Annotated in this window: 45 protein-coding genes, 1 tRNA gene and 1 CRISPR repeat array (1 of these 47 running past the window's edge); of the genes, 27 read left to right on the top strand and 19 right to left on the bottom strand. The window is 61.1% G+C overall.

Annotated features, from left to right (window positions below; genetic code table 11):
* The 4 genes from A4R35_RS20315 to A4R35_RS20295 all read left to right on the top strand — a co-directional run.
* Positions 1–1,092 carry the 3' portion of an RNA-guided endonuclease InsQ/TnpB family protein gene (locus tag A4R35_RS20315; RefSeq protein WP_189362107.1) on the top strand. The gene continues 123 nt to the left of window position 1, outside the view, so only the last 1,092 of its 1,215 coding nucleotides appear in the window; the start codon falls outside the window, past its left edge; the stop codon is at positions 1,090–1,092.
* 55 nt (positions 1,093–1,147) lie between these two features.
* A complete protein-coding gene (locus tag A4R35_RS20310; protein WP_262982359.1) occupies positions 1,148–2,071 on the top strand; it encodes an ADP-ribosylglycohydrolase family protein in 924 nt (307 codons plus the stop codon).
* 79 nt (positions 2,072–2,150) lie between these two features.
* Positions 2,151–2,285, top strand: a complete 135-nt coding sequence (locus tag A4R35_RS20305; RefSeq protein WP_223258425.1) for an HTH domain-containing protein — start codon at positions 2,151–2,153, stop codon at positions 2,283–2,285.
* Between the two features lie 456 nt (positions 2,286–2,741).
* Positions 2,742–3,116 (top strand): VOC family protein, encoded by a 375-nt coding sequence (locus A4R35_RS20295; RefSeq protein ID WP_112432632.1) that lies wholly within the window; start codon positions 2,742–2,744, stop codon positions 3,114–3,116.
* Between the two features lie 41 nt (positions 3,117–3,157).
* Here A4R35_RS20295 and A4R35_RS20290 read toward each other — a convergent pair whose 3' ends face one another.
* The 6 genes from A4R35_RS20290 to A4R35_RS20260 all read right to left on the bottom strand — a co-directional run bounded on the left by A4R35_RS20290 (position 3,158) and on the right by A4R35_RS20260 (position 10,204).
* Positions 3,158–4,096 (bottom strand): GDP-mannose 4,6-dehydratase, encoded by a 939-nt coding sequence (locus tag A4R35_RS20290; protein WP_112432630.1) that lies wholly within the window; start codon positions 4,094–4,096, stop codon positions 3,158–3,160.
* A gap of 386 nt (positions 4,097–4,482) precedes the next feature.
* On the bottom strand, positions 4,483–5,454 hold the full coding sequence (locus A4R35_RS20280; protein ID WP_189362105.1) for a GspE/PulE/PilB domain-containing protein: 972 nt from the start codon (positions 5,452–5,454) through the stop codon (positions 4,483–4,485).
* A gap of 360 nt (positions 5,455–5,814) precedes the next feature.
* Positions 5,815–6,603, bottom strand: coding sequence for a class I SAM-dependent methyltransferase (locus tag A4R35_RS20275; protein ID WP_189362103.1), 789 nt, complete (start codon positions 6,601–6,603; stop codon positions 5,815–5,817).
* 194 nt (positions 6,604–6,797) lie between these two features.
* Positions 6,798–7,706, bottom strand: coding sequence for a hypothetical protein (locus tag A4R35_RS20270; RefSeq protein ID WP_112432621.1), 909 nt, complete (start codon positions 7,704–7,706; stop codon positions 6,798–6,800).
* A gap of 65 nt (positions 7,707–7,771) precedes the next feature.
* Positions 7,772–9,493 carry a HAMP domain-containing protein gene (locus A4R35_RS20265; protein ID WP_112432619.1) on the bottom strand — a complete coding sequence of 574 codons (1,722 nt, stop codon included), beginning with the start codon at positions 9,491–9,493 and terminating at the stop codon, positions 7,772–7,774.
* 276 nt (positions 9,494–9,769) lie between these two features.
* Positions 9,770–10,204, bottom strand: coding sequence for a Fur family transcriptional regulator (locus A4R35_RS20260; RefSeq protein ID WP_112432617.1), 435 nt, complete (start codon positions 10,202–10,204; stop codon positions 9,770–9,772).
* Between the two features lie 354 nt (positions 10,205–10,558).
* Between A4R35_RS20260 and A4R35_RS20255 the strand changes: the two genes are divergently transcribed.
* The 3 genes from A4R35_RS20255 to A4R35_RS20245 all read left to right on the top strand — a co-directional run bounded on the left by A4R35_RS20255 (position 10,559) and on the right by A4R35_RS20245 (position 15,735).
* On the top strand, positions 10,559–13,255 hold the full coding sequence (locus A4R35_RS20255; protein WP_112432615.1) for an FAD-binding oxidoreductase: 2,697 nt from the start codon (positions 10,559–10,561) through the stop codon (positions 13,253–13,255).
* A gap of 315 nt (positions 13,256–13,570) precedes the next feature.
* Positions 13,571–14,554, top strand: coding sequence for a hypothetical protein (locus A4R35_RS20250; RefSeq protein WP_112432613.1), 984 nt, complete (start codon positions 13,571–13,573; stop codon positions 14,552–14,554).
* A 245-nt stretch (positions 14,555–14,799) separates the two neighbouring features.
* Complete coding sequence (locus tag A4R35_RS20245; protein WP_112432611.1) at positions 14,800–15,735, top strand: alpha/beta fold hydrolase; 936 nt, start codon at positions 14,800–14,802, stop codon at positions 15,733–15,735.
* Between the two features lie 126 nt (positions 15,736–15,861).
* Here the strand turns inward: A4R35_RS20245 and A4R35_RS20240 are convergent, their stop codons facing one another.
* Complete coding sequence (locus A4R35_RS20240; protein WP_112432609.1) at positions 15,862–17,349, bottom strand: MFS transporter; 1,488 nt, start codon at positions 17,347–17,349, stop codon at positions 15,862–15,864.
* 465 nt (positions 17,350–17,814) lie between these two features.
* Positions 17,815–19,014 carry a beta propeller repeat protein gene (locus A4R35_RS20235; RefSeq protein ID WP_146747281.1) on the bottom strand — a complete coding sequence of 400 codons (1,200 nt, stop codon included), beginning with the start codon at positions 19,012–19,014 and terminating at the stop codon, positions 17,815–17,817.
* A gap of 644 nt (positions 19,015–19,658) precedes the next feature.
* On the opposite strand from A4R35_RS20235, the gene A4R35_RS20230 reads away from it, so the two are divergent.
* Together A4R35_RS20230 and A4R35_RS20225 are read left to right on the top strand one after the other, a co-directional pair.
* The gene (locus tag A4R35_RS20230; protein ID WP_112432605.1) at positions 19,659–21,065 is read left to right on the top strand and encodes a flavin monoamine oxidase family protein; all 1,407 of its coding nucleotides are present in this window, start codon (positions 19,659–19,661) and stop codon (positions 21,063–21,065) included.
* A 655-nt stretch (positions 21,066–21,720) separates the two neighbouring features.
* Positions 21,721–22,083: a zinc-ribbon domain-containing protein gene (locus tag A4R35_RS20225; RefSeq protein ID WP_189362101.1), complete on the top strand. Its 363-nt coding sequence runs from the start codon at positions 21,721–21,723 to the stop codon at positions 22,081–22,083.
* Positions 22,084–22,636: 553 nt separating this feature from the next.
* On the opposite strand, the gene A4R35_RS20220 is transcribed toward A4R35_RS20225, so the two are convergent.
* Positions 22,637–25,846, bottom strand: a complete 3,210-nt coding sequence (locus tag A4R35_RS20220; protein ID WP_223258424.1) for a bifunctional cytochrome P450/NADPH--P450 reductase — start codon at positions 25,844–25,846, stop codon at positions 22,637–22,639.
* 319 nt (positions 25,847–26,165) lie between these two features.
* Here A4R35_RS20220 and A4R35_RS20215 point away from each other — a divergent pair, with 319 nt between their 5' ends.
* Positions 26,166–26,798 carry a TetR/AcrR family transcriptional regulator gene (locus A4R35_RS20215; protein ID WP_112432599.1) on the top strand — a complete coding sequence of 211 codons (633 nt, stop codon included), beginning with the start codon at positions 26,166–26,168 and terminating at the stop codon, positions 26,796–26,798.
* Between the two features lie 466 nt (positions 26,799–27,264).
* Positions 27,265–27,815: direct repeats of the CRISPR family, unit length 37 nt; unit sequence GTTTCAATCCCACAACGGGCTTGCGATGCTTTTTGAC.
* Positions 27,816–28,130: 315 nt separating this feature from the next.
* Complete coding sequence (locus A4R35_RS24415) at positions 28,131–28,271, top strand: hypothetical protein (protein ID WP_189362100.1); 141 nt, start codon at positions 28,131–28,133, stop codon at positions 28,269–28,271.
* A gap of 453 nt (positions 28,272–28,724) precedes the next feature.
* On the opposite strand, the gene A4R35_RS20210 is transcribed toward A4R35_RS24415, so the two are convergent.
* The 4 genes from A4R35_RS20210 to A4R35_RS20195 form a co-directional block, all read right to left on the bottom strand.
* Positions 28,725–28,798: transfer RNA gene (locus A4R35_RS20210), tRNA-Asp, on the bottom strand.
* Between the two features lie 564 nt (positions 28,799–29,362).
* Positions 29,363–30,223 (bottom strand): 3-methyl-2-oxobutanoate hydroxymethyltransferase, encoded by an 861-nt coding sequence (gene panB, locus A4R35_RS20205; protein ID WP_112432597.1) that lies wholly within the window; start codon positions 30,221–30,223, stop codon positions 29,363–29,365.
* A gap of 48 nt (positions 30,224–30,271) precedes the next feature.
* On the bottom strand, positions 30,272–31,159 hold the full coding sequence (gene panC / locus A4R35_RS20200; RefSeq protein WP_112432595.1) for a pantoate--beta-alanine ligase: 888 nt from the start codon (positions 31,157–31,159) through the stop codon (positions 30,272–30,274).
* A 225-nt stretch (positions 31,160–31,384) separates the two neighbouring features.
* Complete coding sequence (locus tag A4R35_RS20195) at positions 31,385–32,371, bottom strand: aldo/keto reductase (protein ID WP_112432594.1); 987 nt, start codon at positions 32,369–32,371, stop codon at positions 31,385–31,387.
* Between the two features lie 393 nt (positions 32,372–32,764).
* Between A4R35_RS20195 and A4R35_RS20190 the strand changes: the two genes are divergently transcribed.
* Together A4R35_RS20190 and A4R35_RS20185 are read left to right on the top strand one after the other, a co-directional pair.
* Complete coding sequence (locus A4R35_RS20190) at positions 32,765–33,556, top strand: mechanosensitive ion channel family protein (protein ID WP_112432592.1); 792 nt, start codon at positions 32,765–32,767, stop codon at positions 33,554–33,556.
* 370 nt (positions 33,557–33,926) lie between these two features.
* On the top strand, positions 33,927–36,089 hold the full coding sequence (locus A4R35_RS20185; RefSeq protein ID WP_112432590.1) for a GDSL-type esterase/lipase family protein: 2,163 nt from the start codon (positions 33,927–33,929) through the stop codon (positions 36,087–36,089).
* A 269-nt stretch (positions 36,090–36,358) separates the two neighbouring features.
* Here A4R35_RS20185 and A4R35_RS20180 read toward each other — a convergent pair whose 3' ends face one another.
* The gene (locus tag A4R35_RS20180) at positions 36,359–38,152 is read right to left on the bottom strand and encodes a flippase (RefSeq protein ID WP_112432588.1); all 1,794 of its coding nucleotides are present in this window, start codon (positions 38,150–38,152) and stop codon (positions 36,359–36,361) included.
* A 509-nt stretch (positions 38,153–38,661) separates the two neighbouring features.
* Here A4R35_RS20180 and A4R35_RS20175 point away from each other — a divergent pair.
* The 5 genes from A4R35_RS20175 (at position 38,662) to A4R35_RS20155 (ending at position 43,227) form a co-directional block, all read left to right on the top strand.
* Positions 38,662–39,357: an RNA polymerase sigma factor gene (locus tag A4R35_RS20175; protein WP_112432586.1), complete on the top strand. Its 696-nt coding sequence runs from the start codon at positions 38,662–38,664 to the stop codon at positions 39,355–39,357.
* An 8-nt stretch (positions 39,358–39,365) separates the two neighbouring features.
* Positions 39,366–39,728 carry an anti-sigma factor family protein gene (locus A4R35_RS20170; protein ID WP_112432584.1) on the top strand — a complete coding sequence of 121 codons (363 nt, stop codon included), beginning with the start codon at positions 39,366–39,368 and terminating at the stop codon, positions 39,726–39,728.
* A gap of 28 nt (positions 39,729–39,756) precedes the next feature.
* Entirely contained in the window at positions 39,757–40,722 is a 966-nt protein-coding gene (locus A4R35_RS20165) for a mechanosensitive ion channel family protein (protein WP_112432581.1), read from the top strand.
* 109 nt (positions 40,723–40,831) lie between these two features.
* Positions 40,832–41,788 carry an LLM class F420-dependent oxidoreductase gene (locus A4R35_RS20160; protein WP_112432579.1) on the top strand — a complete coding sequence of 319 codons (957 nt, stop codon included), beginning with the start codon at positions 40,832–40,834 and terminating at the stop codon, positions 41,786–41,788.
* A gap of 575 nt (positions 41,789–42,363) precedes the next feature.
* Positions 42,364–43,227 (top strand): zinc-ribbon domain-containing protein, encoded by an 864-nt coding sequence (locus tag A4R35_RS20155; protein WP_112432577.1) that lies wholly within the window; start codon positions 42,364–42,366, stop codon positions 43,225–43,227.
* A gap of 73 nt (positions 43,228–43,300) precedes the next feature.
* Here A4R35_RS20155 and A4R35_RS20150 read toward each other — a convergent pair whose 3' ends face one another.
* Positions 43,301–44,422, bottom strand: coding sequence for a winged helix DNA-binding domain-containing protein (locus A4R35_RS20150; RefSeq protein WP_189362098.1), 1,122 nt, complete (start codon positions 44,420–44,422; stop codon positions 43,301–43,303).
* Between the two features lie 270 nt (positions 44,423–44,692).
* On the opposite strand from A4R35_RS20150, the gene A4R35_RS20145 reads away from it, so the two are divergent.
* The 4 genes from A4R35_RS20145 to crcB (A4R35_RS20130) are packed head-to-tail and all read left to right on the top strand — an operon-like array spanning position 44,693 to position 47,379.
* Entirely contained in the window at positions 44,693–46,051 is a 1,359-nt protein-coding gene (locus A4R35_RS20145; protein ID WP_112432573.1) for a DUF190 domain-containing protein, read from the top strand.
* On the top strand, positions 46,041–46,427 hold the full coding sequence (locus A4R35_RS20140) for a DUF190 domain-containing protein (protein WP_189362096.1): 387 nt from the start codon (positions 46,041–46,043) through the stop codon (positions 46,425–46,427). The genes A4R35_RS20145 and A4R35_RS20140 overlap by 11 nt, the downstream gene beginning before the upstream one ends.
* Positions 46,424–46,810, top strand: coding sequence for a fluoride efflux transporter CrcB (gene crcB, locus A4R35_RS20135; RefSeq protein ID WP_112432569.1), 387 nt, complete (start codon positions 46,424–46,426; stop codon positions 46,808–46,810). The genes A4R35_RS20140 and crcB (A4R35_RS20135) overlap by 4 nt, the downstream gene beginning before the upstream one ends.
* The gene (gene crcB / locus A4R35_RS20130; protein WP_112432567.1) at positions 46,810–47,379 is read left to right on the top strand and encodes a fluoride efflux transporter CrcB; all 570 of its coding nucleotides are present in this window, start codon (positions 46,810–46,812) and stop codon (positions 47,377–47,379) included. The genes crcB (A4R35_RS20135) and crcB (A4R35_RS20130) overlap by 1 nt, the downstream gene beginning before the upstream one ends.
* 444 nt (positions 47,380–47,823) lie before the next feature.
* On the opposite strand, the gene A4R35_RS20125 is transcribed toward crcB (A4R35_RS20130), so the two are convergent.
* Positions 47,824–48,468, bottom strand: a complete 645-nt coding sequence (locus tag A4R35_RS20125) for a TetR/AcrR family transcriptional regulator (RefSeq protein WP_112432565.1) — start codon at positions 48,466–48,468, stop codon at positions 47,824–47,826.
* Positions 48,469–48,750: 282 nt separating this feature from the next.
* Here A4R35_RS20125 and A4R35_RS20120 point away from each other — a divergent pair, with 282 nt between their 5' ends.
* The 5 genes from A4R35_RS20120 (at position 48,751) to A4R35_RS20100 (ending at position 54,846) form a co-directional block, all read left to right on the top strand.
* On the top strand, positions 48,751–50,913 hold the full coding sequence (locus A4R35_RS20120) for an acetate--CoA ligase family protein (RefSeq protein ID WP_112432563.1): 2,163 nt from the start codon (positions 48,751–48,753) through the stop codon (positions 50,911–50,913).
* A 90-nt stretch (positions 50,914–51,003) separates the two neighbouring features.
* Positions 51,004–51,471, top strand: a complete 468-nt coding sequence (locus A4R35_RS20115; protein ID WP_189362094.1) for a Zn-ribbon domain-containing OB-fold protein — start codon at positions 51,004–51,006, stop codon at positions 51,469–51,471.
* A 54-nt stretch (positions 51,472–51,525) separates the two neighbouring features.
* A complete protein-coding gene (locus tag A4R35_RS20110; protein WP_223258423.1) occupies positions 51,526–52,332 on the top strand; it encodes an enoyl-CoA hydratase-related protein in 807 nt (268 codons plus the stop codon).
* Positions 52,333–52,407: 75 nt separating this feature from the next.
* Positions 52,408–53,574 (top strand): thiolase family protein, encoded by a 1,167-nt coding sequence (locus tag A4R35_RS20105; RefSeq protein ID WP_112432559.1) that lies wholly within the window; start codon positions 52,408–52,410, stop codon positions 53,572–53,574.
* A 282-nt stretch (positions 53,575–53,856) separates the two neighbouring features.
* Positions 53,857–54,846 (top strand): alpha/beta hydrolase, encoded by a 990-nt coding sequence (locus A4R35_RS20100; RefSeq protein WP_112432557.1) that lies wholly within the window; start codon positions 53,857–53,859, stop codon positions 54,844–54,846.
* A 67-nt stretch (positions 54,847–54,913) separates the two neighbouring features.
* On the opposite strand, the gene A4R35_RS20095 is transcribed toward A4R35_RS20100, so the two are convergent.
* The 3 genes from A4R35_RS20095 to A4R35_RS20085 are packed head-to-tail and all read right to left on the bottom strand — an operon-like array spanning position 54,914 to position 57,372.
* Positions 54,914–56,047 carry a methyltransferase domain-containing protein gene (locus A4R35_RS20095; RefSeq protein WP_189362092.1) on the bottom strand — a complete coding sequence of 378 codons (1,134 nt, stop codon included), beginning with the start codon at positions 56,045–56,047 and terminating at the stop codon, positions 54,914–54,916.
* A gap of 41 nt (positions 56,048–56,088) precedes the next feature.
* Entirely contained in the window at positions 56,089–57,105 is a 1,017-nt protein-coding gene (locus A4R35_RS23960) for an MvdC/MvdD family ATP grasp protein (protein WP_146747279.1), read from the bottom strand.
* Positions 57,106–57,372 carry a hypothetical protein gene (locus A4R35_RS20085; RefSeq protein WP_112432551.1) on the bottom strand — a complete coding sequence of 89 codons (267 nt, stop codon included), beginning with the start codon at positions 57,370–57,372 and terminating at the stop codon, positions 57,106–57,108.
* Between the last annotated feature and the right edge of the window lie 299 nt (positions 57,373–57,671).

The raw sequence follows: 57,671 nt of genomic DNA, 5'->3' as shown, positions 1-57,671 counted from the left end.
CCCCTCTCTGCCGTGGCGCTGCACCGGGCCTGCTACCGGCAGGTCAAGGGCCAGCTCAATGCCCAGATGACCTGTAGCGCCATCCGCCTGGTGGCTGCCGCCTACCAGAGTGCCCAGAGCAACCGCCGTCCGCCACAGCGTCCGTTCCAGTTCCGACGCCGACGGGCGCTGTTTCTGATCGGGCCACGAGGACGCGATGCCTCCCTACGCCCCGACGGCACCCTCTCCATCTGGACCGTGGCCGGACGCAAGCAGCTTCCCTACCGGGTGCCGGAGGCGTTTCAGCAGCGACTGGCGCAGGCCAAGACGATGGACAGTCTCACGGTGCTGGAACGGGCTGGGCAGCTCGTCGGGCGACTCACCCTCACGCTGGAGGCGCCTGACCCCCAGCCACTGCCGGCAGCAGAGGAGACAGCGGGAAGTCGTCAGGTCGTGGGGATTGATCTGAACGAGACGAATGCGCTGGTGGCGGTGGATGGCCAGGAGCGGGTGCTCTTTGTGAGCGGGAAGGCGGTGAAGGTGCGCAATCGGCGCACGGCGAAGACGCGGGCGCGGTTGCAGCGGAAGCTGGCGGCCCGTAAGGCACAGCACCGGGACACGCGCAGTGTCCGGCGGGTGCTGAAACGGCTTGGTCGCAAGCAACGGCACCGCACCCAGACGTTTGCCCAGACGGTGGCAAAGCGCCTGGGAGAGTGGGCACCTCCACAGGCGGTCCTGGTCTTTGAGCGGCTGCAGCTCCCCCCACCGCAGCACGGGCAGATCCGGGGGCGAGCGTTGCGACGCCGGCTCGCGCTGTGGCAGCGGGGACTGATCCGGCGCTGGGCCGAGCAGCAGGCGCAGGAGCGAGGGCTGCGTGTGGTGGAGGTGAACCCGGCCTACACGAGCCAGCTCTGTTCCCACTGTGGGCAGCGAGGAACCCGTCGCCGGCATCGCTTCACCTGCCCACACTGCGGGGCCGAGGAGCATGCCGACATCAATGCAGCGCGGAATATTCGAGCGCGTGCACGCTGTACTGTCCTGCGGGGCAGTGGGCTGTTGTCAACCAGCCCCGAAGCCCGGGCCGCTGCGGCTGCGGGCAAGCCCCTGGCTTGAGCCGGGGGTCGTTGACGCACCAAATTCCTCGCTGCCAGACGTTCCGTCTGCATCAATCTGCTCTCTTACGCTTGCTGAAGCTTGTGGCGATGCTGTGGGTACAACGCTGGAGTTCCGCCCTCCTGGCTCATTTGCCCCGCTGACGGATATGGTTGGTGGGGGACCTTTTGGGCTGCAGGCCGGTCAGTGGACCGATGATACCTCGATGGCCCTCTGCCTGGCGACCAGCCTGGTGGAACGCCAGGGCTTTGATGTGCGCGATCAGATGAAGCGCTATGTGCGCTGGCGCGATGAGGGCTATCTGTCGAGTACGGGTTATTGCTTCGATATCGGGGGCACGGTGGCCAGGGCTTTGAGGCGCTTTGACGAGACGGGGAACCCGCTGGCCGGCTCCTCCGACCCGCGCTACGCGGGCAACGGCTCACTGATGCGCCTGGCTCCTGTGCCGCTCTGCTACGCACGCCATCCGCGGGCTGCGCTGGAGAAGGCCGCTCTTAGCTCGCGTACGACGCACGCAACGGCGACAGCGGTGGATGCCTGCCGCTATATGGCCGGGCTGATTGTTGGAGCGCTGGAGGGAGCCAGTAAGGAGGAGTTGCTGGCACCTTTCTATACGCCGGTGCCCGACCCCTGGGAGGAGCAGCCGCTGACGCCAGAGATTGCCGAGGTGGCGGCTGGCTCGTTTAAAGTGCGTCAGCCGCCGGAGATCCGGGGCCTCGGCTATGTGGTGAAGACGCTGGAGGCGGCCCTGTGGGCTTTCTACCACAGTACCTCGTTCCGCGAGGGCTGCCTGTTGGTGGTGAACCTGGGCGACGATGCCGATTCGACTGGGGCGGTTTATGGCCAGTTGGCGGGCGCCTTCTACGGCGAGGAAGCGATCCCCGCTGAGTGGCGCGCCAAGCTGGCGAAGCGCGAGCTGATTGAGTCGCTGGCCGACGCTCTCTATGAGCTGGCCGAGCGTATCCTACCGGAATCCTGAAGCCCGCAGAGAAAAGGAGAGAGGAAAGGCCCGAGTGCGATCGCTCAGAATCGGAACGGAGGGGAGACTGATGCACCGTATGGATCGCTTGACTGCCATCGTGCTGCTCTTGCAGCGCGGTAAATGGACCGCCGCGTCTCTCGCGCGGCATTTCGAGGTCTCGCGCCGCACGATTCTGCGCGATATCGAGGCGCTGAGTGAACCCCATGCCTAAAGGCAGGGGCTTGCATCTCGCTCCGAAGAGCGGACACGATAGGCCTTTGCCTTCTTGATCTTCCAGGTTAAGGCCGATGTGACGGCTTCCGTTGCTTTGACACGAGCTGAACACACCAGTTGAGCAGGAAGATCAGGATACTGGGCACCAAGCGGGTAGTACGTCCGTTTATGCAACTCGACTCCGTTGCTGCAATCAGTGGTAAATCCCTCCTGAGCAACAGTATTCAAGCAGGCGGTGTATTGCTCAAGCGTTGTCTTGAGGCTGCGCGCCTGCTCTGGCGTCGGATTGAGTTGGACAACGATCGTTCTACCCATGCAAATGGTATCTCATATAGACCAAGATCTTGTCCACAAGAGCAAGGAGAACGGCGCATTCCTCCCCACGCTTGAAAGCGGGGGTCTCCTGCGCTTTTGTGGATGAGTTGCTGCGCAAGAGAGCAGAAAGGAGTCTCTCATGGCCCAACGGAGCATTATTCATCTTGAGTTGCCAACACGCGACCGCGACGCCAGCGCCACCTTTTACCAGGCGGTCTTCGGCTGGCAAATTAGGCACAACAGCACATACGACTATTTGTACTTTGAGACCCAGGACGGGATACACGGGGGCTTTCCCGGCCCCGACGGCCAGAGCCAACGCGAGGGAGAGCCGCTGATCTATCTGGCCAGCGAGGATATCGAGGCGACGCTGGCTGCGATCGAGGCCCACGGCGGACGCTGCTTGATACCAAAGACGGAGATCCCCGGCCTTGGATGGTGGGCCCTTTTCCGCGATCCCGCCGGCAACCGCCTCGGCCTCTTTACTCCTGCGCCGCCTGCGCCGGGCAAATGAGCCGCGCCAGCGTTGCATTCCCCTCCCGCCCGAGTCTGGCCCTAGGCACGGGCCTGGCTCTGGCGGAAGAATTCAACCGTTTGGCGGATACCTTCTTCCAGCGAGACTTGCGGCTGCCAGCCGAGTAGCCGCGTTGCTTTGCTATAGTCGAAGTAGGCAAGCCGGATGTCGCCCGGTCGTTTGGGAGCGCGCTGGATGGGAGCCTCAAAGCCGGTCAGTTTGACAAGCTGGTGGTAGATCTCGTTGACCGAGGTAGGCCGCCCAGTGGCAATGCAGAAGACGTCGTTGTCACCCCGCTCCAGCGCCAGCAAGTTGGCGCGAGCGACATCGCTGACAAAGACGTAATCTTTGGCCTGCTCTCCATCCCAGTCGATGCGCACCCCTTCCCCATTGAGAAAACGGCGGGCAAAAATGGCAATGACGCCCGCCTCGCCATTAGGGTCCTGGCGTGGTCCGTAGACGTTGCCATAGCGTAGGATGGTATAAGTCAGGCCGTGGGCCTCATGCCAGTAGCGCAGGTAATGCTCACCAACCATCTTGGTAATGCCGTAGGGCGACTCGGGCCGCTGCGGTGTCTCTTCGGTGACGGGCAGCTGCGGCGGCGTGCCATAGGTTGCAGCCGAAGAAGCGAAGATGATTTTGCGCACGCCGACCTGCGTGCAGTTCTGCAGGATGGTGAGCAGGCCGAGGACGTTAACGCGGGCATCGAGAAGAGGATCACGAGCCGAGACGGCGACGCTATGCTGGGCGGCGTGATGGCTGACGACCTCGGGCCGCACCTGGGCGAAGAGATCGCGCATGGCTTCGGCATCGGTAATATCAGCGCGGAAGAAGCGGGCTTGGGGGGAGATATTGGCCGGATTGCCGCCCCCTTCGCTCCAGAGATTGTCGACGATGAAAACCTCATGACCAGCCGCCAGATAGGTATCGACCAGATGGGAGCCGATGAAGCCTGCGCCTCCTGTGACAAGAATCTTCATGCTGAGCTAGATACAGGCGCCGCGCTCTTCCCTGTCCTGGTCAGCTACGTAGGTAAGACTGAGGACCAGGACCAGGCCAGCGCCTTTCCTCCTTCTGTGATCACACATGCAGCTGTAAAGCTCGACTGATACAACTGCCTCACCTCCTGGCCCGCCGGCCATCAGGAGGACTGAGAGGACCCCAGGCAAGGCTTGACAAACAACGCAAGCCACTGCGGTGGCCAGCATCCAGCCAGCCGCCAGGTCACGCGCTGCGGTGACGGCAGTTTTCTCTATCTTAGCAAGCGCGAGACGGGGCGTCAAACGCCGCAGAGGTAACCCCCCCTGCCTGCGCTGCCAGGTAACCCATCCAGACCAGAGGGGATAGCAGCGTTGCCAACCAGCTGCTAGCGTCTTTTATGCGAGGAGGAGGTTGTGCTCAGGCGTTCCAGGGCCTGTTGGAGTTCGTGGGCAGGAGTCAGAACCGGGAAGATCTGCAGGCCCGTTTCACGCTCCAGGCGCTCCAGGATGGCTCGATGATTGCGACTATCGGCCAGGGCCACGGTCAGCGTCTTACGGGCGCGCCCGATAGGGCAACAGTGGAGTTCGTGCGCCAGATGAGGGCTGATTGCCTGTCGGACGCTGGCCGAAACGCGCCTGGGCAAAGGTGCGAGATAGGGAATCCCCAGCCGACGCGCCTCAGCTAATAGCTCCTCCCCAGGTGCCGAGGAGAGCGATAACTGAACACCTGGGACCAGGCGCTGATCTTGCTTTGGAGGTAGAGCCTGAGCCAACTCCTGGGTCGGCCCTGGACCGCGCTCCTGACCTGGCTTCCCTTCGCTATCGGCCTCACTGTCAGCGACAGGCTCAGCGAGGCCTAGAGGAGCGTTCAGCACCCGTCGTGGACGAGCCGCCTCACGAAGCACGCTCAGCAGGTTCTGGCTGTCGGCACGCTCAAGCATGCGCCCTCCCACAGCCAGGGCCGTGAGGTCCGCCAGTTCACGAGTCTGTAGCGAGCGGACCCGTGAGCAGAGCGCCCACCAGAGGCGCTCCTCGACCGCCATTCGGCCAGGCTCATCGCAGTCAGGCAAGACAACATAGCCTCGGTTGCCAAGGACAAAAACGCGGTCCGTTCTACGCACCAACGAGCGTAGGGCCGCTAGCAGACGACAGGTGGCTTGAGCGCGCCTCTCTACCAGGGCGGGCGAGCGCTGGCCCGCAAAGGTCAGGGTGATTACCACCACCCCCAGTCGCTCCCCCCTGGCGTTCAACAGCTGTTTCAGCTCAGCAGCGAGGATGCGCAGGCTATCGACCTGCACATAGGTTGCTCCGCTGCTCGCCGCTCCCTGCCAGACCGGTAAAACCACGCGGGTGCTCATCTCTCTCTGCTCCTCTGCCTGCCAGGCCGCCGGCAGCTGGCAAAGCAGGCCCCTCCTGGCTGTTACTGCCATACCGCTTTTGGGTCGCAAGCAAGAGCAGCCAGCCTGAATGGAACTCAGACCGGCCCTCGCCTGCGCCCCTCTCCCTCAATCGAGCGCTATGGATGCTCTGGCTATTACTGTACTCTGTATTCAGCAGAAACGAGACATCGATCCGGTTGCGTTCCTGTTAAGACTGCGCCCCTGTGGTTAAGATCAGTATTCTGCCTCCTTGCTGAGGCCGGTCAGCAGGAGAGAGGCAGCCAGCAGATCAGCATAGCAGGACTGCCCACTCCTCTGCCCTCACCCCACTTCAGCACTTCAGCCTTGCTGGTCCTGGGGAGAGCCTCTCTGCTCGCTCTTGCGATAGCTACCAATGAGGTGCACGCGGGCCCCACGCAGCGGCCCCCAGTCGAGCATCTTCTCAAGCAGACAGGCAAAGGCAAAGAGCGGGCGGTTAAAGCTAATATAGCTTGGGTCCCCGTTCAGGAGCAATCGCTCTCGCTCCAGGCCAACAGCCCGCGCCAGACGCTCGATCCGGCCCGGCGAGTTGCATCGATAGTAGACGCGATAGGTATCCTGGGGCTGTCGCCCATAGAGCTTCTGTGTGAGTGGGGCATGGAAGCGATGGGGAACGCTCCGAATAATCCAGACGTTGTAGTTCCAGACGTTAGGCGTCAGGAAAAGGAAGTGGCCTCCAGGTTTGAGGACACGCGCGATCTCGCGAAAGGCCGACTCAGGCTGCTCCAGGTGCTCCAGCACCCAGGCGCACGTCACCAGATCGAAGGTGTCATTAGCAAACGGTAGAGCTTCCGCCCGGCCTACCACTTTGTGGCGAATGATAGTGTTCGCAGCCAGAGCTGGGGCATCGGGATCAAGGCCGTAGGTATGCGGTGTGCGCTCATAGACGGCGCGCAGGACATCACTGTGACCACAGCCAATATCGAGGACCCAGGTCTCAGGTCCCACAACGCGCTCAACCAGCTCAACATAGAGGCTGAGACTATCTCGCCAGCCTGGTTTGCACAAGCGATACTTGGCTCGATAGCGTTCCTGCCGATTGGGGAAACCTCCTGTCTTGAGCGCCTCCTCTTGCGGAACGAGTACCACGCCAGGTCGCCACCCTTCTTGCGGTTTTATTTTTTATGGATGCTCTTTGACGCTTTCGCTCATCACTGAGCGCTACCTGGGGATAGATCGTCCTTGCTTTCTGGCCTGGCCGCAGGATGCAGGCCAGCGCTCTGCCCGGACAGATACTTCCCATGAAAGGGTAATGACCTTTAACGGGAAATGATCGCACTGCTTCAGGCTGTATTCCTCCCCTTGTGCTCCCTCGTCTGCAGAGCATAGAGCAGGGCATCGACGCCAAAGGCCTCGCTAATCGTGCTGAGTGGCTCCCAGAGACCATCGAGTATCAGCTGCATCTGCTCCCCATGCTGAGTCACGTCTATCAGAAAAAGGGCCAGCTCTCGCGCGGCGCTCTCGCTCCCCTTCTGTTGCGTCAGACCTGGCAGCAGCTCGCCAAAAACGGCCCCCGCCTCTTCGAGCAGCAAGGCGAAGGCCCGATCGAGGCGGGCCGAACTCTCCAGCGCGACCTCGGCAGGCAGCGAGCCAGGACGACCAAACTGGAGAGCAAAAGGCGGGAGATGCTGATAGTCCTGTTGCCAGCTGGTGAGCTGTTGCCTGAGCCATAGCGGACAGCAGCCCGCAGGAGGGGTTGAGGCGATGAGAGGCAAAGGGGGCAGAGGAGAAGCCATCGCGGCGGGATCAGAGGCGGAGCGGCGATCGAGCAGGTCCAGCAGACTGCCACTGGCGCTTGTGAGCAACTTACAGAAGAGATCGCACTGCAGCAGATTGTCGCTAACTTCGCGCAGGGCCAGCCAGATAGCGTGACGCGTTGGTAGATAGTCCGGGGGAACCAGTCCATCCATGAGTGGGCGCGTGGTTGCTCCGAGGGCCGGCAAGCGCCGCTGATACAGGGTGGCGAGCTGGTGGAAAAGATGGCGCAGACCAAAAAGCAGCGGCTCCTGGACCCCGGTCCTCTGCAAGCCTTGCTCCAGGCGAGCGCTCAAGACTGCGAGAAGAGCAGACAGCCCCGTCTCCCGTTCTTCGTCCTCCAGCTTCTCGTCCCACTGGTAGCGCTCAGCAGCCGGCCAGGGTGTAGCCGCAAGTAGCTCTTTTTCCCTCTTGAGTCTGGCCTGGTGACCTCCCATCGTTCCCAGGTCCTCCCTTGGCAGTAACATGGCGCACGATCCCATATATATTGTATGATTCGCCGCTACAGCCAGGGTTCGCTTTGCTCTGGCAGAGGCGGCTCAACAGGCAGAGACAGCCTCTCAGCTGCTAGCTTTCCTATGGAGGCCCCCGCCTTCGCTCCGCCTGCCGCCGCCAAACCTGGGGGAGCGAGCGGAGGAAGAGCGGCCGCGCTGCCGGCGGCCCCCGCTAACTGGCGTGGTGGCTCGGCAAACTGGCGCAAACCTGTTATGGCCAGCAGGCGCTCAATCTGCGGTACCCCTTCACAAGAGGCAGGGATAATGAGCGGTTCGCCGGCAGGGCAGCGCTCTAGAGCGGCACAGAGATCTTCCAGCGCTCTTCGCAAGAGCTGGTTGTGCTCATTCCACAGCTCCAGGCGCATCTCGCGGTCGGCCAGCTGGTTCAGGCTGAGCGCCAGGGGCCGAAGCTCCTCGTCTGTGGCCGTCGGGTCAAGACGCGCCGCCAGATCGCCGGCAGCCAGACGCGCCAGCACATCCTTGAGACGGGTCAGCTGTGCTTCGAGAGCATTGCTGCGCCGGCTGGCGTTGTAGAGCTGAACCTCCAGGTGCTCTAGCTCCTCCTGATAGCTCCTAAAGAGGAGGCGACGCAGCCAGCGATTCTCACCCACAGTCAGCAGGAGACGCAGACAGGCCACCAGCAGGGCCAGACTGAGGATAAGCAGCTCCGCAACGAACGGCGGCGGCCCGCTTTGCCAGGCTCTCCAGCTCAGGACAGCACAGCAGGCAATGAGCAGCAATGAGGGCAGACAGAGAGGCAGAAACCAGAACAGGCGGCGGCTGGAACTCCAGACCACACGCGCGCTGAGCTGACGAAGAAGCGTCTCTTCACCGGGGAGAGGCTCTTCCTCGGCTGCGCCAGTAGGGCCAAACATGACAACTCGTCTGAGATAGGCCGCCAGACCACAGAGCAGCAGGCCCACGTCCATCATCGTCGCCAGCTCTTTTTGTGGCGCCGCCGCTGGTCCAAGCCAGGGCCAGGCCGAGACGCGACGGAGCAGGAGATCGGCCAAAGCGTAGAGCAGGAGACCAGCGACCAGGCAGAGCAGACTGACACGGCGCGGAGAACGGCCATAGGTCGAGTCGCTGGCTGTTGCCAGGCGCAGCAACAGCCAGACAGCGGCCCCGACCAGGAGGAGATCGGCCAGAGGGATGATCAACGTCTCCCAGGGAGGAGGTTCGAAGGCGAGGGGCCAGCTGAGCGCCGCCAGGACTCCCAGATTCCGGGCCAGGCCTACCATGGCCAGCAGGGCGAGCAGGACGTCGAGAGCCAGGAGCAGACGCCCCCGTCCGGCACTGGCAGCGGGCCAGAGAAAGAAAGAGAAGAAGAGCAGCAGGGGGAAGAGCAGCAGGCTCAGCTGCGGCATGAGCTGCTGCACTGATATCGGTAGCGCACTGGCCAGGTGGCCCAGGCCGGCAGAGGGGATCATGATCGTACCCATTAGCTGCCAGCCGATGCCCACAGCCCGGAGGAGTAGCCCGCCCGCCACGCACAACCAGGCCGCTCGTTCGTGCCCACTCCAGGGCTGGTACCTCCTCTCCGAAGCGGTCCGCTCAGGGAAAAGAGCTGCACCCAGGCTGAGCAGACCCGCCAGCAGGGTCACTGACAGCGCCACGGCGGAGGTCGATACAGCAAAGGGCAAGAGAGGCGGCGGCAGCCACAGCATCGCTACCACGATCAGGCTCAGGCCGACTAGCGCTACAGTGCCAATGCGCCCTGGAGGACTCATAGCTCACCACCAGTTTCAAATAGCGGGAAGATCGCACGCATTCTATCTGGTTGCTCTATATATTCTGCTTGATTGTAACATGACAAAAGCGCTGCTTTCGTGATGAATAGTCCTTTTGCCTTAGTCAGGAGGGGAGATCCAGCGAAGAGATGAAGGATCAGAAGAGGACCATTCTCTCGGCCAGAAAGAGAGAACACGAGGCCCGGCACCAGTGACCAGGGCCAGGGGAGAGGCGGAGGCGCTCTTCCTTCGCCTGGAAAGGGAGAAGAGAGAAGATTAGCGGTGTGCTGTGCAGCGAGCACAGCGCCCAAAGAGGGTAATGGAGTGACCTTCGATGGCAAAACCGGTCTGCTGCCCAATAGCCTTGAATTGTTCAGCGGGCAGACAGATATCAACCTCGACCACGCGATGGCACTGCGTACAGGTCAAATGATGGTGGTGACGTTCGCCACAGATCCGGTAATGGTGCCTGCCATCGGCGAATTCTATGCGATCAAGCAGGCCAGCATTGACCAGAATCTCCACTGAACGATAGACCGTGGCCCTCCCCAGACGCGGCTCTTTCTGGCGAAGCGACTGCCAGAGATCGTCGACTGTGAAGTCGGCGCCCGCGGTTGCAAGCTCGATCAAGCGCTCTTCTACGAGACGAAGAGGCGCCGTCCGCCGTTGACGGGCCTCGTTAAACGCAGCGCGGATCTTCTCGGCTAACAAAAAGCTTCCTCCTCAGCGTCTACTAGCATGTAGTGTACCACTTCCGTTGGCTTTTATCCAGTCTCCAGAGGCTTAGCTGTCAGGCTGTAATCAGGCTCGTGAGAAGGATACCCTCCTCTCGGGAGAGGGGAAAACAGATCTTCCACGATGCCGTGTCGTGGATCGTGTCAGCAAGCAGACGATGCTTCCGGGCGTGCTTGCGAAGGGCCTTGCAAGCTGCTACAATGTGAGCTATTGCAGCAGCTGCCTATTCACCAGGCTTTCCAACAGCCTGGCACGGGCATGCCGAAGGAGACGGCACGGATCTAGGACTGACCAATCAGGCAGAGGAAACAGGAAGGGGATGCCAGATCTATGCTAGAGGAGCGGGCGCTTGCTGCCCTCACCACCCTTCTCTCGCCGGATCAAGTCTTCACCGACGCCACCGCGCTGATTGCCTATGAAGGAGATGGCGGCCTTGATCGCGGGCGACCCGAGGCCGTTGTCTTCCCCCGCAACACTGAGGAGGTCGTGCGCCTGGTACGCTGGGCCAACGAGTATGGCGTACCGCTGGTAGCGCGTGGAGCAGGCACGGGTCTCTCTGGAGGAGCCGTCGCCGATCGCGGGGGAGTGCAGGTAGCCTTTTCGCAGATGCAAGCCATTCTTGAAGTCGACCCGCTCGGGCGCCGTGCCCTGGCGCAGCCAGCGGTGATTAATCTGGCTCTCGATGAGCAGGTCAAAACCAGCGATCTCTATTTTCCGCCCGATCCCTCCAGTCAACGCGTCTCAACCCTGGGCGGCAATGTGGCCGAAAACTCTGGTGGGCCGCACTGCTTTAAGTACGGCGTCATGACCAACTACCTGACGAGCCTGGAGGTCGTGCTTGCCGATGGGCGTCGGCAGCTCCTCGGTGGCCCGGCATGTGACTATCCGCTCAGCGATCTCTGCGGCCTGCTGTGCGGGAGCGAAGGCACGCTGGCCTTGATCACGGCCATTGGGGTGCGCCTGGTGCGCCGTCCGCCCGCTGTCCAGACGCTGCTGGCAACCTTCGATTCGGTGGAGCAGGCCGGCCAGGCGGTCTCGGCCATCATCGCCGCTGGCCTGATCCCGGCGACGATGGAGATGATGGATCGGCAGATCATCCAGATGATTGAGCCGTTTGCTCACGCCGGTCTGCCTCTGGAAGCGGGTGCCGCTCTGATCGTCGAGGTCGATGGCTATCCGGCCAGCCTGAGCGGGCAGATGGAGGAGATCAGTCGCATTCTCCTGGCCTATGGTGGGCGCGATCTGCGCTTAGCGCGCGATGAGGAGGAGCGGGCGCGCATCTGGCTGGCGCGCAAGAGCGCCGCCGGCGCGGTTACTCGCCTGGCTCCGGCCTACTATACCGTCGACATCACGGTGCCACGCAGTCGCTTGGCAGAGATGCTGGAGCGTGTGAATGTGATCTGCCAGCGCTATGACCTGCGTACCGGCCACGTCTTCCATGCTGGCGACGGCAACCTGCACCCAATGCTCTTGATCCCCGATCCCGAGGATGCCTCGCTGCTGGAGCGCGTGCGCGAGGCTGGACGCGAGATTGTACGCGCCTGTGTGGCCTTCAACGGTAGCCTGACCGGCGAGCACGGCGTTGGGATTGAGAAACGCGAGTTTATGCCCCTGATGCACTCGCCCGCCGAGCTGAGCGCCATGTGGGATGTGAAGCAGGTCTTCGATCCCCAAAATCTGCTGAATCCTGGCAAGATCTTCCCACAGCACGAGGCCAATAGCCGGGTAGAGCAGCCCCCACGGGTGAGGATGCCAGCGGCAGAGGACCCCTTGCCGCTCCAACCAGGTGAGCTACTGGCCCCCGAGAGCGATGAAGAGGCAGCGCAGCTGCTGGCCCAGTGCACGGCCCGAAACCGGCCTGTCCTGCTCATGGGAGGAAGCAAGCAGGCTCAGGCTCCTTTCCCTTTGCCCGATGGCGACGGCCTCTTGCTCAGTACGGCGCGCCTGCGTGGCATTCGCGAAGATGCTCCAGAGGACCTGTTTATCACGGTCGGCGCCGGGACGCCGCTGGCAGAGGTTCAGGACTGGCTGGGACGGCGTCGACAGCAGCTGGCTTTGATCTCGCCCTGGCCAGAGGCTACCCTGGGAGGGCTGGTAGCAGCCAATATCAATGGGCCACGACGTCTGCGCTATGGCGCCCTGCGCGAGCAGGTACTCTGTCTGACCGTGGCCCTGGCCGATGGGCGCCTGATCCGCACCGGGCGTCCGCTGACTAAGAATGTGGCCGGCTACGACCTGACTAAGGTGTTCATCGGCTCCTATGGAACGCTGGGCCTGCTGACAAGGGTCACCTTAAAGTGTTGGCCCCAGCCTCGCCTGCGCCGTAGCTTGCTGGTACCGGTCGAGGACTTGCGCCACGGCCTGCTCTGGGCCCGGCAGCTGTTCCCACTGACCCTGGTGGCCTCGGCCCTCCTGCTCTGCCGCGGCAGTCAGCTTGCTGGCCGCTACAGCCAGCAGTTGCGCGCCGCTCCCTATGTGCTTGTCTATACCGCGGAAGGTCTGGCCGCCGATGTGGAGAGCGAACTGGCAGCCGTTGCCTCCACGCTGCAGCGCGTCCAGGCCCCGGAGCCAGTGGCCTGCGAGGAGCTGAGCGGCGATGACCTCTGGTGCGAACTGTTACGCGGCGAGGGTGAGAACGGTCATAGAGCACGAGAGAGGTACACTGCTCGCCAGGCCATACCCGTGGTGGTGCGCCTCGGCCTGGCCGCCCGTGACTTGCCACGCTGGCTGATCGATCAGCAGCAGCTCCTGGCAGGCTGCGATCTCGTGGTCGACGTGGGGGCCGGCCTGCTCTATGTCGTGATTCCGCCGGAGACGGCTCAGACTGCAACCTTGCTGGAGAACCTGCGCGCAGCAGTGCCAGCGGACGAGGGCTATGTGGTGGTCATGGATCAGCCCCGCCCCTCCGCCGCTTTCGAGGTCTTCGGCTCTCCGCCGCCGTCCCTGGAATTGATGCTTGGCCTCAAGCAGCGCTGGGACCCACAGGCGATCTTGAACCGCGGCGTTCTACTCCCACCCCGCCGCTAAGCCGGCAGAACGCCCAGGCGCGATCTGATGTGTTCAGAACGCAGGTGGTGGAAGGTAGCCAGAGGAGAAGAGGGAAGGAATGGCACCAGCGCCTCTTTCCTTCTTCCCCCCCGACTGGCTGTAGATGAAGACAAATGCAGACAGTCCTTTACTTTTCTGGTCCGACCTGGCAGACAAATATGTAACAGCGTCGGCAGCGAGTTTGAAGATATCAATGTACTGTCAGAGGAAGTAGATTTGGGATGGAGGAATAGACTGTTGATCTGAGAAGCAGCACTCGCAAGCCTGAAGAGAATCGGGAGGAAATCAACCCTTATGGTGAAACCGCCACTATCCGTAGCAGAATTAGCCGAAGCTGAGGCCACCCCAGCCCGCCGGCCTGTGGCACCCTGGTGGAAACAGGCCATGCTCTATGTCCTGGCCGGGCTGCGCATCTGCCGGCGCGACATTGCCGGGATCATTACCCTGGTGGGACTCTTCTCGCTGCCGTCGCTGGCGGCGGTAGTGGTCGGCAGCTATCCAGGCACCCTGGCCTACTGGATCGGCACCGCCCTGCCCTGGATCACGATTACTCTGGGTAATATCTCGATGGTGCTGGCGATCGAGGCCCTGGACGCCGGTCAGCCGATTGTTCCCGCCCAGATTCTCCCCGCTGCCATCCGCTGGTTTCCACGCTACATTGTGACGAATGGCATCACGACCTTCCTGTTCTGGGGGATCTTTACCCCGCTGCAGTGGCTGCTCGGGCAGGAGACGATCCGTCTGAACTGGCCTCCCTACGCACCCCTTCTGCTATTGATTATCCCAATGCTCATCTGGCATGTTCACCTGGTTTTCGCCACCTATGCCGCCATTGTTGATAATCATCCCGGGCTGCGCTCGGTGATCATCAGCATTTCAATGACGCGGCGACGCTGGCTGATGGTGGTCGCCGCTTTCGTCGGCTCAGTGCTGGTCGAGGCGCCAGTCGTGGGGCCGCTTTACCTGCTGATTATGCATGTGACCAATCCAGTCGTGGCTACTGGCTTTACCTGGATGCTCGTTATGTTTATGCGCCCACTATTCATTGCCACGCTTCATGAAATCTATGAGGATTTCCGTCCCTTACCGCCTCCGCACCTGCAGCTTCCGTTGCCGCTGATGCGCTTCTTCTCACGCCAGAATATCCTGAAGTTCAGGCCCAGGAGCCGCAGCTCTGGCAAGGAGGCCAGACAGCCACTGGTACCAGCGGGCGAGCGCGTCCACGGGCATCTGATTCAGCTGACAACGCTGGTCAGTCGCTACGGACGTCGGCTATAATACACAGCGTGGCGCCTGCCCCGCCGGCGTTCTTCCCCGGTTCCTGGCCAGAGCCGCCAAAGAGCAGCCTGGAGCCAACGGGCACCGTGCTGGCTGGCAGGGCAGCGACACGACCAGTCTCTCTGCTGCGTTGCCCGGGAGACAGTCCTGCAGCGTGGCGTTACTACTGAGCCAGAGCCGTCCTGAGCTTTGGACCGATTGCCCTGATTTGTCTCTCTGGACTTTTTGTGTGCGCCGGAAGGAGCATGGCCAAGAAGGAAGAGCAAGAAGCCCTGCTGACAACGAGGGATGGAATCACCCTCTCTGTTCACAGCTGGAAGACGGAGCAGCCCAACTGTCTTCTTCTTTGCATTCAGGGTCTGGGCGGCCACGGTGGCTACTACGATGTTCTGGCCCAGGCCCCCGAGCTAGCCACCGTCCAGATTGTCGCGCCAGATCTGCGCGGTCATGGTCGATCACAGGGCCGGCGGGGAGACATCGCCAGCTTCCGTCTCTATTTAGAGGACGTTGATAGTACCATAGCCTGGGCCCGCCGTTGCTGGCCTTCCTTGCCGCTGATCCTGCTTGGTGAGAGCATGGGGGCTTCGATCGCCATCCATTACCTCAGCAGCCACCTGCCCCATGTCCAGGAAGTCAGCGGGCTGATCCTCATCTCGCCTGTGCTGAGCGCCTCTATTACGCCGCGGCCTGGCGAGGTCCTGCGCTACCTCCGGCTCCTGCTGACGGCGCCGACCCAGCCTGCTATGCCGATCACAGGCCGGGAAGAGCTAGGCTGTCGTGACGCCTCCTTCAACGAGCGGCTGCGCAACGACCCGCTCTTTGTGCGCCTGGTCAGCGTGCGCTTTCTCAACCTGCTCAGTTTGTGGCTGTCCAGCGCCCGGCGCCGGGCGCCCGCCATTCGCCTGCCTTTGCTGCTTCTGCGTGGCAGCTGTGACTACATCGCCCGCGAGCGGGGCACGCGCGCTTTTCTGCGGCGGATTGGGAGCCGCGACGTGGAAGCAATCACCTTGACCGGGGGCTACCATTCGCTGCTACACGATCCGGCCACTCCGGCCCTCTTGGAGGCAATGCACAGCTGGCTTCAGCGCCATCTGTCCCTGGGCCTGAGCACAGGGGCCACAGAAGCCGGGCAACCCTCCCCTTCTGGTTACTTCGACAGGCAACCAGCCAGCTATAACTGAGCGGTCCGGCCTCTGGGCCTCTGATTCGTCGAGCAGCCCGTCCGGCGCCCTGGTCAGCGCTCCCTCGCAAGACTGGCTTCTACCAGAGCAGAGCACCCCTCATTCGCCGGGTACCAGGAGAGGAGGTCAGGGTACCGGCAGCTGCTCCTGAGCCTCGGACTGTTGCCTGCGCCCGCCAGAGGAGCGATCGTGGTTGCTGCGGGTTAAGGCGCGCGCCGCTGTTAGCAGGGCAGCCAGTATGCAGGAGCCAGCTAGCAGGTAAGTGACAGGAACAATGCCCAGCCAGTCGGTCAAGGCCCCCATAAAGAGCATGACCGGAATAGCCCCGCCGTTAAAGAGAACCTGAAAGAGGGCCAGTACACGCCCGCGCATTTCGTCCGGCGAGCGCCGCTGCATCAGCGTCTGCGCCGGCACCACCACCAGATCGAGGCCAAAGCCAACGGCAGCCGTCAGCAGAGCCAGGGCCAGCAGAAAGAGGGGATGAGTAGCCCAGTGGGGGGCGAGGAGGAGGCGCGCCAGCCACTGCAAAGGGGGGATGAGCGCGATGCCCAGACCGGTTCCGAGCATCCCCACCAGCATCGTGCGCAGCGTGCCAAGACGGGCCACGACCGCTGGCACTAGCAAAGAGCCGGCCACAAGACCAATTCCCGCCGGTGCAAAGATGACCGTTGTGTTACTGGCCGGCAATCCCAGCAGTCGCTGCACAAACGTTGTTGCCAGCTCAGCAATGGTAAGCATTACCAGCCCACCAAAGCAGGACTGAAAGAGGGCATCTAATAAGACGCCATCGTTGCGCACCAGACGCCAACCGTCTTCCAAATCCTGACGCAGTCGCTGCCAGCCCGAAAGCAAGGCTCCGGCTTCCTCAGAGAGCAGCCCATAGGGGCGCGTGCGCTCATCTTCTGTGGTTGCCGCCGCAGACGGAGACAACGACGAGCCTGCACTCTTGTTCTGGGGTCCAGTGCGAGTTTGACGTGGCAAGGTGGCCGTCAGTACGGTCGCCAGCAGGTAGAGAGCAGAGATGAGCAGGAAGAGCGTCTCAACAGGTCTTAGCTCGATCCTGACGCCTAAGAGTGAGAGTGAGAACGGCGGCAGCAAATTGAGCATCAGGGGACCGAGGATGAGGAGACCGATCGCCTGGCTAGTATTGAGCGTCAGATTATAGAGGGAGAGCGCGGGTAGAAGCTCCTCTTCTTCTACCAGGCTCGGGATAATCGCCCCTTCAGCAGGTGAGAAGAAGAGACCGACCAGGGAGAAGAAAAAAGCCAGGATATAGATAAAAATATATTGATGAGGACTGAGCAAGAGAGCGAGCACGAAGAGAAGCGTGGCAAAGGCCCGCACGACATTGCTCACCCAGAGCACGGTGCGACGATCGAGGCGATCAACGAGGGCGCCAGCAGGAGCGCCGAAGAGCACCAGCGGGAGGCTGAGAGCAATGATCACCAGTCCAACCATGACCGCCGAATGGGTTTCATTGGTGATGAGGACGATCATCGCATAGCTTGCTGTAAATTGCACACTCAGATAGATCACCTGGGCCAGCCACAAGCGTAGCAGAGCGGGATGGCGCAGCACGCGGAGGACGGCCAGACCCTCTAGTAGTTTCTTCATGCAAACCCCCTCGGACCCGATGTCGTCAGGATTCCCTCCCCGGCCCGCCGCCACCAGCCCCAGCAGGCAACGCCGGCTTGCCAGCTGCTCGCCCGGCTAACCAGCATGGGGAATCCTCCGACCGGATCGCGCGACAACGCCAGGCCACCCACTCCTGCGAGCGGGTGAGGAAGGCTCGATCTGACTTCACTACCAAAACGGACGAAGCCCAGAGCTGGTCGCACTCCGTCCGCTGCCATCATGATTAGCCTGCCAGGACGGGCAGCGTCCTGCCCTGACAACGGTAGAACTGCCAATAGTCTAGCGCAGACTCTCAAGGAAAGCAATGAGAGTAGAAAGGGCATAGAGACTTAAAAAGCACGGCAGGAAGATGGGGCCAGAGGCGCAGGCCCCTGACCCCCTGAGAGTAGCGGAGAGAAGCTGCTGAAGCAGCTTCTGCCTGGGCCAGGAGTGCAACGATGGGGGCTAACCGCAGTTCGTCAGCACCGTACCATGCAGACCAACAGCCCAGATCTGCTTCGTATTGGGCACAGCGGCGGCTCCGAGCAGCATATGCTGACGGCCATCGGCGGCATTGGGAGCCTGGATCAGGTTCCAATGAGCGCCATCCCAATGTTCGAGCAGGGAGCTAAAGTGGCTGCCGCTGAAGGCTCCACCCACAGCCCAGACGTTGCCCGGAGAGACTGCGGCGACGCCGGTCAGGTAGCTGGCAAACGCATCGGGGGCATCGGAGCTGGGCACCACGCTCCACTGCGAGCCATTCCAGTGCTCAACCAGGGTCTTGGCCCGCAGGCCATTCAGCAGGGACCCCTGGAAGGCCGAGCCTACCACCCAGACGTTATCGGGCGCCAGGGCGCTCACTCCGGTGAGCATGACCATCTGAGTCGAGGGACCCTGGCCGCTGACAGTCTTCCAGCTGTTGCCATCCCAATGGACGATGACGCCGGAGCCCATCGAACTCATGTTCAGATTGACCCCGTAGCCCTGGAAGTTGTAGTTCACCTTGAGGCTGGTTCCAACCGCCCAGATGTCATGTGCGCTGCTGGCCGCGACCGCGAGCAGGGAATCACCCTGACCGGCCAGATTGGCCTGCAGGGCCACGCTCCAGCTCTTGCCATCCCAGTGCTCGATCAGGGCCTGGCTGTTCGAGGTGCCAACCGCCCAGACATCGTTGCGCGCCAGCGCCACGACGCCGTTGAGCTGGCCGCTGCCGACGGCGTCGGACATAATGCTCCAGCTCTTACCATCCCAGTGCTCGACCAGGGTATGATTCGGCGTATTGGTGGTGCTGCCCACGGCCCAAATATCGTCGGGGGCGCTACCTGAGATGCTCTTGAGCAACGCTGGCTCGCTCGGGGCCGGACTGGGAACGATGCTCCAGGCTTTGCCGTTCCAGTGCTCGATGAGGGGCACCGATCCCTGGCTGCCGACGATCCAGGCGTTGTCGGGGGCGAAGGCGGTGACTCCCACTAAGGCCCCCTCGGCGGCTTCCGGGACGCGACGCCAGGCTCCACAGGTGAGTGCGGGCGCCTTCGAGGCCGCCGCCACCGTCGACGTCAGGTGGGCTGTGCCTGCGCTCGCTCGTGAGATCAGGAGCGTGACCAGGGCCATCAGCGCGCAGGAGAGTAGAACCGCTCCAGAACGTTTGAGCATTCCACCCAACATAGTCTACACCATCCCTTTCCACGTCTTCCCTGACAAAACAGCAAACCAGCAGCCTCCTGCTGCTGTATCCACCCTTTTGGCTGCTCACCTGCTCTCTCCACAGGTCGCCATTTCTGGCATGCCGCCTGCCACCAGCATGGGACCGCCGGACGGAACGGACGCCCCACAACGTCGGCCATTGTGGATTGGATTGCCCAGGCCCGAGCCGGCACTGCACCTGCTCGTGGCCATCGCTTCCGTCCACCCATCAGGCCATGCCGGGTCCGGGAGACAGGCAGGCCTTTATGGAGGCAGATGCGCAGTCTTGAGCGTTGATTTGGTTCAACAGAAGAAGATACGGTCAGTAGAGCAAGTTAGTCTTCTTGTCTCTATCAGGCCGTCTTCTTCATGATACAGTGTAGCAAAGGATAAGAAGAGGTCTTTCTCTAGAAAAACTACCATAGCAAAAAAGTTATAGCCTTTGGTGTATATAGCTATCTTCGTATGCTGATTATTAGATGTTGCCTGGCTATCCTGCGTGCGGCCCTGGCTCACGGACGCCGGCTAACCTCCGGTCTCCAGGCGGCGGCAGCATGTGATAGAGTAATACCACAAACGATAAGCAGATCTCTGCCATCAGCATAGATCGCTCCTGGAGCAACATCATGCCACGTATTGCAATCGTTGGGGCCGGCATCGCTGGCCTGGTGGCCGCCCTTACCTTACAGGAGGCAGGCCTGGCCTGTGCTCTCTATGAGGCCTCCGATCGTATTGGTGGGCGTATCCGTTCCGACGCGCGCACCTGGCAGTCTGGGGCGGTCAGCGAGGGCTGCGGCGAATTCATCGATGCCGATCATGAGCTGATGCACCAGCTGATCCGGCGCTTCGGCCTCGCGACGATCAGTCTCGATCGAGGCCGGGCTCCCAGGCTGCTCTACTTCTCCAACCGCTACTATCGCGAGGATGAGCTGACAGAGCCGCTGCGGGCTGTTGCCGCTCTGCTGCACGAGCAGCTGCAGGAGATCGGGCCCGTGACCACCTGCAGGCAGTATACGGCTGCGGGCTACCGCTTTGACCATCTGAGCGCTTACGACTGGATCGAGCGCTTTGTGGCAGATGGTCATCGCTCTCCGGTGGGCCGGTTGCTCGACCTCATGTGTAGCGGCTATTATGGTCTGGATACCAGCGAGCAGAGCGCTCTCAACTTGATTTATATGTTTGCCCCTCGCGACCTGGCTCGGGGCTCTACCACTGGTGGGCCGCAGCTAGAGAGCTGTAAGATTCGGGGAGGCAATGAGCAGCTGGTGCAGGCCATCGCGCGTAGCCTCCCCGAGGGAAGCATCTATCTGCAGCACCGCCTGGTCGCTATCGAGCGGCGGAACGAGCGGGAGGTCGTCTTGACTTTTGTCACGCCCTCGGGGCCTGTGGAGGTGCGTTGCGAGCATGCCCTGTTAACGCTGCCTTTCAGTACGCTCAGGCAGGTCGATTATCGTCGCGCTGCTTTCAGTCCTCTAAAGCAGCAGGCCATTGCGGAGCTTGGCTACGGCACGGTCTCTAAGCTCTTTCTGGAATTCGACCAGCCGTACTGGTACCAGGAAGGTCCCTGGCCCCATCCTCACAATGGCTTCATCGTGACTGATCTGGAGCTGCAAACCCTCTGGGATGTCTCCTATGGCCAGGGAGTCTCAGGCGGTCTGCTGCTCTCTTACAGGAGTGGCAGCAGAGGGGCTGCTCTGACCTCTCCAGCTCCTTATGCGACCTCGCTTGACTCGGAGGCCGTGAGGCAAGCCGCTGCCTCTTGCCTTCAGCAATTGGAGTGCCTGCTGCCCGGTATCAGCGCCCACTACACGGGCAGAGCCGCTTTGAGCTATTCAACAGGTGACCCCTATCTACTCGGAAGCTACTCTTGCTGGCGCGTTGGACAATATACGCTCTTCAGCGGGTATGAGAGAGTGCGCGAGGGGCCGATCCACTTTGCTGGAGAACATTGCTCGGTCGAGTTTCAGGGCTTCATGGAAGGCGCAGCCCGCGAGGGAGTACGCGCTGCTCAGGAGATCCTCGAAGACTACTGAGCAGACAGCCTCCGCCCGGTCTACCCGCCAGGCGACGGTCAGAAGACTGGCCTTCTGCGCAACGTGAGCTGATCGCTCTTTGCCCGCGGAAGGCCGCTTTTTGTTCCTTTCTCGGGAGCCGCTCGCATACTGCTCACTGTCCCGCCCGCTAATCATTTCCAGATTGCTCCCCTCGATCAAGAAATATTCGTGTGCGAGCTTCCTCTTCACCTACAGTAGCAGCAGAAAGCCTGATAGGGTTTCATTGCTGTTTCAGAGGGCAATCTTCAGAGAAAGGAGCAGTAGATATGGCTACCATCACCGATGTTTTTCCCTGCGTTAAGTGAAAAACATCACAGCGTATTTCCCAAAGGCTTGATAACATGAACGCAGCAAGTAGATATCGGTCTCAGGCTGAGGTGCCACACAACCGCTTAAGCATCTGTGGGGCAGTCAGCGCAGGAATGAGTTGTGGTGAAGGCGCGTACACTGAGCAGGTCAGGAACTGGAATGGTGAGTTTCTGCTTGCTTGATGTAGTAATTAATTACAGGTGCTATGCCTGATAATCTTGGATGGATCTTGCCGCTGGCGCTGTTCTGGCTGATTTGTAGTATAGACACTTTCACGTTGCTATTCTTTGCAAGACAGTTTGTCATCCACCAGGAGGTATTCTGTATGTATGTGATCGTTTATGGCTATCGCACCAGACAGTGGCTGATGGGGCGCATGCCTGCCGTGTGCCAGCGCTGCCAGCGTACGAGCCAGCAGCAAATAGTCCGCTTACAGCGCAAGCTGACGCTCTTCTGGATTCCTCTCTTTCCTATCATGACCAGAACCTTCCTGGTCTGTACGCTCTGCGGCCATCAGATGCGTGTCGATAACAAGCAGGCCGATGCCTGGGTCAAGTCGCCTGCTGTGCCCCCCTCTCCTCAGCCAGGGCAATCTGCTTTGCCGGGCGCGCCCGAAGCTGGAGGCCCGGCGATGACGCCCCAGCCTGGCAATCCCTGGCAGCCTGGCGGTCCTCCACCTGCCATGTGAGCAACGGTCACTCTCGATATGGCGCCTGAAAGCTGGTTGGCAAGAGGACGAGACAATTCCGGGATAGCACTTTTGTCCTCAGAAGGAGGCTGGGACCCTGGCCCAATCCTCACGAGCAGGCTGCTTGCCGGTAGGCCAGAGTAAGATAGACAGCGTCAGACAGGCAGGAGGGAAGGGCCACAGAGCAAAGCAGGTGGTCAGGCCAGCTAGCCAGGTGAGGTAGCGGATCACAGACCAGGACGCTCGGTGACTTCGCTCCTTTCCTGCCCTGCGCACGGATGAGTCCGGGAGAGCTGAGGGGGTGTGATGGATCAGATGCTTGCACCATCACACCCCCTCTCTATGCGTCGCATGCGTCTGATGAGAGGCTGACCCAAGGACAAGGAGGCTGCCCGGGAGAGAAGCCCTGTGATGAGTCAGGCAACGACGCGACGCGTGGTGCGCGGCGGGCGAGCGGGCGGCGGAGGAGGCAAGGATACCAGGCCAGGCTGCCCCTCCCCGATGAGCGCCGCTGACTGCTACCCCGGCCCGCTCTTGCCCCTGACCGTCGTGCTCAGGAGAAGACATCCGCTACGTAGCGCGTTCTGGTGCGCTCTATTTCGCGCGCCCAGGCTTCAGCCTCTTCGGGTGAGCAATGCATTGCATCCTGATAGATGCGCACAAACGTTGCTCGCACCGCCGGAGCCATCTGCTGCCCGTCACCACAGACGTATATCCGCGCATTGCGCTTGAACAGATCGACGATCTCCTCTCTGTCATGCCAGAGACGATCTTGCACGTAGCGGATCTGGCCGTTTGGACACCGGGAAAAGGCCGGTCGTAGTTGCACGATGCCAGCTTGCTCCCACTGCTCCAGCTCCTCACGATAGAGATAGTCGACCTCGGGATGATCGCAGCCGAAGAAGAGGAGGGCCGGCGCCAGCGTCTGCCCATGAGAGGCGAGAATAGCACGTTCCTGCAGGAAGCCGCGAAAGGGGGCAATGCCCGTTCCGGCGCAAACCATGATGAGCGGAGTATCGAGTGTGCTCGGCAAGTGAAAGGCTTCCTGTGAGGGCCGGACTGCGACCGAGACACTTGCGCCGGGCTGCGCAGCAGCCAGGTACGTTGAGGCTACCCCCAGATAGGTGCCCTGGCCTGAGAAGGCCGGCGCCTGCAGCACGGAGAAGGTAATCGTGCAGTGATCTGCTCGCCAGAGCGGCGAGGATGAGATCGAGTAGAGCCGCACGTGCATGGGAGGTAACATCTCTAAGAAGGCTCCGAGGGAGAGTGCGCAGGAGGGCGTCTGCTCAAGCAGATCAAGGACGCTGAGCCGCCGATGAAGGACCTCCTGCTCATAGCGATCCGTCTGCGCCAGGGCCTCAAGCCGCGCTCTCTCCTCGGGCTGGCCTGTTTCTGCTGCCAGCGCAGCTACCTGCTTACGTGTAGCTGGTTGTGCTAACTCAACATAGTTGGCCAGCAGCTCTCGTACGCTGATGGGGTAACCTGTCGGCAGCGAGGTCTGACTATCGGCGCTGGCCTTATGCAGGACAATCTGCGTGTCGGGAGCCAGGCCAAAGCGGCGCAGCGCGCGTTCGACGTTGATCTCGGGATTTGTAGGTAAGACAGCCAGGTAGTCTCCGGCTCGATAGCTCATTCCTTCTGGCAAAGCGATCTCCACCTCGCGCTTCGAGCGTCCGAGTGGAGAGGCGAGATTGACCAGCTCGCGATTGGCGACGACGGTACCGCGCTGCATATCTCCCTGGCGTAGCAGCGCTGGGCGCGCCGAGGGTACAATCTCTACCTCATAGGTTCGACGACTGGCCACCGGCTGCAGGTGCTTGCCAAAGACGGGGGCCAGGCTCGACCAGAAGGTATCGTACCAGCGATCGAAGTCGCCGAAGAAATCGCCACGAGCATCCGCCTCACCCCGCTCTTTGAGTCGTGTGGCCCCTGCCGCGGCCAGGGCGGTATCGATGCGCTTGGGAATGGCCTGATAGGTGCGCAGCCAGTCGCGGTTACCACAGCCAAAGACGGCGTAGCGCACCCCCTGGAGATCGCCGGCTTTGAGGGTTTCCAGCCAGGCCACAAACTGTCTGGCCTGATCAGGGGGCTGCCCCTCGTAGGAGGAGGTGACGATGACAACGGCGCCCTCGGTCGGCAGCCGCCCGACATACTCATCGAGGGGGGCGACGCTGGCACTGTAGCCCTGGACGCCGGCATCAGTGGCAATGCGTCGAGCGAAGGCTTCCGATGAACCGCCATTCGAGCCGAAGAGCACCAGCAGGGGTGTCAGTGCCTCCGCTGGCTGTCTGACAGGGATAGTGGCAGTCTGCGTCTGTGGTTGCGGATGGGTGGACCTGGCCCGCTCCCAGGTGACCACTGGGGAGCAAGGTCGGCCTGCTCTGCGTCTGGCGCGGATGAAAAAGCCTTCGGGCTTGAGTGTCAGCGTCTCGCGAATACGCAGCTGATAGCTGGGATCGTGCTCGATCAGGTCAAAGCGCTGCAGAATCATGGCGAGAACCAGGGTCGCTTCCTGTAAGGCAAAGGGGCGGCCAATACAGGAGCGCTGGCCATTGCCGAAGGGTTTCCAGGCATTGGCGGGCACCTGTGCATAGCGCGCTGGCTCGAAACGATCGGGATCGAAGCACTCCACATCTTCGCCCCAGGCCCGGGGATCGCGGTGCAACATAGGAATGAGAACCAGGATGGTCTCGCCTTTGGTAAGCGGATAGGTGCCGGCGAGCAGGGTGTCCTCGTAGGGCTGCAAGGCGATAGCAGGGGCTGTCGGCCAGAGGCGCAGCGTCTCTTTCAAGATGTGATCGATATAGGTGAGCTGGGCCAGGTGCTCGAAGCGCGGGATTGCGTCGCCCAGCACCTCATCAACGTGGGCGCGGGCACGGGCCAGTACATGAGGGTTCTTAAGCAGCTCATAGAGGGCGAAAGAGAGCAGGCCGCTGGTAGTCTCGTGTCCCGCGATGAGGAAGGTAACCAGCTGGTAGCGGATATTTTCGTCATCGAGACCTTCGCCGGTGATCGGGTCGCGTCCTTGGAGCATGCGACTGAGTAGGTCATGCCGATTGGCCGCCTCGGGATCAAGCCGGCGATGGGCGATGATCTCGTCGGCGAACTGGTGCATGGAGCGGATGTCTTGCTCATAGCGGCGTCTGGTGAGGAGCATCAGCTGGTTCTGGATGGGAAGACGCCGCGCCTGGGCCCCGGATTCGATCAGTGCCTCTACCATCGCATGCACAAAGGGGTGCATATCCTGCCGGTAGAAGCTGTTCAGCCGCTCGCCGAAGGCGCAGAGGGCGATGGTATCCAGGGTCAGGCGTGTCATGTTATCAGATACATCGATGACCGCCTGGGGTCCGAAGCGCTCCCAACGCAGTAGCATCTGTTCGGCGATGTCAAGCATCGGCTCGAACATCTCGCGCATCGCTGCCGGCCCAAAGGCGGGCATGAGGATGCGGTGAGCTTTCGCCCAGTTCGGCTCTTGCGTGTAGGCGGTGAAGAGGCCGTCGCCGGCAAAGGCGCGAATGTGTTCCAGGGGCGCGTGAACCTTCTTATCAAACCGCTGTTCATCACACAGCTCGTCAACGAGGGCCTGCGAGCTGACGACTAGCATCTCTCTGCCTGGCAGCTGGAGGCGAAAAATGGGGCCATAGAGACGTGCCAGTCGCATCAGACTCTGGACAGGTCTGTCAGGGTCGAGATCTTTGAGATTTTTGAGCAGCGGATCTGGCTTAGGCTGCGGAATCGTGGCGAATGGAGATGATAATGACACAGCTCCTCCTCTTGAGGTGCCTTTCTCCTCTCGTCCGACCTGGTCTGCTCTCCACTGGGTGGCGCAGCGATTGTCAGCTCCTGCCCCAGTGTCGTAACGAGAGGGAGACAAACAGCCTTTGATCTCTGGCGTCTCAAGGCTGCTCTCCTGTTTGGAGATTGAGCACATCCTTGACACTGCATATTTTATTAGACATATTGTCTAGTAAGAACTGTAGGGCTAGGGGTCCCGGTCTGTCAAGAGGCAGGGCAGGGAGATAGAGATCCTGGACACATTGTGTCTATTAGTAGACAGCGATTTCGATAAAGGAGAGGAGCGTATGGAGGATCGGCGTGTTCAGCGTACTCGTCAGTTACTGGAGCGCGCTTTGCTGGAGCTGATCGAGGAGCGCAACTATGAGAGTATTACTATCCAGCAGATCACCGATCGTGCTAATGTGGGGCGCGCTACTTTCTATTTGCACTATCGGGATAAGGAGCAGCTGCTCCTGGCGACTATTCAGCGTTTGCAGGAGGACCTGGCCCGGCAGTTGGAGCCGTTACGTCCTGCGGATTTTCTTCAGGAGAGGCCGGCGCTCAATGAGCAGATTTTCCGTCATGTCGAGCGTTATCGCCATCTCTATGAGGTGCTTCTCAGCGAGAGGGGGGCGGCATTGGCCAGGCACCGTCTTATGGCTTACCTCACGAGCCAGGTAGAGTATTTTCTTCTGAGGCCGCTGCTGGCTCTTGTTGGAGAGCCGGCAGTTCCCATCAGCTTGCTGGCCAGCTACGTCAGCGGGACTCTCTACACGGCGATCACCTGGTGGCTCGAACATCCGCGCGAGAAGACGCCGGAGGAGATGGGGCAACTGGTGCGCAAGCTCACGCTGCCAGCGATCTTTGCGGTTTTGGGTGTGGCCCCGGAGCAGCTTGTTTCACAGGGAAGGCGGGCAGAGCAGGGATCTGGGAGCTGAGCCAGGAGGAGCAGGTCGAGGATGGTAGGAGACAGCAAGACATGGTCTTGCTTTTTGTCGATGAGAGGTTCCCTCGTGGAGGGAGCGAGGTTGTTCCTTGGTAGGGCGCCTGTGCCGGGTGGGGCCAGTGGGTGACCGTCTGCACTGCACGTGGCGCAGCCGGGTAGCCTTATGGGGGAGTCTCTGCCTTCCGAGGAGCGGCGCCATATGGGAGGCTGCTGGTCGAGCCGGGTGGCCTCTCCCAATGATGGTGGGGAATAAAGCCAGAGCCGTGCTAAAACTCCATCCAGCCTTCTTCTCCGTCTTGCGCCTGCTGAACGGAATACTTGCATTCAACAAACCAGAGGTCTGCTGGTGAGAGGATACAGGTGTGAGGGAAGTTGGCAGGCTTGTCCTGCTTTCTGATTACTTGCAGGCCCAGACGATCTATCACTTTCCTTCTCTCGGCTTCAACCCCTTTTAATCCCTCTCAATCCCACAACGGGCTTGCGATGCTTTTTGACCTGCCGTCAGGGTGGTCCCCATCAGCTTTCTTCCGTCGTTTCAATCCCACAACGGGCTTGCGATGCTTTTTGACGCGAAAGAGTCCGACTCACCGCTGCTCAAGCTGCTCGTTTCAATCCCACAACGGGCTTGCGATGCTTTTTGACGCGGTCAGAGCCACCTGGCCAAGGGACAAAGCGAAAGTTTCAATCCCACAACGGGCTTGCGATGCTTTTTGACTGACCACATCGGGATTGTGCCGATGTCGAATGGGGACGTTTCAATCCCACAACGGGCTTGCGATGCTTTTTGACGACAGTTCCGCAGTTTGATGAGTCTCGGGGTGTTTCTGTTTCAATCCCACAACGGGCTTGCGATGCTTTTTGACTCCTGGATCTGACGGCAGGCCGGTTATATAGCCGTTAGTTTCAATCCCACAACGGGCTTGCGATGCTTTTTGACTCCCCGCGAATCAGACAATCGTCGAGATCGATCATGTTTCAATCCCACAACGGGCTTGCGATGCTTTTTGACGGCACCCCCTCTAAGATAGCATGAGAAGCGGCCTCCGTCAAGGGTTTTCGATGATCCCAAAAAAGCGGTCATTAGCAACCGCTCTTGTGCGGTAATGATGCCAGGCCATATGGCCCTCAGCCGCCTTCAAAAGCCATTCGAGGATCGCTGCGTGAGAGAGCGGGAGCCGAGATCCTCGAAGTGAACGGCATCAGCGTCAAAAAAGGCTTCTGCTGCTCGTAGTAGGAAGAGGTACTAACTGGAAGGCCTCAGTGCCTGTACGGCAAGCAGCTCCTGATCGCCACCGGCTCGTGTCCCGTGGTGCTCACGCCGCCTGTGCGAGAGCAAGCCCCCGTTTTGACCGGCGATCTGCTCGGCTCGGCAACGCCGATGATCCCTGGCAGACGTCCCCACGCAGCAGCCCCGCATTCGTTGCTAGTCCTGGGTAGCGAGGCGATTCCCCTGGAGTTGGATTAGCGCGGCGCCGCTCCTGCCTGGTGCAGAGCCGGAGCTGGCGCGGGCGCTCTCCGAGCTGCTGCAAGGGGAAGAGCTGCAGTTGCTGACCCGGGCCAGGCACAGGCAGCGACCCCAGCCCGGGCGCCAGAGGACCAAGGGAGACTTTCCTTTCGGATAGCGATCAACCGGCCCAAAATCAGCGCCCGAGTTTGACCCAGCAGTCTATCCAGGCGTACGCCTGATGGACGAGTTGCATATGCAAGGCGCCCCTGGAGGAAGCGATTGAGGCAGGCGAGCAAATGCCAGAGATGGCAGCCCTGTGGGAGATGGCCACGATACTGCTAGAGCCAGAGGGGCTGTACGACGATCTGGAGAATAAGATGATTGCAACAAGTAAAACCCCGTCCAGCCTTTCTGCCCATCTTGCACATGCTGGACGGGGCACTGAGTACATTGACAAGCCACTGGTACAAACGGAACCGACGGGATTCGAACCCGCGATCTCCTGCGTGACAGGCAGGCGTGTTAGGCCACTACACTACGGCTCCTCAACCATCGAGCTGAGTCTTGTCAGCCTCGCTCGTGGCAATGGCTATCATACCAGAAGAGAGTACACTCTGTCAAGCATTTCTTTTGCTCTTCCTGGCCTGCCGGTCTCACAAAGCACCACCCCAGCCGGCAGCGCCCAACAACGAGACGCAGAGAGGGATTTCACCACTCTGGTCAGCCGATGGCAGCTACATCAGTCAGGCAAGCACTGGCATCCCGCTCAGAGAGCACTTGTGTATTAGACATCGCAAACATTGATAATAACAGCAGAGCACAAGAAAAGGCTCCGCATCTTGCTTATCTCACCTCGTCTCGGCGTGTCACGCACCCGTCTGTGAAGCAAGGTGGTGCGAGCGGAACCGACGGGCGTCGGTCTCTCTCTTGACCACTGAGCGTGACGGCACAGAAGAGCTACCGACAGGCCTCGCCATTCCCCGTAAGGACCGAGAGCACGCACGCTCACTCATACCTTCCACGACCAGTCAGGGCCAGCCTCGGCCTCGGGGAGGCTCAATACGGGTAGCAGGCAGGGCTGTATTGCTCTCTCCCTCCCTCCTCCCACCTCAACCGCCCTCCAGCTCATTGAGCAGAGCCTCGAAGGCCCGTTCCTCCTCTTCTTCCATACGATAGCTTTCGCCCTCGCTCGGAAAGGCCCCAGAGCGCACATCGGCAAAGAAGGACTGGAGAGCGCTCACCGCTGCCTCGCCAAGTCGGGCATATTGCCGCACGAATTTAGCCTTGCGCCTATCGAGATGCCACCCGAGAAGATCGTGAAAAACCAGAACCTGCCCATCACAGTGCGGTCCTGCCCCAATGCCAATAGTAGGCACAGGCACCAGCCTGGTAATGGCTCTGGCCACAATGGTAGGCACCCCCTCTAGCACGATGGCAAAGACGCCCGCCGCAGCCAGAGCACGCGCATCCTCGACGAGCGCCCGCGCCGCTTCCAGACGCCGACCCTGCACACGGTACCCCCCCATGACGCGCACGGACTGGGGAGTGAGACCCAAATGCCCCATCACCGGAATCTCCGCCGCCAGCAGCGCCTCGATAACCGGCAAACGCTTGCGTCCCCCCTCTAGCTTGACCGCCTCAGCCTGCCCCTCCCGTATGAGTCGGCCCGCATTGCGTACGCTCTCTTCGAGCGAAATATGATAGCTCAACCAGGGCATGTCACCAATGATCATAGCTCGTGGCCGGGCCCGCGCCACAGCAGCAGTGTGATGAATCATGATCTCTACCGTGGCGGAGAGAGTATCGGAAAAGCCAAGAACATTATCCGCCACCGAGTCGCCGACGAGGATCAGGTCCACGCCAGCCCGATCGGCTATGGTGGCCATAACAGTATCGTAAGCGGTGACCATCGTCAGGGGCGGCCCGCCTTTGCGAGCCTGCACGGTGGCAACGGTAATTTTCTCTCCCATATTCCTCGCTCGCTGCTCACTCGCGTTCGACCAACTGCCTGCGCTCAATCAGGAGGACGAGACGATGAGACCAGTCTCCCAACTTCCGTCAGGACGCAGAAGGATATTGTCAATCAGCCGCGCCGCCTCAACAAAGGCCGCAATCAGTAAGAGCGCAGGCGCACGCAACGTCTCTAGCGGCTGGAAGGTCTCGGGATCACGCACATCAGCATACTCCAGACGCGCTAACGGTTCACTGGCTACAACGTCTCGCATCACCCGTATCACGCCAGCAGGACCATCGCTTACCCCTTGCTCGCAGGCAGCCTTGCCCGCCAACAAGGCCCTGTAAAGAACGGTCGCCGCCCGCCGCCCCTCCGGCGAGAGATAGCTGTTGCGGCTACTCATGGCCAGCCCGTCTGGCTCACGCACCGTCGGCATGATGCTTAACTCAACCGGCAGATTGAGATCGGCCACCAGCGCCTTGATAACAGCAACCTGCTGGGCATCCTTCTGCCCAAAATAGGCCCGCTGCGGCTGCACAATATTGAAGAGCTTGAGCACAACGGTCGCCACACCACGAAAGTGGCCCGGACGACTGGCCCCCTCGGCCTCGCTGGACAACGGCCCACTCGGCTCGACATAGGTGATGAAGGTCGGCGGATACATCTCACTCGCCGTCGGCACCAGGACCGCATCAACACCACTCTCTTCGAGGAGATGGAGATCTCGGGGCAGATCACGAGGATAGCGCTCAAGATCCTCGTGCGCCCCAAACTGAATCGGATTAACAAAGATACTGACGACTACTTTATCGTTTTCAGCACGCGCCCGACGCACCAGCGACAGATGCCCCTCGTGCAGATAACCCATTGTCGGTACAAGCCCGACGCTACTCAGGGCCGGCCAGCTGCTCCGCAGGCGACGCATCTCACGCACCGTCGTGATGATGTCCATTGCCTCCCCTACCAGTGGTCTCTTTCAGACTGCTGCGGCCTTCCATAGCACAAAGGCAATGGAAGACATCGATCGAGACAAAAACTATCAGGCGGTTTTTCGGTAGTATATCAGAGGCCGGCTGTCAGCATCAAGCACGATCCACCGCTCTGGCCCGGCATGCCGGGCCAGAGCAGCGAGCCGATAAGCGACCGCTACCAGCGCAATGGCGCCCCTATCGGTCTACTACCAGCGGTCATGGACCAGCGGCTTGATGCGCCGCTCGTACAGCTCACGCACACGTTGCATGGTCTCGTCGCTGAGAGGCGGCAGCTCAGCGGCGCGGCTGTTCTCCTCGGCCTGCTGCGGATTCTTAGCTCCGGGGATCACGGTGGAGACCTGGGAGAACATCAGTATCCAGCGCAAAGCAAACTGGGCCATTGTCATCCCTGCGGGGACGAGAGGACGCAGTTCTTCAACCGCCTGCAGGCCAATTTCGTAGTCGACCCCTGCGAAGGTCTCTCCCTGATCGAAGGCCTCGCCATGACGGTTGTAATTCCGATGATCATTGGAAGCAAACTGGCTATCGCGGCGCAATTTGCCACTCAGCAGCCCACTGGCCAGCGGCACGCGCACAATGATACCCACCTGTCGCTCCTGGGCCGCCGCAAAGAATTGCTCCGCAGGCTTATGACGGAAGATATTGAAGATGATCTGGACGCTCTGCACGTTGGGGTAGCGAATGGCCTTGAGAGCTTCCTCAACTTTCTCAACGCTGACGCCATAGTAGCGGATCTTGCCCTGCTGGACGAGATCGTCCAGAATGCCAAAGACTTCAGGTCGGTCATAGACTTCAGTGGGGGGACAGTGGAGCTGCAGCAGATCGATGGTCTCAGTCTCCAGATTGCGCAGACTGCGCTCGACGAAGGCCGTCAGATTCTGCCGATTGTAACCATCAGCAGTGTGTGGACTGAGACGCCGCCCGGCCTTGGTCGCAATATAGAGCGGCTCATGCCTCTCCTGGCGTACACGAGCGATGAGCTGCTCGGAGTGCCCGTCGCCGTAGACGTCGGCAGTATCGATAAAGTTGACGCCCAGGTCGATGGCTCGATGCAGAGCCGCCAGCGCCTCACGATCATCGGTCGGTCCCCAGGCGTCTCCCCCAATAGCCCAGGCCCCAAAGCCTATAGCCGATACCTGCCAGCCTGTTCGTCCCAGCGGTCGATACTCCATCTTTCTCGCCTTACTCTCCTTCCTGATGGGATCTTCTACGCCAATGGGTGGTTGGATACTAGCCTCTTGATTGTATCGCATGCATCGAGCCATGCGCCATTAGCCGGGCAGGCTGCGGTCGGTCAGCCTGCCCGGACCTGATCCAACAGAGAAGACCCCAAGCTCCGCAGAAACCTCGTGCAGATCGGGACTCCGCAGGCGGAAGCGGATGTGACTTTTTTGAACCCTTGCCGTCTAAAGGGGACGTGCACAGCGATAGCGATCGCCAGGCAGCCGCTCCGTTCCATCGCGATGGGAAGGCGCCTCGCTCAACTGCCTGGCGTCTCGGGAGTCTCTACCAAGAGACCTTAGCCTCTGTGATGAACTCTTTGTGAGAAGGGGGAAAGGAAAGACATGCCAGTCGTCAACAACATTGGTCAGGCCTTTTTGACCTCGCTAGCCAACGCTTTGAACCTGGTCCTCACCTTTATTCCGAAGTTTCTCGGCTTCTTGGTCATCCTGCTTATTGGCTGGATCGTCGCCAGCGTGCTGAGCCGCACGGTGACCTTCATCCTGCGCCGCATCGGCTTCGAGCGCCTGGGTGCCCGCATCGGCCTGGCGCGCCTGGAGCAGAATACCGGGATGCGCTTCGACGTGGTAGCCATCCTGGGCACCATCGTCTACTGGTTCATTTTCCTCATTTTCCTGGTCCCCGCTGTCGACGCGCTGGGATTGAGCACCGTGAGCAACATCCTCAACGAGCTGATCGCCTATATTCCCAATGTGTTCGTGGCCGTGCTGGTGCTCTTCCTGGGACTGCTGGCCGCGAGCGTGGTCAGCGATATTGTGCGTGGGGTGACAGCGACGACGCGTGTGGGGAATCCGGCGCTGTTCGCTGCCGTGGCCCGCTACGCGCTCATCGGTTTTGCCGGGCTGATCGCCCTGGAACAGCTGCAGATTGCGCCTTCGCTGCTCAATATCCTCTTCACGGCGGTGGTCGGCGGCACGGCTCTGGCCTTCGGTCTGGCCTTCGGTCTCGGCGGCCAGGATGCGGCGCGTCGCCTGTTGAACCGCGGCACTTTCCTGGAGACACCAGGCCCAAGCGGGCAGCCGCTTCCCAGTGCAGAGAGCGCCCGAACCACTGAGACGGTGCCTGCTCAGACAGCGACTCCCGCTTCCCAGCCGCAGCCGGAAGCTGGTAGCTAGTCTAGCCCAATGCCAGGCGGGAGACGCGCCTGCTTGCCGCTGACTCGCTCTGGCTTGCTCACCAGTCAGTACCCTACCCGGGAGGCCCCCTTTGCTCCCTTCTTCAGCCAGCCAGCAAAGGGAGGGCCTCTTTCCGGCGCGATCAGGCTTTCTCCCTCTCATCACTGGTCGCGGCCTGAGCCTCTGTGGCCACCGCCAGCAGCCTCTCCTGCCAGCCCGTGCTCCGTCTGCTCTGTCATGCCAACGGCTACCAATTTACAACCGCTGGATACACATGACTGTTACGAAGCAGTGATATAGTTGCATTGATTGCTTCTAGAGAAAAACAGCTACTGGCTCTATCGTGGAAACACCGCAGAGAGGCAAGTGCATGACAAGGCACGCTGTCCCAGATCACTGGAAGACCACTTCTCAAATTCAACCGGTCACAGGCCTCACCCTCTTCTTTTTCGTGTTGCTGACTGCGCTCGCTGCCTGCACTCCTCCCTGGAGTACGGCCACACCGTCCAATGCCGCCGTACAAGCAACAGCTTCTCCTTCGCCAACACAGTTGCCGGGCCAGCAACGCTGGAAAGACGGGGTCTCCTCGCTGCTCTTCGGCACGAACGATACGCAGGAGTGGAGCGAGAACAATATTGAGACGAATCCTGCTTTCCAGACAGATCTGAAGGCAGCTCACTTTACGCTCATGCGCACTTTTTTCTTCGACCACAGCCTGGCCGATAATCATCCGACCAGTGACGCAGAGCTTGAGCAGCGCCTGCGCACGGTCGAGCAGAGCGGGATGACCTGCCTGGGGGTACTGTTCAACATTTTTGACGTGGCGTTTCTGAAACATGTGGTGAGCTACGCCGGCTCACGCTGCCTGCTCTACGAGTTCGGCAATGAGCCGGATTACAACGGGATCTCCAGTGCCAGCTATCTGAAACAGTGGAACAGTGTGATCCCCCAGCTGCGCCAGTTGAATCCGCGCGCCCGCTTCGTTGGACCGGTCGTCAGCCAGCCCAGCGCCACCGAGTTTCTGCGCGCCTTTTTGCAGGGAGTGCGCTCTTCGGGCGTGCTGCCCGACGCGATCAGTTTCCACTGGTATCCGTGCTGGCAGGACAGCGAGAGCAACTGTCTGAAGCTGGCCGACAGCGCCGCCGAGGCAGTCCAGAGCGTGCGCTCTTTGACGCGCCAGATTTTGGGGCGTGATCTCCCTGTCGGGATTACGGAGTGGAATTTCGATCCTGGCAATCCTCCCCCAGCCTATGGGGAGAAGAGCGACTTTATCTCGGCCTTTACAACCCGCGCCCTGCAGGCGATGATTCGCGCAGGCCTAACCTTCGCCTGCCAGTTCGATGCGGCGAGCTACGCGGGCTACGGTCACCTGGATCTGTTCGACGTGGATACCAATACCCCGCGACCACAATACTACGCGATGAAGAATTTCATCGCCCAGTATTATCCCGGCACTACCGGGTCACAACCGACGCCCGCTCAAGCGCGCGCCAGTCCGCTGATCTCGCGCGGCAAACCCGTCTTTTGCTCGGCTCATGACGATGGCCCGGGCGGGCCAGCAGCTCTTGTCGATGGCCACTACGGGAACTGGGCTTTCTGGCACGGAACTCAACGCTCCCTCCCCGCCTGGTGCGCGATCCATGTGGGCAGCGGCCCCTCACGCCTGCTGCTCGTCTGGGCCAGCGACTACGTCTTCGATTATCTCAGTGATAATGGCTCCGCTCCCCGCTCCTATACCCTCGCCGTCTCCGCCAATAGTACCAATGGCACCGATGGCTCCTGGAAGACCCTGGTGACGGTCAGTGCTAATCGGGCGCGTAACCGCGAGCATCTGCTCCCTTTCACCGGAATGTCCTGGGTCAAGATGACGGTGACCGGCGTTCAGCCGGGCAATAGCGAGCACGAGTTTCTGATCGATGAGATCGATCTCTTTGATGCCTCCAGCCAGGCCGCTCTCAACGATACCTTCTTCTGCATGGGAACATCGATCACGGCTCTGGCCTTCAATCGCTTCGACGAGAATCGGCCTGCCCTGCCCGATCTGGTCCAGGCAGCCTACCCCGGCGACTTCCCCGCGCTGGTCAACGGAGGCATCGGCGGCCAGACGAGCGAGGGGATGCTCCAGCAGCTCGATACGTTCCTGGCGCTCAACCCCGACATGCACTACTGGCTGATCGAAGTCGGCACTAACGATGCTTTCGGCCAGGTTGATCCAGCCACCTATCGCCTGACGCTGCAGCGCCTGGTGACACGCATTAAGCAGGCCGGCCATGTACCGATTCTGGCCCTGGCTCCAGCGAGCAACAGGTCGGGCGATGGTGATGCCTTGAACGCGGAGCTGGAGCGCCTCAACAGCGTTATTTTAGAGATTACCCAGAGCGCTGGACTGATGAAAGGGCCAGACCTTTATACCCTTTTCCGCACGCATCCAGCCTACCTGAGCGAGGATGGCATTCATCCCAACTCCGCCGGCATCATTGCTATTAACCGCGCCTGGTTCGACGCCCTGCGCCCCTACGGCCTCTGGCAGTAGCCATAGCTTTGGCGTGCTCGTTCCTGGTTTCACTTCACTGGCGAGCATCCGGCTCTTTTTCTCTATGATGACCTTCCAGGCGTCAGGCCGGCCTTTGGCAAAGAAAGAACAGAGCAGAGCAGAGCAGGCCGGAATCAGTCGCGTTGGCCAGACAGAAGGGATCGCACGCAGGGCCATAGGGCAAGCACCACCCTCATTCACCCCCTACTAGCGCGCCGCATCTTGTTCCGCCCATCTCATTCCTTAGGGCGGGTCCTTCTCGCTCATGGTCAGCCAGGCCAGGCGAGGCCACTTTGCTCGCTCAACAGCTTCAGGGAAGCCTGGCCGGTCTCCGGTCCCTTTGCTGCCAGGCGTCGGACCACTGGCAGCCGATCCGTCTCTTCGTCATCCTCAACCGGAACAATAGCCTCACCGGCCACTGCCTCCGCCACAGGCGTTAGCGGCGCCTGGCTGGTCTCTGGCCCCTTTGCCGCCAGGCGTCGGACCACTGGCAGCCGATCCGTCTCTTCATCATCCTGAGCCGGAACAACAGCCTCACCGGCCACTGCCTCCTTCTTCTGTTCACCCTCTGCCTTTACCAGAGCCTCTGGAGCCAGCAGCACCTCCGCCACCGGCTTTTCCCCGTCTCTGCTGCGACGACGGAGCACCGCCTCAACGAGCGCCCCTAAATCGGAGCGCGGGATCGTTCGCAGCACGGTTGCCGCCGCGAGATAGACAAGCATCGCCACTGGTAAGAGGGCCAGAATTGACCATTGGCGCAAGAGCCAGACCACCAGAGCCATGACCAGGCTGGCACCCAGGGCCTTCAGAGCCACCTGCAGGCTGGCCCGTGGCCACAAGGCACGGGGGATAAAGGCCAGGAACGGCCCGATAAAGAGGAGTTCCGTCAGCGAGGTCACCAGGGCCGCCCCATTCTGCTGGTAGAGCGGGATCAGCACCAGGTTGAGGGATAGATTAAAGACCAGGGCCACCCCAGCCATCAGCGTCATCTTGCGCTCCTGGTGAATGCTCACCAGGACGGTGCTGAGAACCATATTCACATAGAGAAAGACCAGGCCGGGGGCCAGCAGCTGGAGGACAACAAACGAATGGATAAACTCAGGGCGATGGTAGAGGAAGCCGATAATGTTAGAGGCGGCCACCACCATCAGCGTTGCAGTCGGAATGCTACAGAAGAGGAGGAAATTCAGGGATTTTTCGATTGCCAGACGCAGAGAATCTTGCGATTGCACAGCCAGCTTGGAAAAAACGGGGTACATAATGGCGGCGATTACCAGACTGGGCAGGAAATTCAAGGTATCGAAGAGGCGATAGCCAGCCCCATACCAGCCGACCATAGCTTCGTTGCCCAAGAAGGAGAGCAGGACCACGTCGAGGCGATAGTAGAGGACCCCCAGCACGCCGTAGATCAGGAAAGGCAGGCTGGAGCGCAACAGCAGGCGGATCGTTGCCCCATCCCAGAGCGGACGGAAGCCGATCCAGCGAAAGAAGCAGAGGGCCTGCCAGAGCATATTTAGCAGCGAGCCACCGCAGAGGACCCAGGCCATCGCCATCACCCCGGCTCCATTCTTAAGGAGGAGATAGCCAAGGAGGGCCGACGAAGCCTTCTCCAGGATCGTGCCCACCACTGGAGCCACATTGCGTTCAAAGGCATAGTGCGCGGCGGCAAAGGCCGTTCCCATACCGGTCCAGAGCAACGTCAGCCCGCTGATCATCACCAGCAGGCGCACCTCGCGATCGTAGTGCAGCAACCAGGGGATGAGCAGGAGCAAGGCATAGAGCAGGCCCCAGGCAACGGCCTTGATGAGCAGAGTATTCGCCAGATAGCGCACAGCCCTCCCCGGCTCCTGGGCGACATCGCGCGTTAGCTGCTGGTTAAAGCCCTGTTCCATCGGGAAGCCGACCAGGAGGGCGAGCGTCGTCGCGAAATACAGCTCTCCAAACTTGACATCGCCCAGAAAGCGCCCGTAAGCGATCGTCAGCAGCAAGGTTGAGGTCCAGGTGATGACCTGGCCCCCCAGGGAGATCAGGGTATTATAGACCACACGGCGCAAGCGCTGCATACCCAAACACCTTTCAACGCCTCTCTTCAGGCACACTCTGACCACGCGAGCGACGCGCTCTACACGCGGCTATCTTAAGGTATAGCAGTCTGGGGTGATGATGAGATAACGATGAGGGTAGAGAAGGGGTGATCTTCGGTCCTGGTTTCAGGCTTTAGATCCTGAGTCGCCAGCTAACAGAGCGAGATAGCAGGGGGCGGATCAAACCGGGCCAGGCTGGACTGATCAGCCGCACCCAACCGCCATTACTGGACAGGAGTGTGGCAGCTCTCTATAATGAAGCACGCCTGGCTGCAGAGTAAACGGCCTGAGCTGGGGAAAGCGATACGCCAGGGAAGAGTGACCGACTGGTCTCAGCCGCTCTGTGCGCATGAGAGAGCGGTACGGGAGATGAAACTGACAGCGGCCCTATTGCACGCCAGAAGTGGAAGAAGCTGCTCAGCCAATTCGCTCGATCTCGCCTGATAAGGTACGCCTTTGTTAGTCCACCTTTGCTTGAGTGCCGGACAATGCCAATCGATGTTTTAGAACGAGAGACAACGCTCTCGGATGAGGCGCTGGTGCGGCGCTGCAAGGAGGAGCTTCCCCAGATCACCAGCAGCTTTGAACTGCTGGTAGCCCGCCACATGCAGCGCGTCTATACACTCGTCTATAAGATCGTCAACAACAATGAGGAAGCCGAGGACCTGACCCAGGAGGTCTTTCTCAAGGTCTACCGCGCGCTGCCACGCTTCGATATGCAATGTGCCTTTACGACCTGGCTCTACCGCATTGCCACGAATACCGCTCTGGAGGCCCTGGAACGCACACAGCGGCAGCGTCAGCAGACGATCCAGATCAGTCGTGCTCGCGCCCGCTCCCAGGCATCAGGAGAGGCCGGCGAGATCAACCTCAGCGAGCTGCCAGCGCCAGGGCCAGCGCCGGAGGAAGTGGTGCTGCGGCGCGAGCTGCGCGACTGCATCAATCGCGTTCTGCGTCGCCTGGATCGCGAGCAGGTGCGGGTCCTGTTGCTGCGCGATCTGGAGGATATGAGCTATGAGGAGCTGGCTCAGGTCTTGCAGGCCAAGTTGAGTGCGGTAAAAATGCGTGTTCACCGCGCGCGCCTGGCTTTTAAAGAACTCTTCGGCGAACTTTGCGGCAAGATCTATCAGGTCCTATCTTCAACCCAGAAGCAGAAGAATCGTCACCAAAAGCGAGAGGAGTAACACCTGTTATGAACTGTGAAGAGCTATCGCGGCTGCTGCCGGACCTCGTGGAGGGGACGCTGCCACCAGCGCTGCAAGCTGAGGCCGAGGCCGCTCTGCCTGACTGCCCAGAGTGCCAGCACGAGCTAGAGCTTGCGCGTCAGGTGAGGACCTTACTGAGCGCACTTCAGGCAGAATATGCCGGTCTGCGCCTTCCACCTGATTTCGAGCGGCGCCTGCTGGCGCGCATTCACACGGAGCAGAGCGGGCTGGAATTGCTCGACCTCTCTTCTCAGATGCTACTACAATGGCTGATCGACCTGATCAACTTGCTTGGGGCCTTGCTCGATCCAACGACAGGCGCTCTGCGCCTGCAAACACAGTCCGCGTGATGGTGCACAGTAGAGGCGGTGGTTTTCTATGAGCTTGCAACCGTTACTGCAGTCACTGCTGAGCGTGGGCACCAGCCTGCTGGCCTTCATTCCTCGCCTGGTGAACGGTCTCATCGTTTTGCTGGTTGGCTATCTGCTGAGCTGGCTGGTGCGCTGGCTTTTGCGCTTCCTGTTCCGCCAGATGCGCCTGGAGGTGCTCTTTGAACGTATCGGGCTGAGGCGCTCGCTGGCAGCACTTGGCATCCGCATTCCTCTGAGCGAGCTGCTGGCTCAGCTGGTCTTTTTCTTTTTGTTGCTGAGCTTCTCGATCCAGGCCGTGGAGCTGATGGGACTGACCCCGGTGGCGGCCCTCCTCCAGGCCGTTCTGCTCTTCCTCCCCCGGGCGATCAGCGCCGCTCTCTTGCTCTTGCTCGGCTCTCTGCTGGCCCGCTTGCTGGGGAATACAGTGACAGCGGTGGCGCGCAATGTGAATATTACTTACGCGAGCGCGCTGGGCAGGCTGATCGAGTATACGGTGGTGGCCTTCCTGTGCGTGCTGGCTCTGGCGACTCTCGGCGTTGAGACAACGCTGCTGACCACGAGCCTGACGATCATTGTGGCCGCGGCGGGCCTGGCCATTGCGCTCACTTTCGCATTTGGGACGCGTGAGGTGGCCCGCCATGTGATCGCCGGCTACTATGTACGCCAGCAGTTTCGACGTGGTCAGCGGCTGACGCTGGGTGACTATAGCGGTACGCTGCAGATGACGAGCGGGGCCTATACGACGCTAGAGATCCAGACCGAGGATGGCAGCCGACGTCTGCTTGCTTTGCCCAATGCCTTGCTGCTGCAGGGCGTGACCATCAGCGAGGAACCGCCACCAGCCCGAACGGCCACACCGGCCCCCCCAGGCCCGGGCGAGGCTCCGGCTGCAGGCCAGGCGCCCTCTCCCTCTGCGCCCGAGGGCGAACAAGGCCCTGAGCCAGCGCCTGGGCCTGGCTCAGACCAGAGCTGAGCGAACCGGTCCGCTCGACAGGTTCGGCTTTCGTGGGCGCAGCGGACCTGCCGAGCGCGCAGTCATCGTGAGTGCCCCATGAAAGGAAGAAAGGAGAGACAAGCAAACTATGCACTTCGGGGTAATTGTCCCACAGGGTTGGCGTCTGGACCTGGTGGATGTCCCTGATCCCGTGAATGCCTATGAGGCTATGACGCGAGTCGCCCGTGAGGCGGAAACCCTCGGTTTTCGCTCGATCTGGCTCTACGACCACTTTCATACGGTACCTGTCCCCACACAAGAAGTAACCTTCGAAGCGTGGATGTCTACCGCCGCCCTGGCGCGCGATACGCAGCGTGTCCGTATTGGACAGATTGTGACCTGCAATAGCTACCGCCATCCAGCTCTGTTGGCCAAGATGGCCAGTACGGTTGATGTACTGAGTCACGGACGCTTGATCCTGGGGCTTGGGGCTGGCTGGTATGAGCAGGAGTATCACGCCTACGGCTATGAGTTCCCTCCCACTGCCGAGCGCCTGGCTCGCCTGGGCGAGGCGCTCCAGGTGCTCCTGGCTATGTGGACCCAGGAAGAGGCCTCTTTCGAGGGCCGCTACTATCAGGTCCGTGGGGCCATTAATCAGCCTAAAGGTGTACAGCAGCCTCATATCCCAATCTTGATCGGCGGTAGCGGTGAGAAGGTGACGCTGCGCCTGGTGGCCCTCTACGGCGATGCCTGCAATTTGGGTGGCGATGTGGAAACGGTCCGCCACAAGCTCGCGGTACTGCGTCAGCACTGCGAGGCCGTGGGACGCGATTATGAGAGTATCTGGCGCACGGTCATCATCGACGAGTGCGCCATTGCTGAGAGCGAGGCGGAGGCGGTGGCCAAGCTGCGCCCCGAGCAGCGCGCCAATCTGGAGCACCTGCGTCGCACACAGCTGATTGGGACACCGGAGACTATCCGCGCACGCATTGCAGAGTACGAAGCCCTGGGAGTACAGGAACTGATTATTCGCTTCGTCGATGCCGCCACCAATCCTGAGTCACTTCAGCTCTTCGCCAGGACGTGTCTGCCACCCTCGACATAGGTTTCTCTGGTAGTATGATGCCTGCCGACTCGCTATTTCTCTAATACGATTCCTCACATCGCCGAGTTTTTGCTGCCCAACACGGATAGCTAGAAGAACTCGGCGATCTTCTCTGTCGTCTTCCGCTACCATTGAAGATGGAGAATGCTATCGCCTGGTGAGGGTCTGGCCAGCAATGTCTGTTGACAAAGAAATGATTCGAAGATTTTGCACTCTTGCCTTCGAAAGCATACTTTCTCCTCACTGCATTGACAAAGCAGCAAGCAGATGATATTATCAAAAAACACTACTGATGCTTACCGCGATGGAAGGGCAGACGCCAGCGAGCTGCTCAAAGCGGAACGGGTAGTGTCTTGGCGCCTTCGTGGCAGATCGCCCGGCTGTCTTGTCGTCGTGGGGAAGGTATCTCTGTTGTCTCTCCACACTCACTTTGCTCCCCCACCCACAGCCAGAGCGCGCCACATACACTTTAGATCGACAAAATACGATTTTTATGTCTTTCTAGCTTTTCTTCTTCAGCTGACAGATTGCTGGAATCGAGAGATGCAGAAAATGCTTGCCAAGGAAGTGTGATCATGTTGTGTACTCATTGTGGCGCTGCTAATGTCGAAGAAGCATCTTACTGTCAGCAGTGTGGTCAGCCCCTGGCTGCTGCCACACCAGCCTCAAACACTACTCCCCCTATCGCTGTGGCCAGCGAGAGCGAGCAGACCTCACCATCGTCCGCCAGCCAGGAGGCTGCGAATCGGGCAGATCGGAAACTGACCTCAGAGGCAACGCCCTCTCATCAGTCGCAGCCCCCTGCTTCGCTCACGAGTGGCCCTGGCACTGGTATCCCCAGGCCGCCAGCCGGGTCAGCGACTACCGCCAGGAGCCAGATGGTTTCTGGTCCTGCTCGTACGCAGCCTGAGTGGCCACTCAGGACTCTGGTCGCCCACGGCATCATGCCCTTGCGGCGTGATCAGGCGAGTATGGTGATGATTGGGGGCTGTGCGGCCTGCCTGCTCGGCTTTTTCTTGCCCTGGATTGAGTTGCAAGGGTTTGAGCCTCTCTTGCCATCGCTGTTTGCCGTGAGTGGCGCACAGATTGGGCTTATGACCTGGTTGCCATTCCTGGCGCTGGTATTGCAGGCGGCACTCCTCGCCGGCGAGCCGTGGCTGCTGAAGAATAATCCGCGCCTGATTGTCTGGTTGCCGGCGCTTCCCCTGATCACGGGCGCATTCGCTCTGGCGATCGCTGTCTATACTCTGGGCATCTGTTTCCGCCTGGATGGGTTGCTTCCCTCTGGAGATCTGCTTGGGACCTCCCCGACGAATGCAGAGTTAGCAATTGTGGCCGGACCAGGCACCTATCTGACCCTGATCGGCAGCCTGATGGTGCTGGCAGCAGGGTCCTACCGGCTGGTTCAGCTGCTGCTGCGGGCCCGCTTCTCACAATAAGGGCCTCTCACCCCGAGCAGGCAACGGAGAGCCGGGGCGGCCTGGCCTGAGCCGATCTGGCTGGGCTAGCCAGTCAGGAAGGCTCCAGGATCTCTACTTCAGCCCGCTCAGCTTCAGCTTCAGGGGAGAGAAAGGCCAGCAGGCGCTCACCTTCGGCTACAAGTTCATCGCGCTGACCCGCCGCTAACGAGACAAACGGGGTGATGAGGAGCTTGTGCCGGTCACGCTGGTGTTGAAGACTCCAGGTGCCGGCGACGAAGCCGTCGACAAGAATAGTAGGCAAAACGCGCCCGGGTGGTAAGAGGACAGCCCGGCGATAGGCAGCGGGCAGGATACGCTCGCGATTGGCATGAGCGAGCAGCAGATTATCGAATTCAGGCAGGAAGCGTAGCGGGGCAGGCAGGTCCTCCGGCGGCAATGGCTGGTCTGGGAGATCAAAGAGTTCCTGGCCCTGCTCATCGCGGTAGCAGCAGAGATCGGCGCGCAGTGAGCGGACCAGCGGGGCCAGGCCCGTCAGACCCGACCAGGTCTGCAGGTCGTTGAGGCTGGCTGGCCCAAAGGCCGCCAGGTAACGCCGCACAAGAAGGCGCAGTCCTTCTTCAGGTGGCCACGGCGCTCCTTCTTCGCGGAGCCAGTCGAAGGCGTCGGCATAGCGTGGGTGAGTACTGAAGCCCCACGGCTCATGATCAGCGACCTGAACAAGCGGAAGTTGCATGCGCACGAGATAGGCGATGTAGGCAGGCTCCAGCTCAGGAAAACGCTCGGCCAGACGCTGACGGAGCACCGTGAAGGTAGAGGGGCCTTCTTGCAGAAGGCTGCGCGCCGCCTCCAGGACAGCGTCCTGGACTGCAGGATCGCCTCCACGACGAAAGAAGGACTGCAATGAGCGCGCGAGGGCCGGCTGCAAAGCCGGACGGAAGCGCATATAGTCGGCAGCACTGACCAGATGCAAGGTGGCCCGCATCAGGGTGGCACGGACGATCTTCCTCTGGTGGAGGAGATCCAGCAGGGCGCGTCGACGAAAATGATGCAGACGCGTCCAGAGTCCTATAAAAGGTGGCGCAGGCAGCTGGGCCTGCAGGCCAATCAGGTGCTCGCTGGCCTCCAACGGCGAAACCTCAACCCGCTCCAGTAGCCACTGACGAGCCAGCGTGGCGCGATTGAGCCGGCGCCGATTCAGGACAGGCTCAGTCATTGACCGACAAGATCCTCCTCTTTTCCCTCTTTCTGAGATCATTCTTTCCCATTCTCCTTCAGGAGGAAAGAGTGTATCAGGCCAGGCCGGCTCTTGAGGCCCCCAGGGGGAGAGCATTGCCTCCAACCCTCGCTCTATGCTATCCTGCAAACAAGACCTGGTGAGGCAATGAGATGAGCGCTTATCGCTTCTTCATCCCAGGCTTTTGAGAGAAACGACAATCACAGAGAGGATACGCAGGAAGAGCAGAGCAAGACGAGAGGAAAAACTGTGCGCCCGGGAAAAGCCCATGTTCTTACCATTTATCTCGGCGAATCGGATCAGTGGCACGGGCAGCCGCTCTACGTCGCCATGCTGCAGCTGCTGCGCGAGGAGGGCTGTGCCGGGGCCACGGCCATGCGCGCGGTAGCTGGCTATGGGGCCAGTGCGCGTCTGCATGCCAGCCAGGGTCTACGCTGGTCCTCGGATGCAACGATCGTGATTCAGGTAATCGATCAACCAGCGCGCCTTGAGCGCCTTCTCCCACGCCTGAGCGCCATGCTGCGCGGCGGGCTGATCACCCTGCACGAGACCGAGGTGATTCAGGCAACGCCACCCCTGCTAGCGGGCTTACCGGCCCATCGCCCGGTGCGCCAGGCGATGGTCACCGGTCTGATTACCGTCGAACCGGAAACGCCCTTGGCCCAGGTGCTCGCGCTCTTATTGAGGGCACCTTTCCGCGCCCTGCCAGTGGTCGACCGGGAGCGGCATCTCCTCGGCCTCATTACCACGGGTGACCTGATCAGGTCGGGCGCCCTGCCGCTGCGTCGCGGTCTGGTGCGCACGGCGCTCGCCCTCGACGAGGCAACTGCCCAGCAGATGCGCACCCCTTTGACGCAGGCCGAGCAGAGCGCGCGCACGGCAGCAGACGTCATGAATCGTCAGGTGCGTACGGTGCGCCCAGAGCAATCGCTGCGTGAGGCGGCGCGTCTCATGGTGGAGACAGGCTTGCGTCGCTTGCCGGTCGTGGACCGCGATCAGCGCCTGGTTGGCATGCTTTCGCGCACCGACTTGCTGCGCGCGGTGACCCCCAGTCCCCTGGCGAGCGAAGCCGAGGAGAGGGAACCAGAGCCTGGAGACAGCGTAGCAATGGCAGAGGGCAGCTCGGCGGCCTCGGCATCGATCAAGGACTATCTACGACCCGCTGTGGCCACGGTGCACGAAGATACCTCGCTGGCGGAGGTACTTGAGGCCCTCCTGCAGTCTCCGCTCAAGCGCGTAGTGGTCGTTGACGATGGAAACCACGTCCGGGGAATCATCAGCGATGTCGATGTGCTGGCACACTTGCAGGAAGAGCTACGTCCCCGCCTCCTGGCCTGGCTGAGCGGACTGGCGCGAGGCCGAGAGCAGCAGGCCTCTGGTGCTCCTTTGGGTCCTCAGATGCCTCGTAGCGGGCGCGCGGGGGATGTCATGAACCGCACTGTGGTCACCGTGCCTGCCACAGCGACGGTCTCAGAAGCTATTGCTCTGATGATGAGAACGGGTCGGAAGGTGCTTCCGGTTGTGGAAGACGACGGGCGCCTTGTTGGGATCGTGGGTCGCTCTGATCTGCTGCGTGTCCTGCTGGAAGATGGGAACGATGGTGTATAACGGTTCCGGTTTCGGAACAGCTCATGAGCAGCCGCCCACGAGGGCCGGGAAACGGCTGCGGATCTTTGTGGGTGAGGCCGAGGAGTGGCAGGGCCGGCCTCTCTATCGAGCCATCCTGGAAGCGGCCCAGCGTCATCAGCTGGCTGGGGCCACCGTCTTGCGTGGCATTGAAGGCTTTGGGCCGGATCATCACCTGGTCAGCGAGCGCCTGCCCGATATTGCCGATAATCTGCCTCTCTTAATAGAGCTGGTGGACAGTGAGGAGCAGATCGAGCGCTTCTTGCCTGTGCTCCAGGACATGGTGGCCCGTGGTCTGATGACGCTGACGCCGGTGACGATGGTCTTCCCGCCGGCCTGGCAGGAGCAGCCACGATGACCCTGGCAGTCTTTGGGCAGTTGGTGGCCACGGGACTGGCGGGAGCTTTGGGGGCGCTGAGCCGTTATGTGCTCGGGCGCTTTATTGCTGAGCGGGTGGCGACGGCTTTTCCGCTGGGAACACTGGTGATCAATCTGACGGGAGCTTTTGCTATTGGGCTGGTATTCGGACTGGCAGCGGCACATGTGATCAGTACGGCCCTACAGGGTGTGCTGGCTACTGGCTTTCTGGGAGGCTACACCACCTTCAGTACAATGAGCTGGGAAGGGGTTGAGCTGCTGCGCGGCGGCAGTAGCTGGCTGGGCCTGCTCTATCTGATTGGCAGTGTCTTGCTGGGCCTGCTGGCCGCGGCCCTCGGCCTGGCCCTGGGGAGGTGGCTCTAGTGGCGCAAGTGCTTTCAAGGCGCCGGCGTCTGGGAGCGGTTATGCTGGGAGGCTTCTGTGGAACACTGGCGCGGGCCTGGCTCAGTCCCCTCCTGCAAGCCTGGTTTGGCAAGAGCTGGCCGTACGATATTTTGCTGATCAACCTGAGCGGCGCTCTCGCCCTGGCGCTGGCAACGGTGCTGGCAGAGGCCACTTTTCTGATCGGGCCGACCCGCCGCCTGCTGATCACAGTCGGCTTCCTGGGTGCCTATACAACCTTCAGCAGCCTGGCGCTGGGGGACATCTTGCTTTTGAGTGCCGGGCGCTGGCTGGCGGCGGTGTTCTATCTGCTCCTGAGCCTGGGCGGTGGCATCGTGGCGATATGGCTCGGTACCTGGCTGGGCGAGCGCTGTCTGAGCGTACGGCGCTGGTGGCATCAGCGCCAGCCGCGGGCCAGGCCCTCTACTGGCCAGCCGTCAGCAGCAGGACAGCTGCAGCCCAGATCGCCAGCCTCCAGAGCCGCAACTGAGCAGGCTACGCTATCTTCAAGGGTCGAGGCCAGACCTGGCCAGCGAGACAAGTCCTCGTAAGCGGGAGCGGAGCCAGATGCTGCCGGGGCCGCGATGGTCAGATTGAAGGTCGCGCTGACATCGTCGAAGCCAAGGCGCCTGACGATCAGCGTGAGCCGCCAGTGGCCGCTGCCCGCGCCCAGGCCCGGGCCTTGCCTTCGTCCGGCCTGAGACGGCGAGCGCTTCGACGCAGCGCCCGCAGTCGAGCGCGCTCGAGGCAGGGAGTGACGGCCACCTGCTGTTTCTGGGAGTCGGCAGAGAAGAGCATAGGGCAAAGGGGGGCATGTGTGTATTGGGAACCGGCTCTATGTCTGGCGGCAGGAGGTCTACGGCCTTTTCTCAGAGGGTGGAGGGCTTTGCCAGGATGCTTCTGGTCCTCTGCCAGCATTCTCCTGGAGGGAAGATTACCAGGGCGATCTGGACGCGGCTCAGCAGAGCAGCTCTGGCTGTCCTGTCGGTCTATCCTCAGCTCTGGCGGCCCTCAGCCTCTGTCGCGTGAGGGTGAGGAGTGGCAACCGCTCCCGTGAGGACGAAATCAACCAGGTGTTCGAGGTAGCGATCAAGCTGCTGCAGCATCTCTTGATAGAGATGGTGCGGCGTGGCAAGCAGATGATTGAGGACCGCCCCAGCAATGATGTCCGTCAGCAGGGTGGCCGAGGTACCAGCTGGCAGTTCGCCCCGCTCAATGGCACGCCGGACAATGGCCCGCGCGGCTAGAATGTCTTTGGCAAAGTGCTCTTGCATGGGACCCAGCAGTTCGGGATACTCCCGCGCCTCTAACGCCACACGCAGCAGAAGCCAGCCATCCGGGCCGAGATAGATAGCCGCCATTTGGCGAGCAAAGCTAAGCAGGTCCTGACGGACAGAACCAGTGTCCGTTAGCTGCAATGGAAGCGTACGCGCCGCCAGAGCATCAAGCAAGAGCTTTTCCTTGGTAGGCCAACGCAGATAAAGGGCCGATTTGCCAACGCTGGCACGCCGGGCAATCGCATCGTAGGTCAGGCCAGGCCAGCCAGCTTCATTATAGACTTCCAGGACAGCCGCGTAGACTCGATTCTCTAGCTCTGGGTCGCGCGGTCTCCCAACAGCATGTGTCTTCTCTACTTTCATGGCGACTATTTTAACATACCATCCCTTGTAGAAACGCGTCTGCTCTATGCTACCCCACCCCCGAAGGATCTCTCCACAGGCAACTTGACAGCAGCGCTTCCCTCATGCTAAAATACGGACCAAAATCGTCCGTATTTTGCCCCTGGCGGGGGCTAAGGGCCTATTTTGAGTGATGGTCGCCCACCGGCAAGGAAGCCAGGAAGAGCAGGCAGGCAGACAGACAGACAGACAGATGATCTTTCCTTCTTGCCAGGCACACCTCTTACAAAGGAGTCACTTGCAATGACGCCCAAAGCTATTGACACAACAGAAGTGCGCTATCCTCCTCATCGATTGCACAGCCTCTTGAACCCCACAAGCATCGCGGTCGTCGGAGCTTCAGAGAAATCCTCCTGGTCCTGGACTTTACATCAAGTGCTGCACGATGGGCACTTCAGCGGGCCAGTCTATTACGTGAATCCCCAGGGTGGGATCATTCACGGTCAACCAGCCTATCGGCGCCTCGCAGAGATCGGCTCACCGGTTGACCTGGCCTTGCTGATTGTCCCTGCTCGGGCTGTCCTCAGTGTTTTACAGGAGATGGACGAGGCAGGCGTACGCAATGGGGTCATCGTCACTTCGGGCTTTGCCGAGCTAGGGGCCGAAGGGAAAGCTCTGCAAGAGCAGCTAGCAGCTTTCGCCCATACGCACGACTTGGCCTTACTCGGGCCCAACTGTTTGGGGTACATTAATGTTATCAGCGGGATTCCCGCGATGCCCAGTCCCTACCCTCCTGTCATCAAAGGGAAAGTGGCCCTGATCTCGCAGAGTGGCGCCCTCTCCAGCACCCTCTTTAGCTATGCCTATCTCCAGCATATTGGCCTGAGTGCACTGGTAAGCACGGGCAACGAGGCCGTGATCTCCATCACCGAGCTGATGGACTACTACGTCGAAGATGACGCCACTCGTGTCATCGCCCTCTTCTTAGAGAGTGTGCGATCCCCCGAGCGCTTCCGTCACATTGCCCAGAAAGCGCTAGCAAGGGGCAAGCCCATTGTAGCGCTGAAGATAGGACGGAGCGAGCGCACTGCCCGCATTGCCCAGGCCCACACTGGCGCCCTGATCGGCGATGACCGGATCTACGACGCGCTTTTGCGCCAGCTTGGGATCATCCGCGTCAGCTCTATTGAGGACTTACTGATCACAGCTGGAACGCTAGCCCAAACAGGTCCTCTGCCTGGAAAGCGGTTGGCCTTTGTTGCTCTGTCGGGAGGTGCCTGCGACCTTGCCGCCGACTATAGTGAACAATACGGTATGGAGCTGCCTGAGTTCACTGAAACCACCAAACAGGCCTTGCATAACCTCTTGCCGGCACAGGAAGCAGTGCATAACCCGCTGGACACAACCGGCGTTGTCGTGAATCAGCCCCAGATCTTCGAGCAGATTCTACAGCAGGTTGGGGCCGACCCAGGCATCGATCTGCTCGTCTGTGCTCAGGCCTTGCCTACAGAGGAGCAGGACGAGCAGACGCGCGCCTTCAGCGTGAAGCTACTCCAGCACATCGCCGCTGGACTAAGCAGCAGCCCCCATCCAACGTTTCTGCTCGATTTCGTCAGCAACGATGTCAGCAGGCCAGCACGGGAAGCCGCGGAGCGTTACGGCTGGCCACTCATACCTGGAGGGATTGAGCGCGGGCTACAGGCCCTGGCCAAAGCCATATGCTGGTCAGAGAGGCAGCGGCTCTTTGCACAGCAGATCCCGGCAGAGCCGCCAGCTCAGTCGCAGGCGCCTGTGGTCTCACCTGAGACCGCCGTGGGGAGCTGGTCAGAATGGCAGGTGCGTCAGTTGCTGGAGCAGCACGGCATTCCCCTTATACCAGCATACCTGGTTGATAGCGCCAGTGCAGCCGTTGCCGCCGTCCAGCAAATTGGCCTGCCAGTTGCCCTGAAGATTGCCTCTCCTGATATTCCGCACAAAAGCGATATTGGCGGCGTACGACTTAACCTGCGTAGTGAGCAGGAAGTTACGGCAGCCTTCGAGGAGATCCTCAGCGCTGTTCATAGTGCCGCTCCCGCAGCCCGTATCGAAGGCGTCCTTGTCAGCCCGATGCGCAGTGGTGGGCTAGAACTCCTCGTAGGAATCGTGCATGATTCTGTTTGGGGCCAGGTGCTAGCTGTAGGTCTTGGTGGCCTCTGGGTCGAGGTCCTGAAGGATACCAGCCTGCGCGTTCTCCCAGTTTCACGCGAGGATATTCGCCTGATGCTGACCGAGTTACAGGGACAGGCCCTACTCATGGGAGCCCGCGGCACCACAGCGGCTGATCTGGAGCAGCTTGTGGAGGTAATCTATCGTCTCTGCCAGCTAGCTCAGGCCCTGGGCAGCCAGCTGGAGGCCCTAGAAATTAACCCGCTGCGCGTGCAGGGACAGGAGATCGAAGTCCTCGACGCGCTACTGAGCTGGCGCTAGGACACCAGACAGCAGATCTGCCTGGCCGGCCCTACTCAGCTTCTCCTGCAAAGGAGAGAAGCGGATTTGATGCAGAGGAGTCATGAGCGAATGACAGAACGGCATCAGACAAAGGGAGAGAGCAGTCCCTCCCCTACCCCATCCAAGCCCATTCCCATCCCAGACGAGGCTTCGCGCCCCTTCTTTGCCGGGGCCAGAGAGCGACAGCTCATGCTGCAGCGCTGCAGTGCCTGTGGTCGCTGGCTCTGGCCTGTCAAGGCGCGCTGCCCCGAGTGCTGGAGCCCGGCCCTGAACTGGACGCCGGCCAGCGGCAAGGGCACCCTCTACAGCTTCGCCCTCATGCACCAGCTCTACCATCCTGCCTTCGCCAGCGAGCTGCCCTACATCATTGCCGCCATCGATCTGGCCGAGGGTGTGCGCATCACCAGTACCATCGTCGGTTGTCCACCAGACGAGCTGCGCATCGGCATGCCTCTGGAGGTCACCTTTGAACAGCTCAGTGAGGAGATCACGCTCCCCAAGTTCCGGCCCGCTGCCAGACCGCACGGCGATCATTAGGCCCGCGAGTCCTTTCGCAGGTCAGTCGACCCTTTTTGAGGCGAGGAGGCACCTGTGACAAACTATCAATATGTGCTCTACGAGAAGAAAGATCATATTGCTTACATTACCATTAACCGCCCCGAGGTGATGAACGCCCTTCACGCCGCGGCCAACCAGGAGCTGACGGCGGTCTTCCGCGACTTTGTGGCCGATGAAGGGGCCTGGGTGGCCATCCTGACCGGAGCGGGCGAGCGCGCTTTCTGCGCCGGCAACGACCTGAAGGCGACGGCGGAGGCCACCGCCCGCGGCGAGGCGCCCCTGACGAGCCGCCAAAATCAGAACGGGGAGCCGGTCTACTTCGGTGGCCTGATTGGGCTGCATTGCCCGAAGCCGATCATCGCCGCCGTCAACGGCGTGGCTGCTGGTGGCGGCTTCGAGCTGGCCCTGGCCTGCGACCTGATCATCGCCGCCGAGCAGGCCCGCTTTGCCCTGCCGGAGCCGCGCGTTGGCCTGATCGCCGCCGCCGGCGGCATGCACCGCTTGCCGCAGCAGCTTCCGCTCAAGATCGCGATGGGCCTGCTTCTGACGGGCAAGTGGCTCTCCGCCCAGGAAGCCGCTCACTACGGCCTGGTGAATGAGGTCGTGCCGCTGGGGCGCCTGCGCGAGACGGCGGAGCGCTGGGCCGCTGAGATCCTGGAGTGCTCTCCCTTGAGCGTGCGCCTGACCAAAGAGTCCGTGCTGGCCGGCCTGGGACGCCCGATCGAGGAGGCAATGGCCGCCGATCAGGAGCGACTGCGCCTCCTGCTGGCCTCCGAGGATTTCCGCGAGGGGCCGCGCGCCTTCGTTGAGAAGCGGAAGCCGCAATGGAAGGGTCGCTAGGAGCCAACGACCAGAGTCAGCTGAGAGAAAGTGATTCTCATCACGCAAGCAGAAAGAGGCTGGAGCATATCTTTTATGAGCATTAAAGGCAAATGCGCCATCGTTGGTCTGGGAATGACGGCAATGGGCAAAATCTACGGGCGCAGCGCCAGCGACTTCGCCGTCGAAGCCGTTGAGCTGGCCCTGCAGGACGCCGGCCTGACGAAGGCCGATGTTGACGGCCTCCTGATCAATGCCAATCTCTCGCGCGAGATGCATCATGGACTACAGACGGCGCTGGGTCTGGAGAATCTGCGCCTGCTCAACGTGATGAACGCCTATGGAGCCACCGCAGGCACGATGATCCAGTATGCGGCGATGGCCATCATCCACGGACTGGCCAATGTCGTGGTGCTGGTTTTTGCCGACGCCCCCCTCAAGCCGACACGGGGCGCCGGTGCCGCCTATGGGGCCGATCTGCTCTCGCTGAGGGGCATGGAGGGTCTGCAGGCCGCCTACGGCATCTTCGGTCCCATTCCGGGCTACGCCCTGGCTGCGCGGCGCCACATGCATCTCTTTGGCACGACCAGCGAGCAGCTTGGCGCCATCGCTATCGCTCAACGGCGTTGGGCCCAGATGAATCCAGCCGCTCAGATGCGGACCCCTTTGACGATGGAGGACTATCTAGCTTCGCGCTATGTCGTGGAGCCTTTGCGCCTCTACGACTGCTGCCTGGTCTCTAACGGCGGCATTGCCGTGGTGATCACCTCTGCCGAACGCGCTCGCCAGCTGCGCCAGCCCCCGGTTTATATTCTCGGTCTGGGCCAGGCCGCTCCGGGGGGAGATGAGCGGGCCGACCGCGAGCCTGGCATCTATACGGGGGCCAGGCAGTCGGGCGAGACGGCCCTGCACATGGCAGGCATCGAGCTGAATGATATCGATATCTGCGAAATCTACGATTGCTACACCTATACGGTGCTGGTGACGCTGGAGGACTACGGCTTCTGCGCTAAAGGCGAGGGCGGGGCCTTTGTGGCCGATGGCAAGCTGGGGCCTGGCGGCTCGCTGCCGACGAACACAGGTGGCGGCCAACTCTCGGCGTACTATATGTGGGGCTTCACGCCGCTCTCAGAGGCCATCATCCAGGCGCGAGGCCAGGCCGGTGAGCGCCAGGTACCTAAACACGATCTGATCCTGGTCAGCGGCAACGGTGGCATCTTGCAGTATCACTCGACGACCATCCTGGGCACGCAGCCCGGCTAAGCAAGCGGGAAAGGCTTGCAAGCCCGCCCGCCCACCTGGACGATGAGGTACAATTGAGGAGGGCACTCAGAGTGGCGAGCGCAGTGTCGTGCTCACTGGGACGCTTGCCCTCTTCTTTCCTTCTCTCAATGGGGGCCATCCGTCCGCCCGGTTAGTGTTGACCGCTCAGAGCACGCGGCAAAGATGGCGTTCGCTCCATGTCGTCAGTTGATGCCCTGCGCTGAACCAGCGCGGGGCCAGTGAGGACCTCAGCGAGGATCGCGAGAAAGTGGAGACCCAAAGATGGATCTGACCCGTGTCTACGACCCTGAATTGTTGCCTCCCCTGGAGATCTTTCTCTCTCAGCCGCAATTGAACTGGGAGAACCTGCCAGCTTCGCGCGCGTTGCTGCAGGAGGCAATGCAGCAGGTCAAGGCCAGCTTCCCCGATTCGCCCAATATTTTGAAAGAAGACCACCAGGTCCCAGGCCCAGAGGGGGCGCCCGCGGTACCCGTGCGCCTCTACCGTCCCAAGGGCGAGCCAGCTCCTCTGCCTGGCCTGCTCTGGATTCATGGCGGCGGCTACGTGATCGGGAGCATCGAGCAGGATGATTTGCTGGCCCAGCACCTGGCCGAGAGCGTCGGCTGCCTGGTGGCTTCGGTCGACTATCGCCTGGCCCCCGAGCATCCTTTTCCGGCAGGAGTAGAGGACTGCTATGCGGCCCTGAAATGGCTGGCCTCGCACGCCGATGAGCTGGGCGTGGATCGGACGCGCCTGGCCATCGCTGGCGCCAGCGCCGGCGGTGGCCTGACCGCAGCTCTGGCCTTGCTCACCCGTGATCGCGGCGAGGTGCCGCTGGTCTTCCAATTGCTGATTTACCCGATGCTCGATGATCGCGATGCAACGCGCTCGACGGAGCTGTTCGCTGAGGCCCCCATCTGGAACCGCGAGGATAACCGCCGCGGCTGGCGGGCCTACCTGGGCGAGGCAGCTGGTGGTCCCGAGGTTTCGCCCTACGCGGCGGCGGCCCGCGCCCAGGACCTGCGTGGTCTGCCTCCGGCGTTTATGGCCGTTGGCGCAGCCGAGATCTTCCTCGACGAGGATGTTGACTATGCGCTGCGCCTGGCCCACGCCGGCGTCCCCGTCGAGCTGCAGGTCTATCCACGCGCTTACCACGCCTGGGATGGCATCGCCCCCGCCTCGCGCCTGGCCCGGCAGTTTGCCGCTAACCGCGATCGGGTCTTGCGCGAGGCGCTGCATCCGCAGGGCCAGGCCAGCGCTCAGGAAGGCTGACCAGGCCAGGCACCGTGCTGCTCCTCCCATCTGAGTGGGACCAGCGCGGTGCCTCCTTCACAGCTCTTCAGCCGTTCAGATGGAGCTGGCAGGTGCCATCAGCGGCCACTTCAAGCGTATAGGCTTCCAGGGAAGGTTCGCCGGCAGCAAGCCACTGCTCGCGCAGCTGCAGAATATGCGACCAGAGGGGGTGCTGGCCATAGACCTCGATGTGCCAGTGGGCAGGTCGTGGCCCCTCGGCAGCGGGCACCAGGAGCAGGAGGCTCTCTTGCCAGTGCAGGCCCGTTCCGAGGCCTCGCCCGGGCACCGGGTAGAGGCGGCGCTCAACGCCTGGCAGGTGACGCTCGAGCCAGAGGGCGAAGGCCGACTCGTAGAGCAGCTCGTAGCTCTCCAGGTCGGTCTCTGCCTCCTCGCGGCGCGGCTGCTCGCGCCAGGAGGCCAGCTCTCTCACGCGGTGAGCCGTGGGCCGCGTCGGCTCTTCCCCACGCAACTGCATAAAGAAGGCCGGCGTCCGCAGCAGGTGCCCCTCCAGGCGATCGGGAGCAACCTTGACCAGGCGAAAGAGCGGCGTCGTCAGCGGGCGCAGCAGATCGCCCACGATGACCCCGTGCAGGGCCAGCTGCTCACGCCAGGCTGGCGGGATGCGCGGATAGCTACCTGTTGCGATGAGGCGATCATAGGGGGCAGCGGGGGCATACCCCTGCAGCCCATCGGCGGTCACCACCTGGACCTGCTCGCCGTAGCCGGCCAGCCGCAGGCGCTCGGCAGCCAGGGCCGTGATTTCCTCATCAATATCGAGCGTCACCACCTGGCCGCCGGGAGCCACAAGCTCGGCCAGCAGGGCAGCGTTGTAGCCGGTGCCGGTCCCAATCTCCAAGACGCGCATTCCCGGCTGTAGCGCCAGGGCTTCCAGCATGGCGGCCATAATCGATGGCATGCTGGAGGAGGAGATCGGGCGCCCCAGCTCGTCGACCTTGGTCACCAGGGCCTGATCACGGTAGACAAGAGACCGCGCCTCTCGCCACGTCCAAACGCCGGGCTGCTCTTGCCGACAGTAGAGCGGGACAAAGTGGGCCCGCGAGACCTTGAGGAGCGCGCGGCGCACGGCTGGCGCCAGAGGATAGCCGCGCGTCTCCTCAATGCTGCTCACTAGCTCTCGACGCTCCTCGTCTTCAGTCGTTGCCGCAATAAGATCATCCACCAGAAAACTCCTTCCATCCGTACCTGCTACGACGGGTCTGCTCATTGTAACTGCATCAGTGGCCCCTCGCAGGGAAGGGCAAGGCCCTCCTTGCCAGAGCTGAGCACCTGGGCAATGGTCGCCGCAAAAGGCAGGCCCGTCTCCACCTCCAGCCATTCCCACTGCCCACCCGGATTACACTCCAGAAAGATGTAGTCGCCCTCGGGGGTCACGATCAGATCGAGCGCCCCAAAGACCAGCCCCAGGCGCTGCACCAGGGCAACGCAGCGCCTGGCCACGGCCTCGGGCAGGCTGTAGGGCCGATAGCGCACCTGATAGCAGGCTGCCCTCCAGTCGAGCCGGGCCGCCTCCAGCTCTTGCGAGTCAATGCGGACAGCCAGAACCGCCTGTCCGATGATAGTGGCGCGCACCTCGTAGGCTTTCTCGATGAGTGGCTGGAAGAGATGGGCCGTCAGGCGCACCTGCTCCAGTTCGGCCAACCGCTCGCGCCCGACACGACTGGTAAAAATCAGATGATAGCGGTCGCCACCGCCGGGCAGAAAGTTGCCATGCAGGGTCTTGTAGATCATCTGCTCCTGGCAGACCTCGAAGAAGAAGCTGCGCACGGCGTCGGGATCGTTGGTAATGAGGGTTGCCGGTACACGCAGGCCGACCTCCTGGGCGAGCTTGAGCTGAAGGGGTTTGAAGCTGGCACGCCGCTGGGCGTCCAGGGAGTTGACCCACAGGCAGTCAAGGCTGCGTAGCACGCCTCCGAAGCCACGATAGGCTTCATTCTCAAGGAAGAGCTGGATCAGCTCGGGAAAGTCCTCACGCACCTGGTAGTGATGGGGACGGCGCACATAGATGCTACGAATGGCTTCCAGGTCATAGCGCTTGCCCTGGTAGCAAAAGGAGCCGCTCCAGCTGGCATCACGCAAGAGGGCGGTCAGGGTGACTGCCTGGGGGAAGGCCGCCGTATCGAGCACGAGAGTCGCGCAGCCGCAGCGCTGTAAGGCATGTTGAACGCGTCGGGCGCTGCTGTCGCCTGGGTAGCTAAGGATAAGGACGTATGGTTCCATCTAGTCGTCGTACTCCATGTCGAACTCCTCGTTGTGTAAGGGATTGGGCGACGAGGAGTCATGACCGGTCGTGTGGTAGAAGGTGATCGATGGCTCGGGCTTGCCCCCTTTGCCGCCGCCTTCTTCTTCTTCGCCCCCGCCGTCGCCGACGAGGGGAATGCGACGCTCCTGAGCAAAGAAGAAGGCAAAGGGGCCGTTGGCTGGCAGGGCCAGCGCCTCAGCGGGAAGGGGCAGCTGTCTGGAAGCTTCAAGTGGTCGTTTCAGCATCCTGGATTTGCCTGCCTTTCGTCTCGTTGCCGCTACGGCACGAGTACACGCATGCCTACGCAGTACCAGTACCAGTCAGCCGGTGCATTCTGACCAGCCAGCAGACCACCCCGTTCCGATGGGACGGGCAAGGATGGCCTGGCTCGCACCGTGATGTACCGGGCTGGTCAACTTACTATGTTTCCTGCATTCTATTGTAGCATAACGGCAGGGAGGTTCTTTCTCACTCAAAGCCTGATATAGAGCCACATTATGAAGCAAGCTCTGTTTCAGAGATCGGATAAGAAGTGTGCCAGAAA

This window comes from Thermogemmatispora tikiterensis (genome assembly GCF_003268475.1).
GTDB classification, from domain to species: domain Bacteria; phylum Chloroflexota; class Ktedonobacteria; order Ktedonobacterales; family Ktedonobacteraceae; genus Thermogemmatispora; species Thermogemmatispora tikiterensis.
Note: the sequence above shows the minus strand (reverse complement) of the source record. Positions and strands in the feature narration are given on the sequence as shown.

Excerpts from the sequence above, each read along its gene's own strand:
- A4R35_RS20305 (WP_223258425.1), top strand. The coding sequence starts at position 2,151 with ATGGATCGCTTGACTGCCATCGTGCTGCTCTTGCAGCGCGGTAAATGG.
- A4R35_RS20295 (WP_112432632.1), top strand. The coding sequence starts at position 2,742 with ATGGCCCAACGGAGCATTATTCATCTTGAGTTGCCAACACGCGACCGC.
- A4R35_RS20290 (WP_112432630.1), bottom strand. The coding sequence starts at position 4,096 with ATGAAGATTCTTGTCACAGGAGGCGCAGGCTTCATCGGCTCCCATCTG.
- A4R35_RS20280 (WP_189362105.1), bottom strand. The coding sequence starts at position 5,454 with ATGAGCACCCGCGTGGTTTTACCGGTCTGGCAGGGAGCGGCGAGCAGC.
- A4R35_RS20270 (WP_112432621.1), bottom strand. The coding sequence starts at position 7,706 with ATGGGAGGTCACCAGGCCAGACTCAAGAGGGAAAAAGAGCTACTTGCG.
- A4R35_RS20265 (WP_112432619.1), bottom strand. The coding sequence starts at position 9,493 with ATGAGTCCTCCAGGGCGCATTGGCACTGTAGCGCTAGTCGGCCTGAGC.
- A4R35_RS20255 (WP_112432615.1), top strand. The coding sequence starts at position 10,559 with ATGCTAGAGGAGCGGGCGCTTGCTGCCCTCACCACCCTTCTCTCGCCG.
- A4R35_RS20250 (WP_112432613.1), top strand. The coding sequence starts at position 13,571 with ATGGTGAAACCGCCACTATCCGTAGCAGAATTAGCCGAAGCTGAGGCC.
- A4R35_RS20245 (WP_112432611.1), top strand. The coding sequence starts at position 14,800 with ATGGCCAAGAAGGAAGAGCAAGAAGCCCTGCTGACAACGAGGGATGGA.
- A4R35_RS20240 (WP_112432609.1), bottom strand. The coding sequence starts at position 17,349 with ATGAAGAAACTACTAGAGGGTCTGGCCGTCCTCCGCGTGCTGCGCCAT.
- A4R35_RS20235 (WP_146747281.1), bottom strand. The coding sequence starts at position 19,014 with ATGTTGGGTGGAATGCTCAAACGTTCTGGAGCGGTTCTACTCTCCTGC.
- A4R35_RS20230 (WP_112432605.1), top strand. The coding sequence starts at position 19,659 with ATGCCACGTATTGCAATCGTTGGGGCCGGCATCGCTGGCCTGGTGGCC.
- A4R35_RS20225 (WP_189362101.1), top strand. The coding sequence starts at position 21,721 with ATGTATGTGATCGTTTATGGCTATCGCACCAGACAGTGGCTGATGGGG.
- A4R35_RS20215 (WP_112432599.1), top strand. The coding sequence starts at position 26,166 with ATGGAGGATCGGCGTGTTCAGCGTACTCGTCAGTTACTGGAGCGCGCT.
- panB (WP_112432597.1), bottom strand. The coding sequence starts at position 30,223 with ATGGGAGAGAAAATTACCGTTGCCACCGTGCAGGCTCGCAAAGGCGGG.
- panC (WP_112432595.1), bottom strand. The coding sequence starts at position 31,159 with ATGGACATCATCACGACGGTGCGTGAGATGCGTCGCCTGCGGAGCAGC.
- A4R35_RS20195 (WP_112432594.1), bottom strand. The coding sequence starts at position 32,371 with ATGGAGTATCGACCGCTGGGACGAACAGGCTGGCAGGTATCGGCTATA.
- A4R35_RS20190 (WP_112432592.1), top strand. The coding sequence starts at position 32,765 with ATGCCAGTCGTCAACAACATTGGTCAGGCCTTTTTGACCTCGCTAGCC.
- A4R35_RS20185 (WP_112432590.1), top strand. The coding sequence starts at position 33,927 with ATGACAAGGCACGCTGTCCCAGATCACTGGAAGACCACTTCTCAAATT.
- A4R35_RS20180 (WP_112432588.1), bottom strand. The coding sequence starts at position 38,152 with ATGCAGCGCTTGCGCCGTGTGGTCTATAATACCCTGATCTCCCTGGGG.
- A4R35_RS20175 (WP_112432586.1), top strand. The coding sequence starts at position 38,662 with ATGCCAATCGATGTTTTAGAACGAGAGACAACGCTCTCGGATGAGGCG.
- A4R35_RS20170 (WP_112432584.1), top strand. The coding sequence starts at position 39,366 with ATGAACTGTGAAGAGCTATCGCGGCTGCTGCCGGACCTCGTGGAGGGG.
- A4R35_RS20165 (WP_112432581.1), top strand. The coding sequence starts at position 39,757 with ATGAGCTTGCAACCGTTACTGCAGTCACTGCTGAGCGTGGGCACCAGC.
- A4R35_RS20160 (WP_112432579.1), top strand. The coding sequence starts at position 40,832 with ATGCACTTCGGGGTAATTGTCCCACAGGGTTGGCGTCTGGACCTGGTG.
- A4R35_RS20155 (WP_112432577.1), top strand. The coding sequence starts at position 42,364 with ATGTTGTGTACTCATTGTGGCGCTGCTAATGTCGAAGAAGCATCTTAC.
- A4R35_RS20150 (WP_189362098.1), bottom strand. The coding sequence starts at position 44,422 with ATGACTGAGCCTGTCCTGAATCGGCGCCGGCTCAATCGCGCCACGCTG.
- A4R35_RS20140 (WP_189362096.1), top strand. The coding sequence starts at position 46,041 with ATGGTGTATAACGGTTCCGGTTTCGGAACAGCTCATGAGCAGCCGCCC.
- crcB (WP_112432569.1), top strand. The coding sequence starts at position 46,424 with ATGACCCTGGCAGTCTTTGGGCAGTTGGTGGCCACGGGACTGGCGGGA.
- A4R35_RS20125 (WP_112432565.1), bottom strand. The coding sequence starts at position 48,468 with ATGAAAGTAGAGAAGACACATGCTGTTGGGAGACCGCGCGACCCAGAG.
- A4R35_RS20120 (WP_112432563.1), top strand. The coding sequence starts at position 48,751 with ATGACGCCCAAAGCTATTGACACAACAGAAGTGCGCTATCCTCCTCAT.
- A4R35_RS20115 (WP_189362094.1), top strand. The coding sequence starts at position 51,004 with ATGACAGAACGGCATCAGACAAAGGGAGAGAGCAGTCCCTCCCCTACC.
- A4R35_RS20105 (WP_112432559.1), top strand. The coding sequence starts at position 52,408 with ATGAGCATTAAAGGCAAATGCGCCATCGTTGGTCTGGGAATGACGGCA.
- A4R35_RS20100 (WP_112432557.1), top strand. The coding sequence starts at position 53,857 with ATGGATCTGACCCGTGTCTACGACCCTGAATTGTTGCCTCCCCTGGAG.
- A4R35_RS23960 (WP_146747279.1), bottom strand. The coding sequence starts at position 57,105 with ATGGAACCATACGTCCTTATCCTTAGCTACCCAGGCGACAGCAGCGCC.
- A4R35_RS20085 (WP_112432551.1), bottom strand. The coding sequence starts at position 57,372 with ATGCTGAAACGACCACTTGAAGCTTCCAGACAGCTGCCCCTTCCCGCT.